Origin of the sequence: Roseibium aquae, from assembly GCF_008711285.1 — a bacterium.
GTDB classification, from domain to species: Bacteria; Pseudomonadota; Alphaproteobacteria; order Rhizobiales; family Stappiaceae; genus Roseibium; species Roseibium aquae.
The window spans coordinates 1-57,671 of the sequence record NZ_VXDC01000013.1 but is presented as its reverse complement, the minus strand read 5'-3'; the positions used below and the strand labels follow the sequence as shown (position 1 = coordinate 57,671).

Annotated in this window: 50 protein-coding genes and 1 rRNA gene (1 of these 51 running past the window's edge); 24 read left to right on the top strand and 27 right to left on the bottom strand. The window is 61.0% G+C overall.

Annotation, left to right across the window (positions count from 1 at the left end; genetic code table 11):
• The 4 genes in view from rfbD to rfbA are tightly spaced (at most 3 nt apart) and all read right to left on the bottom strand, a layout consistent with a single transcriptional unit that may run on beyond the window.
• Window positions 1-113, bottom strand: the 5' end (the start) of a protein-coding gene (gene rfbD, locus F0184_RS17940; RefSeq protein WP_150497589.1) for a dTDP-4-dehydrorhamnose reductase. Its footprint begins 706 nt before the window's first position; only the first 113 of its 819 coding nucleotides appear in the window; its start codon is at window positions 111-113; its stop codon lies beyond the left edge, outside the window.
• Window positions 110-1,183 carry a dTDP-glucose 4,6-dehydratase gene (gene rfbB, locus F0184_RS17935; protein ID WP_150497588.1) on the bottom strand — a complete coding sequence of 358 codons (1,074 nt, stop codon included), beginning with the start codon at window positions 1,181-1,183 and terminating at the stop codon, window positions 110-112. Before rfbB ends, rfbD begins: the two co-directional genes overlap by 4 nt.
• 3 nt (window positions 1,184-1,186) lie before the next feature.
• Window positions 1,187-1,750 carry a dTDP-4-dehydrorhamnose 3,5-epimerase gene (gene rfbC, locus F0184_RS17930; RefSeq protein ID WP_150497587.1) on the bottom strand — a complete coding sequence of 188 codons (564 nt, stop codon included), beginning with the start codon at window positions 1,748-1,750 and terminating at the stop codon, window positions 1,187-1,189.
• Entirely contained in the window at window positions 1,747-2,625 is an 879-nt protein-coding gene (gene rfbA, locus F0184_RS17925) for a glucose-1-phosphate thymidylyltransferase RfbA (protein ID WP_150497586.1), read from the bottom strand. Before rfbA ends, rfbC begins: the two co-directional genes overlap by 4 nt.
• Window positions 2,626-3,010: 385 nt before the next feature.
• On the opposite strand from rfbA, the gene F0184_RS17920 reads away from it, so the two are divergent.
• Window positions 3,011-5,098 carry a 3-hydroxyacyl-CoA dehydrogenase NAD-binding domain-containing protein gene (locus F0184_RS17920; RefSeq protein ID WP_150497585.1) on the top strand — a complete coding sequence of 696 codons (2,088 nt, stop codon included), beginning with the start codon at window positions 3,011-3,013 and terminating at the stop codon, window positions 5,096-5,098.
• Between the two features lie 7 nt (window positions 5,099-5,105).
• Here F0184_RS17920 and F0184_RS17915 read toward each other — a convergent pair whose 3' ends face one another.
• From F0184_RS17915 to F0184_RS17900, 4 genes are read right to left on the bottom strand one after another with little or no spacing between them, the layout of a single operon-like run.
• The gene (locus tag F0184_RS17915) at window positions 5,106-5,894 is read right to left on the bottom strand and encodes an SDR family NAD(P)-dependent oxidoreductase (RefSeq protein ID WP_150497584.1); all 789 of its coding nucleotides are present in this window, start codon (window positions 5,892-5,894) and stop codon (window positions 5,106-5,108) included.
• Window positions 5,887-6,936: a phosphotransferase family protein gene (locus F0184_RS17910; protein ID WP_150497583.1), complete on the bottom strand. Its 1,050-nt coding sequence runs from the start codon at window positions 6,934-6,936 to the stop codon at window positions 5,887-5,889. Before F0184_RS17910 ends, F0184_RS17915 begins: the two co-directional genes overlap by 8 nt.
• 22 nt (window positions 6,937-6,958) lie before the next feature.
• On the bottom strand, window positions 6,959-7,447 hold the full coding sequence (locus F0184_RS17905) for a MaoC family dehydratase (protein WP_150497582.1): 489 nt from the start codon (window positions 7,445-7,447) through the stop codon (window positions 6,959-6,961).
• Window positions 7,448-7,461: 14 nt separating this feature from the next.
• Complete coding sequence (locus tag F0184_RS17900) at window positions 7,462-9,096, bottom strand: long-chain fatty acid--CoA ligase (RefSeq protein ID WP_150497581.1); 1,635 nt, start codon at window positions 9,094-9,096, stop codon at window positions 7,462-7,464.
• 187 nt (window positions 9,097-9,283) lie between these two features.
• Here F0184_RS17900 and F0184_RS17895 point away from each other — a divergent pair, with 187 nt between their 5' ends.
• The 5 genes from F0184_RS17895 to F0184_RS17875 are packed head-to-tail and all read left to right on the top strand — an operon-like array spanning window position 9,284 to window position 13,575.
• Window positions 9,284-9,739, top strand: coding sequence for a methyltransferase family protein (locus F0184_RS17895; protein ID WP_206668371.1), 456 nt, complete (start codon window positions 9,284-9,286; stop codon window positions 9,737-9,739).
• A gap of 33 nt (window positions 9,740-9,772) precedes the next feature.
• On the top strand, window positions 9,773-10,855 hold the full coding sequence (locus F0184_RS17890) for a glycosyltransferase family 4 protein (protein ID WP_150497580.1): 1,083 nt from the start codon (window positions 9,773-9,775) through the stop codon (window positions 10,853-10,855).
• The gene (locus F0184_RS17885) at window positions 10,852-11,805 is read left to right on the top strand and encodes a glycosyltransferase family 2 protein (protein WP_150497579.1); all 954 of its coding nucleotides are present in this window, start codon (window positions 10,852-10,854) and stop codon (window positions 11,803-11,805) included. Before F0184_RS17890 ends, F0184_RS17885 begins: the two co-directional genes overlap by 4 nt.
• Complete coding sequence (locus F0184_RS17880; protein ID WP_150497578.1) at window positions 11,795-12,568, top strand: glycosyltransferase family 32 protein; 774 nt, start codon at window positions 11,795-11,797, stop codon at window positions 12,566-12,568. Before F0184_RS17885 ends, F0184_RS17880 begins: the two co-directional genes overlap by 11 nt.
• Before the next feature lie 44 nt (window positions 12,569-12,612).
• Window positions 12,613-13,575, top strand: a complete 963-nt coding sequence (locus F0184_RS17875) for a UDP-glucuronic acid decarboxylase family protein (protein ID WP_206668370.1) — start codon at window positions 12,613-12,615, stop codon at window positions 13,573-13,575.
• A gap of 11 nt (window positions 13,576-13,586) precedes the next feature.
• Here the strand turns inward: F0184_RS17875 and F0184_RS17870 are convergent, their stop codons facing one another.
• From F0184_RS17870 to F0184_RS17850, 5 genes are all read right to left on the bottom strand, one after another.
• Window positions 13,587-14,672, bottom strand: coding sequence for a glycosyltransferase family 61 protein (locus tag F0184_RS17870; RefSeq protein WP_150497576.1), 1,086 nt, complete (start codon window positions 14,670-14,672; stop codon window positions 13,587-13,589).
• A gap of 75 nt (window positions 14,673-14,747) precedes the next feature.
• Entirely contained in the window at window positions 14,748-15,905 is a 1,158-nt protein-coding gene (pseC, locus tag F0184_RS17865) for a UDP-4-amino-4,6-dideoxy-N-acetyl-beta-L-altrosamine transaminase (RefSeq protein ID WP_150497575.1), read from the bottom strand.
• Window positions 15,905-16,903, bottom strand: coding sequence for a UDP-N-acetylglucosamine 4,6-dehydratase (inverting) (pseB, locus tag F0184_RS17860; RefSeq protein WP_150497574.1), 999 nt, complete (start codon window positions 16,901-16,903; stop codon window positions 15,905-15,907). The genes pseC and pseB overlap by 1 nt, the downstream gene beginning before the upstream one ends.
• A 184-nt stretch (window positions 16,904-17,087) precedes the next feature.
• Entirely contained in the window at window positions 17,088-18,008 is a 921-nt protein-coding gene (gene yegS / locus F0184_RS17855) for a lipid kinase YegS (RefSeq protein ID WP_150497573.1), read from the bottom strand.
• Window positions 18,009-18,083: 75 nt separating this feature from the next.
• Entirely contained in the window at window positions 18,084-19,007 is a 924-nt protein-coding gene (locus F0184_RS17850; RefSeq protein ID WP_150497572.1) for a LysR substrate-binding domain-containing protein, read from the bottom strand.
• Between the two features lie 181 nt (window positions 19,008-19,188).
• Between F0184_RS17850 and F0184_RS17845 the strand changes: the two genes are divergently transcribed.
• Both F0184_RS17845 and F0184_RS17840 read left to right on the top strand, forming a co-directional pair.
• Window positions 19,189-20,406, top strand: a complete 1,218-nt coding sequence (locus F0184_RS17845; protein ID WP_172972160.1) for an acyl-CoA dehydrogenase — start codon at window positions 19,189-19,191, stop codon at window positions 20,404-20,406.
• 28 nt (window positions 20,407-20,434) lie between these two features.
• Window positions 20,435-21,616, top strand: a complete 1,182-nt coding sequence (locus F0184_RS17840; protein WP_150497571.1) for an NAD(P)/FAD-dependent oxidoreductase — start codon at window positions 20,435-20,437, stop codon at window positions 21,614-21,616.
• A gap of 36 nt (window positions 21,617-21,652) precedes the next feature.
• Here F0184_RS17840 and F0184_RS17835 read toward each other — a convergent pair whose 3' ends face one another.
• Complete coding sequence (locus tag F0184_RS17835; protein WP_150497570.1) at window positions 21,653-22,681, bottom strand: N-formylglutamate amidohydrolase; 1,029 nt, start codon at window positions 22,679-22,681, stop codon at window positions 21,653-21,655.
• A gap of 374 nt (window positions 22,682-23,055) precedes the next feature.
• Here F0184_RS17835 and F0184_RS17830 point away from each other — a divergent pair, with 374 nt between their 5' ends.
• On the top strand, window positions 23,056-24,240 hold the full coding sequence (locus F0184_RS17830) for a pyridoxal-phosphate-dependent aminotransferase family protein (RefSeq protein ID WP_150497569.1): 1,185 nt from the start codon (window positions 23,056-23,058) through the stop codon (window positions 24,238-24,240).
• Here the strand turns inward: F0184_RS17830 and pap are convergent.
• Entirely contained in the window at window positions 24,237-25,706 is a 1,470-nt protein-coding gene (gene pap / locus F0184_RS17825; protein WP_150497568.1) for a polyphosphate:AMP phosphotransferase, read from the bottom strand. The two genes, F0184_RS17830 and pap, sit on opposite strands and share 4 nt — an antisense overlap.
• A gap of 278 nt (window positions 25,707-25,984) precedes the next feature.
• Between pap and F0184_RS17820 the strand changes: the two genes are divergently transcribed.
• Window positions 25,985-28,045, top strand: a complete 2,061-nt coding sequence (locus tag F0184_RS17820) for a bifunctional DedA family/phosphatase PAP2 family protein (RefSeq protein WP_172972159.1) — start codon at window positions 25,985-25,987, stop codon at window positions 28,043-28,045.
• On the opposite strand, the gene F0184_RS17815 is transcribed toward F0184_RS17820, so the two are convergent.
• Window positions 28,002-29,117, bottom strand: coding sequence for a DUF1176 domain-containing protein (locus F0184_RS17815; protein ID WP_150497567.1), 1,116 nt, complete (start codon window positions 29,115-29,117; stop codon window positions 28,002-28,004). The genes F0184_RS17820 and F0184_RS17815 overlap by 44 nt on opposite strands.
• A gap of 285 nt (window positions 29,118-29,402) precedes the next feature.
• Here F0184_RS17815 and F0184_RS17810 point away from each other — a divergent pair, with 285 nt between their 5' ends.
• From F0184_RS17810 to F0184_RS17785, 6 genes are all read left to right on the top strand, one after another.
• Complete coding sequence (locus F0184_RS17810; protein WP_150497566.1) at window positions 29,403-29,831, top strand: YeeE/YedE family protein; 429 nt, start codon at window positions 29,403-29,405, stop codon at window positions 29,829-29,831.
• A gap of 3 nt (window positions 29,832-29,834) precedes the next feature.
• A complete protein-coding gene (locus F0184_RS17805; RefSeq protein ID WP_150497565.1) occupies window positions 29,835-30,287 on the top strand; it encodes a DUF6691 family protein in 453 nt (150 codons plus the stop codon).
• A 71-nt stretch (window positions 30,288-30,358) separates the two neighbouring features.
• Window positions 30,359-31,252: an MBL fold metallo-hydrolase gene (locus F0184_RS17800; RefSeq protein ID WP_150497564.1), complete on the top strand. Its 894-nt coding sequence runs from the start codon at window positions 30,359-30,361 to the stop codon at window positions 31,250-31,252.
• 28 nt (window positions 31,253-31,280) lie between these two features.
• Complete coding sequence (locus tag F0184_RS17795) at window positions 31,281-31,685, top strand: protein tyrosine phosphatase family protein (protein WP_150497563.1); 405 nt, start codon at window positions 31,281-31,283, stop codon at window positions 31,683-31,685.
• Window positions 31,686-31,801: 116 nt separating this feature from the next.
• Complete coding sequence (locus F0184_RS17790) at window positions 31,802-33,586, top strand: SulP family inorganic anion transporter (protein WP_150497562.1); 1,785 nt, start codon at window positions 31,802-31,804, stop codon at window positions 33,584-33,586.
• Between the two features lie 36 nt (window positions 33,587-33,622).
• Window positions 33,623-34,705, top strand: a complete 1,083-nt coding sequence (locus tag F0184_RS17785; RefSeq protein WP_150497561.1) for an alpha/beta hydrolase — start codon at window positions 33,623-33,625, stop codon at window positions 34,703-34,705.
• Here the strand turns inward: F0184_RS17785 and F0184_RS17780 are convergent.
• Window positions 34,686-35,171 (bottom strand): hypothetical protein, encoded by a 486-nt coding sequence (locus tag F0184_RS17780; RefSeq protein WP_150497560.1) that lies wholly within the window; start codon window positions 35,169-35,171, stop codon window positions 34,686-34,688. The genes F0184_RS17785 and F0184_RS17780 overlap by 20 nt on opposite strands.
• A gap of 256 nt (window positions 35,172-35,427) precedes the next feature.
• Between F0184_RS17780 and F0184_RS17775 the strand changes: the two genes are divergently transcribed.
• The 3 genes from F0184_RS17775 (at window position 35,428) to F0184_RS17765 (ending at window position 37,726) form a co-directional block, all read left to right on the top strand.
• Window positions 35,428-35,937: an MmcB family DNA repair protein gene (locus F0184_RS17775; protein WP_150497559.1), complete on the top strand. Its 510-nt coding sequence runs from the start codon at window positions 35,428-35,430 to the stop codon at window positions 35,935-35,937.
• A gap of 62 nt (window positions 35,938-35,999) precedes the next feature.
• Window positions 36,000-37,565: an FAD-binding domain-containing protein gene (locus tag F0184_RS17770; RefSeq protein ID WP_150497558.1), complete on the top strand. Its 1,566-nt coding sequence runs from the start codon at window positions 36,000-36,002 to the stop codon at window positions 37,563-37,565.
• A complete protein-coding gene (locus F0184_RS17765; protein WP_150497557.1) occupies window positions 37,562-37,726 on the top strand; it encodes a DUF2256 domain-containing protein in 165 nt (54 codons plus the stop codon). The genes F0184_RS17770 and F0184_RS17765 overlap by 4 nt, the downstream gene beginning before the upstream one ends.
• Here F0184_RS17765 and F0184_RS17760 read toward each other — a convergent pair.
• The 8 genes from F0184_RS17760 to xylF form a co-directional block, all read right to left on the bottom strand.
• Window positions 37,716-39,092 carry an alpha,alpha-trehalose-phosphate synthase (UDP-forming) gene (locus F0184_RS17760; RefSeq protein ID WP_150497556.1) on the bottom strand — a complete coding sequence of 459 codons (1,377 nt, stop codon included), beginning with the start codon at window positions 39,090-39,092 and terminating at the stop codon, window positions 37,716-37,718. The genes F0184_RS17765 and F0184_RS17760 overlap by 11 nt on opposite strands.
• Before the next feature lie 122 nt (window positions 39,093-39,214).
• Window positions 39,215-41,023: a glycoside hydrolase family 15 protein gene (locus tag F0184_RS17755; protein ID WP_150497555.1), complete on the bottom strand. Its 1,809-nt coding sequence runs from the start codon at window positions 41,021-41,023 to the stop codon at window positions 39,215-39,217.
• Between the two features lie 3 nt (window positions 41,024-41,026).
• Window positions 41,027-41,764 (bottom strand): trehalose-phosphatase, encoded by a 738-nt coding sequence (otsB, locus tag F0184_RS17750; protein WP_150497554.1) that lies wholly within the window; start codon window positions 41,762-41,764, stop codon window positions 41,027-41,029.
• A gap of 140 nt (window positions 41,765-41,904) precedes the next feature.
• Window positions 41,905-43,224, bottom strand: coding sequence for a xylose isomerase (gene xylA, locus F0184_RS17745; RefSeq protein WP_150497553.1), 1,320 nt, complete (start codon window positions 43,222-43,224; stop codon window positions 41,905-41,907).
• Between the two features lie 12 nt (window positions 43,225-43,236).
• A complete protein-coding gene (gene xylB / locus F0184_RS17740; RefSeq protein WP_150497552.1) occupies window positions 43,237-44,688 on the bottom strand; it encodes a xylulokinase in 1,452 nt (483 codons plus the stop codon).
• Between the two features lie 95 nt (window positions 44,689-44,783).
• Window positions 44,784-45,551, bottom strand: coding sequence for an ATP-binding cassette domain-containing protein (locus tag F0184_RS17735; protein WP_150497600.1), 768 nt, complete (start codon window positions 45,549-45,551; stop codon window positions 44,784-44,786).
• A 25-nt stretch (window positions 45,552-45,576) separates the two neighbouring features.
• The gene (locus F0184_RS17730) at window positions 45,577-46,872 is read right to left on the bottom strand and encodes a sugar ABC transporter permease (protein ID WP_150497551.1); all 1,296 of its coding nucleotides are present in this window, start codon (window positions 46,870-46,872) and stop codon (window positions 45,577-45,579) included.
• 129 nt (window positions 46,873-47,001) lie between these two features.
• Window positions 47,002-48,033, bottom strand: a complete 1,032-nt coding sequence (gene xylF / locus F0184_RS17725; RefSeq protein ID WP_150497550.1) for a D-xylose ABC transporter substrate-binding protein — start codon at window positions 48,031-48,033, stop codon at window positions 47,002-47,004.
• 259 nt (window positions 48,034-48,292) lie between these two features.
• Between xylF and F0184_RS17720 the strand changes: the two genes are divergently transcribed.
• From F0184_RS17720 to preA, 5 genes are all read left to right on the top strand, one after another.
• Entirely contained in the window at window positions 48,293-49,558 is a 1,266-nt protein-coding gene (locus F0184_RS17720) for an ROK family transcriptional regulator (protein ID WP_150497549.1), read from the top strand.
• Entirely contained in the window at window positions 49,555-50,964 is a 1,410-nt protein-coding gene (locus tag F0184_RS17715) for a di-heme oxidoredictase family protein (protein ID WP_150497548.1), read from the top strand. The genes F0184_RS17720 and F0184_RS17715 overlap by 4 nt, the downstream gene beginning before the upstream one ends.
• A complete protein-coding gene (locus tag F0184_RS17710) occupies window positions 50,961-52,634 on the top strand; it encodes a CRTAC1 family protein (RefSeq protein WP_150497547.1) in 1,674 nt (557 codons plus the stop codon). The genes F0184_RS17715 and F0184_RS17710 overlap by 4 nt, the downstream gene beginning before the upstream one ends.
• Window positions 52,635-53,029: 395 nt before the next feature.
• Window positions 53,030-54,385, top strand: coding sequence for an NAD(P)-dependent oxidoreductase (locus tag F0184_RS17705; protein WP_150497546.1), 1,356 nt, complete (start codon window positions 53,030-53,032; stop codon window positions 54,383-54,385).
• Window positions 54,386-54,412: 27 nt separating this feature from the next.
• Window positions 54,413-55,726, top strand: coding sequence for an NAD-dependent dihydropyrimidine dehydrogenase subunit PreA (gene preA / locus F0184_RS17700; protein WP_150497545.1), 1,314 nt, complete (start codon window positions 54,413-54,415; stop codon window positions 55,724-55,726).
• 438 nt (window positions 55,727-56,164) lie between these two features.
• Here the strand turns inward: preA and F0184_RS17695 are convergent, their stop codons facing one another.
• Window positions 56,165-57,160, bottom strand: coding sequence for an ABC transporter substrate-binding protein (locus F0184_RS17695; RefSeq protein WP_150497544.1), 996 nt, complete (start codon window positions 57,158-57,160; stop codon window positions 56,165-56,167).
• A gap of 420 nt (window positions 57,161-57,580) precedes the next feature.
• Window positions 57,581-57,671 (bottom strand): 5S ribosomal RNA (gene rrf, locus F0184_RS17690); the annotation flags it as partial.

The following is a 57,671-nucleotide window of genomic DNA, read 5'->3' as shown; positions in this document are numbered from 1 at the left end:
ATCTCCGTCCCCTGGCGGGCCGCGAAGACAAGCTCGAGGGCTGGATGGTATGGCGCCCGGTCGGCGAGGCACCGGGCCACCTGACCTTCCTTGCCGGTGACAAGGACCCTCATCCGTCTGCCCCCGCGGTTTTTAGCGTTCCGAGCCGTTCATACCCCTGCTTCTTGCGGATCGGACCCCACCACCAGTCATTGGCGAGATACCAGTCGACCGTCGCTTCCAGCCCGGTCTCGAAGGTCTGCGACGGGCTCCAGCCCAGGTCCCGGCGGATTTTCGAGGCATCGATTGCATAGCGCCGGTCATGGCCGGGCCGGTCGGTGACCATCTGGATGAGATCGGAATAGGACCCGCAGCCGGCGCGAGGCCGCTTGCGGTCGAGGATCGCGCAGATGCTGGTGACCACATCGATGTTGCGCCGTTCCGCGTTGCCGCCGATATTGTAGCTTTGGCCGGGAACGCCCTTGGTCGCAACGAGATGCAGCGCCGCTGCATGATCGACCACATACAGCCAGTCGCGCACGTTTTCGCCCTTGCCGTAAACCGGCAACTCGCGCTCGTCGAGCGCGTTCAGGATCACCAGCGGGATCAGCTTTTCCGGGAAGTGGAACGGGCCGTAGTTGTTGGAACAGTTCGACAGCACCACGGGAAGGCCATAGGTCTCGTGCCAGGCCCGCACCAGATGGTCGGATGAGGCTTTAGAGGCGGAATAGGGTGAGGACGGCGCGTAGGGCGTTTCCTCCGTGAAGATGCCGCTGTCAAAGGGCAGGTCGCCAAAGACTTCATCGGTGGAGATGTGATGGAAGCGGAACCGCTCGCGCTTGTCCCCGGTCAGGCTTTCGTAGTAGCCGCGGGCCGCGTTCAGCATCTGAAAGGTGCCGATGATGTTTGTCTCGATAAACGCGCCTGGACCATCGATCGACCGGTCCACATGACTTTCAGCGGCCAGATGCATGATGATGTCGATATCATGCTGGCGCAGCAGGCTCGCGATCACCGGACCGTCACAGATGTCGGCCTGGGCGAAGACGTAATTCGGCTGATTGTCGACCGATCGCAACGAAGCCAAGTTGCCGGCATAAGTCAGCTTGTCGACATTCAGCACGAAGTTTTTTGGATCAGCCGCTAGAAGCCGGCAAACGGCCGAGCCGATGAACCCCGCGCCGCCCGTGATCAGAAATCGCATTGCTCAAACCTCGCAGTGAAATCCGGTTTCCGTCTCCGCCAGAAGACCCGCCGCCCGGTCCTTGTCCGAGAGGATCACGGCACTGTCAATCGGCCACTCGACGCCGATTTGCGGGTCGTCGAAGCGGATGGACCGGTCGCAGTCCCTCGAATAGTAGTTCGACACCTTGTACAGGAACTCGGTGTCCGGCTCGAGGGTAACGAAACCGTGTGCGAACCCTTTCGGCACCAGAACCTGGTTCCATTTCTTGGCGGAGATCTCGACCCCGACCCACTTGGCGAATGTCGGCGATCCCTTACGGATGTCGACAACGACGTCGAAGACCGCGCCGCGGGTCACCCGCACGAGCTTGTCCTGGGCAAAGGGCGGCGTCTGGAAGTGCAGCCCCCGCAAAACGCCTTTTTGCGCCGAAAAGGAATGATTGTCCTGAACGAAATCAATTTCGATCCCGGCCTCTTTCAAGACCTTGGCATTAAAGGTCTCCGAAAAGAAACCGCGCTCGTCCCCGAACTTTTTCGGAATGATCTCAACGACACCCTCCAAACCGAGAGGGCGGATCTCAGTCATGGCCGGTACTCCTTGACGCATGCTCTCATATATTCACCGTAACCCGACTTGCCGAGAACGATCGCCCGCTCAAGCACTTCATCGGCCGTGAGCCAACCATTCAGGAACGCGATCTCCTCCAGGCAGGCAACCTTCGTTCCTTGCCGGTGTTCGATGGTGCGCACAAAGGCGGACGCCTCATGCATGCTGTCGACGGTGCCGGTGTCCAGCCACGCATAGCCGCGCCCGAGGGTTGCCACTCTTAGATCGCCGCGCTGGAGATAAGCGTTGTTGACGTCGGTGATTTCGAGTTCGCCACGCGCCGAAGGCCTGACATTTGCGGCAATATCGAGAACATCATTGTCGTAGAAATACAACCCGGTCACGGCCCAGTTCGACTTCGGTTGCACAGGCTTTTCCTCGATGTCCAGCGCCTTGCGTGTCGCCGGGTCGAAGTTGACGACGCCGTAACGTTGCGGATCAGAAACATGGTAGGCGAACACGGTCGACCCGGAGGGTTCTGCGATGGCGGCCTTGCACAGCTGCGATATGCCCGCGCCATAAAAGATATTGTCCCCGAGAATGAGCGAACACGGCGCTGTTCCCACGAAGGACCGGCCAATGATGAAGGCCTCCGCCAGTCCGTTGGGTTCAGGTTGCGCGGCGTAGGTCAAACTAATCCCGAACTGTGAACCATCGCCAAGAAGCGACTGGAACAACGGCAGATCGCGCGGCGTCGAGATAATCAGAATATCGGAAATCCCCGCCAGCATCAAAACGCTGAGCGGATAGTAGATCATGGGTTTATCGTAAACGGGAAGGATCTGCTTGGAAACCGCCATGGTCATGGGGTAGAGGCGGGTCCCACTTCCTCCGGCAAGGACGATACCTTTCAAAGAACCCTCCAATGTGTTGCCATTCGGATTGAAAATTCGGGTAGGTCATCGCGTTTTCAGACCAGCAATGCAAGGCATTCTTGGCGTTGATGTCTTCACACCCGGCTTTCACTTCCAGTCCACCGGCCCCCGGCCCGCAAAAGGCGGCTATCCGGCTCAAGGATCTGGATCGAGGACCGGAACGCATCGGCGTGAAAGCGCCGGACCTGTCTCGCGTTTGGAGACACCCCCTTGCCTTCCCAGATCCTTGTTTCAGACGATCTGCGGCTTGACGATCCGACCGCTGTCGCGCCACTGTTGCCCCATCCGCACCCGGCGCCAATCAACATGCCTCGCCGCAGGGCGTCCTGCATCCCTCATTTACCGATCTGGATTCCGCACACCGATGACCGATACCTCCGCCTCCTTGGTTTCAATTGAAACTTCCGGACCAATCGCCCTGATCAAATTGAACAATCCGCCCGTCAATGCCGCTTCCCATGCCCTGCGTGCGGGTCTGGTTGAAGCCATGGACACCCTGGCCAGCACGTCGGACGTCAAAGTGGTCGCGATCTACGGAGCCGGCACCACGTTCATCGCAGGGGCTGACATCAAGGAGTTCGGGATGCCGCCCAAGGATCCCTGGCTGCCAGAGGTGTGCAATCGCATCGAGGCCATGGAAAAACCGGTCATCGCAGTGCTTCACGGCAATGCGCTTGGCGGAGGCCTCGAAGTCGCGATGGCGGCCCATGCCCGGATCGCTCTGCCAGGGCTGACAATCGGCTTCCCGGAAGTGACCCTCGGCATTTTGCCAGGCGCAGGCGGAACGCAGCGGGCGCCCAGATTGGCCGGCATTTCCGCAGCCTTGGATCTAATTACCACGGGCAAACGGATCGGTGCGCAAGAGGCGCTCGCACTCGACCTTGTGGACCGGATTGAGACCGGAGATCCGCGGGACATCGCCATGGTGGCGGCGCAAGACGTTCTTGATGGCCAGCTCGCCACCCGCCGGACTGGCGAACGGGCAGTAGAGCCAGATCCGGCCGCGATTGAAGCCGCAAAGGCCCAGCTTCAAAAAACACAGCCCAACCTCTTCGCACCGCACAAATGCGTGGAAGCGGTCGCCGCGAGCACAAAGCCGCTTGCTGAAGGCCTGGCAACCGAGCGCGCGCTGTTTGAAGACTGCATGAACAGCCCGCAGCGCGCGGGGCTGATCCACGCCTTCTTCGCCGAGCGGGCGGTTACGAAAATTCCGGAAGCCAAAGAAACGCCGCGCAAGGTCGAAACGATCGGCGTGATTGGCGGCGGCACCATGGGATCGGGCATAGCGACCAGCTGTCTGCTGGCCGGGGTCACGGTCATCATGGCCGAGCGGGACGAAGAGGCTGCGGCGCGCGGGCGGTCGATTGTCGAAAAGAACCTGGAAGGCGCCGTGAAGCGCGGAAAACTTGCGGCGGACAAGCGCGACGCCATCCTGTCCAATGCCTATTCCACAACCACCGACTACAGAGCTTTCGCCGACGCCGATCTGGTGATTGAAGCCGTTTTCGAGGATATGGACGTCAAAAAAGACGTCTTCTCCAAGCTCGACGGCATCTGCAAGCCGGGTGCGATCCTAGCCACCAACACATCTTATCTCGATGTCAACGAAATTGCAGCCGTCACCAAGCGGCCTCAAGACGTGATCGGCCTGCATTTTTTCTCGCCCGCCCACATCATGCGGCTTTTGGAAGTCGTCGTGGCCGACAAGACGGCGCCGGACCTCGTGGCAACCGGGTTTGCCCTTGCCAAGCGCTTGAAGAAAATCGCCGTCCGTGCGGGTGTCTGCGATGGCTTTATCGGAAACCGCATCCTCAACACCTACAAGGCCGCCGCCGACTATCTGATGATGGATGGCGCGAGCCCGGAAGAGATCGACAACGCCCTCACGAACTATGGCTTCGCGATGGGGCCGTTCGCCGTGTCGGACCTTGCGGGCCTCGATATTGGCTGGGCCGCCCGCAAGCGCCTCGCGCCGACCCGCCCCGCGGAAGAGCGTTACGTCCCCATTCCGGACCGGATCTGCGAACAGGGCTGGTTCGGACGGAAAACCGGACGCGGGTTCTTCGTCTATGGCGAAGATGGCGTCACGCCGAACCCGGACGTTCTGAAGATCATTGACGAGGAGCGGGAGAAAGCCGGGATTGCGCCGCGCAGCTTCTCGGAAAAGGAGATCACCGACCGGATCATGACGGCGATCATCATGGAAGCAACAACGATCCTGGAAGACGGGATTGCGCTCAGGCCGATCGACATCGATGCGGTTTACCTCTTTGGATATGGCTTTCCCCGGTTCCGCGGCGGCCCGATGCACACGGCGGATGCGATTGGCGCGGGCGAATTGGTGCGCCGGATCGAGGCCTATTCACAAGAAGACGCTTACTTCTGGAAGGTACCCGCGCTCTTGAGCGAGCTCGCGGAAACCGGCGGTACGTTCGCGGACCGCAACGGCTGAGGCCGGGTCAGATCGCGGTCAGGCCTCCGTCCACGGCAAGCGCCTGACCGGTCATGGCGGTATTGCGTGGCGAGGCCAGCCAAAGAATAGCCTCGACCACCTCTTCCGGCGTCACGATCCGGCGCATGGGCACCCGCTGGGTGAACCGGTCCCGGGTGGCCTGGGTGTCCAGGCCGCGCCTCTGCGCCAAATCCTGCGCCATGCCATCGAACATGGGCGTTTCGGCAAAGGACGGGCAGACCGCGTTGACCCGGACGCCTTTCGACGCCACCTCATCGGCCGCCGAACGGGTCAGACCGATGATCGCGTGTTTGGACGCTGCGTAAGCCGACAGACCGCCGGCGCCGACCAGCCCCGCCACGGACGCAACATTGACAATCGCGCCGCGCCCGGCCGCCAGCATCGGCGGCAACTGATGCTTCAGGCCCAAAAACACGCCACGGGCATTCACACTCATCATTCTCTCGAAAACGTCGAGGTCCAGATCGCTCAACTGCGTCACGGCATGGACCAGTCCCGCATTGTTGATCGCCACGTCCAGCCGGCCGTACCGGTCCAGTATACCCGCGATATGAGCGGACACCTCTTTCTCCGAGGACACGTTAAGGCAAGTGCCGAAAACATCGGCGCCGGTCGCGGACAGACTTGCGACCAGCGGAGAGAGCCTGTCGCCATTCAGGTCAGAGAGCGCCAATGTTGCGCCTTCTTGCGCAAATCGTTCTGCCGCACGCGCGCCGATCCCGCGAGCAGCACCGGTAATGAGCACCACCTGTCCGGCAAAAAGGCCCTCAGCCATGCCCGGCTGCTTTCAGACCATCGGCGGCAAATCCCGGAACATAGGCGCCAAGCTGCAAGCCGCGTTCGGGATCCGACGCATTCCCGTCGAGCGCCCGCTTTTTGACTCCCTGAAGTATCGCGCCCATACGAAACGCGCAAAAGGCGACGTAGAACCCGAAATTCTCAATGCCGCTCAAGCCCGTTTTCTCGCAATAGGCCGCGATCACCGCGTCATCGGCCGGAATGCCCAGCGCGGCCCGGTCCACCCCTTGCAAGCCGCGATGCTCCGGTCCGGTGGGTCTGCCCCACTGCATGATCAAGGCCGCCAGATCGGCAAAGGGATGCCCGATGGTCGACAGTTCCCAGTCCAGGACCGCCACACAGTCCGGCCCGGAACGCGCGAACAGCAGATTGTCGATCCGGAAATCGCCGTGAACCAGGCTGCGGCGGCCATCATCTTCCGGCGCATGGGCATCCAGCCATTCGATCAGCCGTTCCATATCGGCAATCGGCTCGGTTTCGCTGGCCCGGTACTGCTTGGTCCACCGGTCGATCTGACGACGGTAGTAGTTGTGGCCCGGCCCGTAATCGGTGAGCCCGCGCGCTTCCAGATCAATGGAGTGGATTGCAGCCAGAACACGAATCATTTCCAGATAGATGGAACGCCGTTCCGAAGGCGCTACGCCCTCCAGACACGGATCATCGAATGTCCGGCCGGTAACATGCTCCATGACATAAAACGCCGAGCCGATGACCCCGTCGTCCTCACACAGGGCCAGCATTTTGGGAACCGGGACATCCGAGCCAGAAAGGGCCTTTTGAACCCTATACTCCCGCTCGACGGCATGCGCGGATTTCAGCAGCGTTCCAGGTGGCTTGCGCCGCAGAACAAAGGTCTTGTCAGGCGTGAAAAGGCGAAAAGTCGGGTTGGATTGGCCTCCGGCGATTTTCTCGGCCCGCAGAGGACCGCTAACCCCCTCGACTTCCCGTTTCAGCCAATCTTCGACGGCCCGGACATCCAGCCCGCCAAGCGCTTCATTGCCTAATGATGTGTCCACCATTCGCCTTTCCCTGACATGGAGATCAATTCTCAGCGCTGCCCAGAATGAACCGGTTCAGCCAAACGGCCGCCAGTGCCGGCCGGTCCCGGCCGTCGATTTCCACGGTCACGCCCCAGCCGATATCGACCTGTCCGGATGCCTTTTCCGCAAGCGTCTCAAGCGTGAACCGGCCGCGCACGCGGTCCCCTGCCATGACCGGGGCAAGAAAGCGAACCCGGTCGAAACCGTAGTTGACCGCCATGACCTGATCGGCGATCCGGGGCTGAGCGTCCACGCCCATCGCCGACAGCATCGACAGGGTCAGGAAGCCGTGGGCAATTGTCCCGCCAAACGCGGTTTGCGCCGCCCGCTCCGGATCCACATGGATGAATTGATGATCTTCCGTCACCCTGGCGAATGCATCGATCCGGCTTTGATCGAGCTCGAACCAGCGCGAGACCCCCACCTCCTTGCCGACAAGCTGCTCCAGCTCGCTTCGGGTCACCGGTCCTGGTCGGAGATCGACAGTCATTGCAGTTTCCTTCCTCACCCGGTTTCCGGAAGCGCATGTTCCGCAAACTGCTTGCGCAAAGTGAGCTTGGACACCTTGCCAGTTGCGGTCAGCGGCAATCCGTCGACATAGACCACGTCGTCGGGCAACTGCCACTTGGCGAAATGCTGCGCCAGCATCTCCAAGAGTTCTTCCTTCGGCGCTTGCTCCCCATCCCGCGGCTGCACGACCAGCAAGGGCCGTTCGTCCCATTTGGGGTGCGGCACGGCGATCACCGCACAACTGGCAACATTTGGATGCGCCATGACGACATTTTCCAGATCGAGCGAGCTGATCCATTCCCCTCCGGACTTGATCAGGTCCTTGGCGCGGTCGGTGATCATCAGAAAACCGTTTTCATCGATGGTGGCGATATCCCCGGTCCGGAACCAGCCTTCGGCGTCGAAAGCGTGGGTGTTTGCCGCCTCGTCTTCGAAATACCCGGATGTGACCGCATGCCCGCGCACAAAAAGATTGCCCGGAGACTTGCCGTCATGCGGCAAACGGTTACCGAGATCGTCGGTAATTTTCAGATCGACGCCAAAAACACGGCGCCCCTGCTTTGCCTTCAGGTCGATTTTCTCTTGCTCGGGCAAACCGGTCAGATGAGCCGGCAGCGACCCTTGGGTGCCCACCGGGCTCATCTCCGTCATGCCCCAGGCGTGGCAGACCTCCACACCAAGCGTCTCAAACGCCTCGATCATGGATCTCGGAGCCGCGGATCCCCCGACCACGACATGGCCGAAGCTGTCCGGCAGGCGGCCCTCGGCGGCGATCTGGTTTTGCAGGCCAAGCCAGACGGTCGGCACGCCCCAGGCCGAATAGACCTTCTCGTTCTCCATCAGATCGAACAGGCTTTTGCCATCGAGCTTCGGCCCCGGGAAGATCAGGGAGGCGCCGGTCAGCGGGGCGGCGTAAGGCAGGCCCCAGGCATTGACATGGAACAGGGGCACGACCGGCAGAATCCGCCGACCTTCCTGCAGGGCGGCGGGTATCGAGAGCGAGACCATCATGGCGTGCAGCACCGTGGATCGATGCGTGTACAACGTTCCCTTTGGATTTCCCGTCGTACCGGACGTATAACACAGACCCGCCGCGGTCTCTTCGGGAAAGTCCGGCCAGTCGATCTCGGCAGGTTGCCCGTCCAGCAGCTCTTCGTAGCATAAAAGACCCGGCAACCTGCTGTCAGGCATGTGGGCGCGGTCCGTCATCACGACAATCTTCAGGTCGGACGGTAGCTCCGCAGCCAGCCCTTCCAGGATCGGGACGAACGTGAGATCGGTGAACAAAAGCCGGTCTTGAGCGTGGCGAATGATATAGAGCATCTGCTCGGCGGAGAGACGCGGATTGATCGTGTGGCAAACAGATCCGATCCCGGACACGGCATAGTACAGTTCGAAATGACGATACCCGTTCCACGCAAGGGTCGCTATCCGGTCCCCCATCCGAACCCCCAGACCCTTCAAGGCAAAGGCGAGTTGGGCCACGCGTTTTGCCGTTTTCCGGTAGGTCGTGCGGTGAAGGCCACCCTCGGCCGTGACCGAAACGATCTCCGCCTCCGGATGCACGCTTGCTGCAAAATCCAGGATGTCCGAGATCTTCAGCGGACGGTTCATCATCAAGCCGTTCACGGCGTTTCCTCCCTTGCTCGGTTTCTTATCGCTTTTTATTTCAGCGTTTTGGGCCACTATAGACCGGAAACGGCGAATGGAAACTGGTGACCTTCGGAAAGCCTTCCGGGGCGAACGCGGGGCGCCTTGTGTTGACACCGCAGGCCATGTTTGAGTTTGGGAACATGCCGCAACCTTGGAGCCTTTCGTGAAACTTGTTGTTCCCCCACCCGTGGTCGGCCTCACCGGGGCTGCCGGCATTTGGGGCATGGTCACACTCGCTCCCGGACTCGCCATCGATTTCCCGGGAAAGACCGCACTTGGCCTTGGGTTTGCCGTGGCAGGCCTCCTGCTGGAAGGCTGGGGCGTCGGCCGTTTCATCCGCCGTAAAACAACGGTCAATCCGCTCAGGCCCCAGAAGGCCTCCAGTCTGGTGATCGAAGGCCCGTACCGGTTCACGCGTAACCCGATGTATCTTGGCCTTGCGCTGCTTTTAACCGCCTGGAGCCTGCACCTGGGGGCGGTTTTGCCGGGCGCTCTGGTGATTGCCGCCGTCCTCTGGTATCTGACGGAATTCCAGATCAAACCGGAAGAGGCGGCGCTGGAAATCCTGTTCGGTGCGCAGTACCACGCTTACAAATCCCGTGTCCGGCGCTGGATTTAATCCACGCATCATCCCCCAGCCTTTGGAGCCGATGTGAAAGTCGCTGTCATCCTGCCGCGCGGCATGGTTTTCTCACCCAAAGGCGCGACCTCGATCGATCTGGTGGCCCATGATCTCTATCAGGCAAGCCGCTACAAAGAGAGCACCTATGTGATCGGAGCCGGCGTTCGGGAACCGTTCGACGGGGTCGATTTCCGCCCGGTTGAAGCGGAGTCGCAGGCTGAGTTCATCCGGAAGGCGGCCGGGATACTCAAATCCGATTTGCCCGATCTTGTCGTTGTCCACCAGCATCCTGAAAGCGCGGCGGCAATCTCCCGGTTCTGCGCGCCTGTACCTGTTGTCCTGCACCGGCACGGATTGATGCGTCACAAACGGGGCTGGCTGTCGCGATGGCGCAAAGGCCGGTCCCTGAAGCCCATTCATGGCTTCATCTTCGTCAGCGACTTCATCCGGCAAGGCTTCCTCCGTGCCTATCCGCACCTAGAACCAAAAACCTCCGTGGTGTTCAACGGTGTCGACTGCCGGGAATGGCGCCCGCTCGAGCGCAAGAACCAGACGGTCATCTATGTCGGCAGGGCGCGCGAAGACAAAGGGGTGGACATTCTTCTGGATGCGTTCAAGGACATACGGCAGCCAGGCTGGCATCTGGACCTGGTCCTCGGGGTTCAGACCGATGCGGAACGCGCCTATTTCCAGCGGATTGGCGCGAAAGTCGCACCGGACGAGCCTATCTCGATTTTTCGGAATCTGACCTCATCCGAGGTGAAAGGCAGGCTGGGGCAGGCTGCGATCGCCGCTTTGCCCTCGATCGTGGAAGAGGGGTTTCCCCGGGCGGTGGTCGAAGCCATGGCGTGCGGCTGCGCAACGATCGCCACGGCCAGCGGCGGGACGCCGGAGGCAGCTGGAACCTGTGCAATCCTCCTTCCCCGATCAGAAGCCGAAACAACCGGCGAAAACCTCGCCGCAGCCCTGCGCGGCTTGATCAACGACGAACAAAAACGGATGGCGCTTTCGGAAGCCGCGCGGCGGCATGTATTGTCCACACTTGATCTCGCAGCGGTTGCTGCCGCATATGACGCTTGCCTGGACCGTCAGCTTGAACCGGACCCCTTATGACTGTGCCAAACATCTCGATCGGGATCATGGTCTGCACGTGCGAACGGCCCGTGATGCTGGAGGCATGCCTGACCAGCCTGGTTGGCCAGATGACCAGCGACACCTGGTCGCTCGAGATCTGCGTTGTTGAAAACGATTCCGAACCCAGATCAAAGGCGGTTGTCGACCAGATCGCGGCGAGCGCCCCGTTTCCGGTTCACTACCGGCTGGAACCCCGGCGCGGGATTCCCTTCGCCCGCAACCGGACGGTGCGGGAGGCCCTCGAGCGGGGCTATGACTGGATTGCTCTTATCGACGACGACGAGATCGCCGAACCCGGCTGGCTTCAAGCCCATATGGCGGCGCTTCACCGCTATGCGGCACAGGTGAGCTACGGCTTTGTGGACGAACATTTCGAGGTCCTGCCACCCGCATGGTCCAAGCTGTCGCCGATGACACCGGAGCCGGAGGGCAAGTCCCTGACCCGCGCGTCGACCTGTAATGTTGTCTTCTCTCGCGCCCTCATCGATCCCGCGAACAGCGGTTTGACGTTCAATCCGGTGTTTATGGGCGGCTACGAGGATCTGGACTTCTTCGAGCGGGCTCACGAGGCCGGCCATCTGATCATTTCAGCGCCACAAGCTGTTGTCCGCACGACATTTCCCGCGAGCCGAACCACACCGGACCGGATCCTCCAGTCCGCCTATGCGGGCGCAGCGGCGCGCGCCCAAGCCTCCTATCTGCGGCATGGATCCGCCAGGACGCTGCTGAGATTTGGTTTCTCCGCGGTTCGCCGCCTTGTCTCCGGCAGCGCAAGTGCCGGGGCCGGGCTCATCCTGAAGCCCTTCCTGACGCAGCAGGGCACCAACCTCTACTATAAAGGCCGGATGCGGCTGGCACGTGGTCTCGGAAGCCTGTCGGGCCTGATGCACCGGCCATCAACCTATTATGACACAGTCGATGGAACATAACGCGGTGACCCACGAGGAGACCGGGGCCTTGCCCGCCCGCCTGTTTTGTTTCTGGACCGGCGACAATCCCATGTCGGACGACCGGAAACGATGCCTGGATTCGCTTCGGAACACAGGCTTTGAGGTCAATCTCGTCACGCCGGCCAATTTGGACGGCTGGCTCGTCGCGGGGCACCCGTTGCATCGGGCCTATCCCCATCTGAGCGCCGTGCACCGCTCGGATTATCTGCGCGCCTATTTCATGCATCATCATGGCGGCGGTTATGCCGACATCAAGATGACCCGTGAATCATGGCTGCCGAGCCTTGACCGCCTGTCAGAAAACCCCGGGGCGCTCGGCATTGGATACACCGAAAAGAGCGCCAAGGGTGTGGCCCACGTTCATCGCCATAGGCTCCAGGGAAAACCGTATCTCAGTGACCAGCCGGTTAGCCGGCTCAAAGCCTGGATCACCTATCGGCGTTTGCGTCTGAACTGGCGGTCCCTGATCGGAAGCTGTGCGTATATCCTGCGCCCGAACACACCGTTGACGTCAGCCTGGATATCGACGATCAACGCCCGGCTCGACATCGCCGAACCGGATTTGCGCGAATCCCCGGCAGACGATCCCCGAGCGAAAAGAGAAGCCGGCCGGAACCAAGCCGATGGGTATCCCTTGCCCTGGAGCTTTATCTGCGCGGATGTTTTCCATCCGCTTGTCTACGAATACCGGAACCAGATCCTGCACGGGCTTCCCACGCCGAGTTTCAAGAACTACCTGTGACCCGCCAAATAGCCCCGCGAACGGCCAAACCCGGATAGATGAAGATGAATGAAAAACGCATATTGGTGACCGGCGGTGCCGGCTTCCTCGGTTCTCACCTGTGCGAAGTGCTTCTGGCCCGCGGCGATGAAGTGATATGCCTCGATAATTTTTACACGGGCAACAAGCGGAACATCTACCACCTCATTCAGAACCCGCGGTTTGAACTGCTACGCCACGATGTGACCTTCCCGCTCTACATCGAAGTCGACGAAATCTACAATCTGGCCTGCCCGGCCTCGCCGATCCATTACCAGCGCGATCCGGTTCAAACGACCAAGACGAGCGTCCACGGCGCGATCAATATGCTTGGACTTGCCAAGCGCACCGGAGCCAAGATCTTTCAAGCCTCGACCAGCGAGGTCTACGGCGATCCCGAAGTCCATCCGCAACCTGAGGACTATTGGGGGCGGGTCAATCCGATCGGACCCCGGTCATGCTATGATGAAGGCAAACGCTGCGCGGAAACCCTGTTTTTCGACTATCACCGCCAGCACAGGATGGATATCCGCGTCGCCCGGATCTTCAACACATACGGCCCGCGCATGGACGTCAATGACGGCCGCGTCGTGTCAAATTTCATCTGCCAGGCCCTGCGCGGCGACCCCATCACGATATATGGCGACGGCAAACAGACCCGGTCCTTCTGCTATGTGGACGATCTGATCGACGGGCTGGTCCGCTTCATGGACCTCGACCCATCGAACCCGGGGCCGGTCAACATCGGAAATCCCGGTGAGTTCGAAATGCTGGAACTCGCCGAGGCCGTGTTGGAGATTACCGGCTCCAGGTCCCAGCTGGTCTTCAAGGACCTGCCGGTGGATGATCCGAAGCAAAGGCGGCCGGACCTGACACGGGCAAACACACTTTTTGGGTGGCAACCGACGACCGAGCTGAAACACGGCCTGACCAAGACCATCGCCTATTTCGATGCGCTGCTGTCGGGAAGCTTGAACGCCACGCCCTGATCCAGAACAGGTCAAAGCGCGCCCAGAACCCGTTCAAGGTCGGCGCAGTCCACTTCCGTCGTGGCGCGGAAGTCGCGGCCTTCCGGATTGCGCGTCAGGAGACTGTCATAGCCGAACCCCTTTGCGCGCGCGATCATGAAGTAATGCGCGCCGCCCATTTGAGGCGAAAAAAGCTCGACCAGATGTCCCGGCGCGTGGCGCCGGAAGACAAGATTTGTAAGTCCTGCGCCATGCGCGCCAACCACCACGCTTGCCTCGCTGAAAAGCCTGGCCTGGTCTTTCAAAGGCAGCGTTCCCGGATCCACCGCCTCAAAGCCAAACCGGGCGGCCGTCGCCTCGACCTCGGCCTGATTGCGCCAGCTTCGTCCGTTGGCAGCATCCTTCGCCCGGACCACGAGGAGGCGCCGGTTCTGCGGCGCAGCCATCGGGACCGAAAACCGGTCACACAGCCAATCCATGGCTTGCGGATCGCAAAACCGCTCGCGGATCAAAAAAGCCCGGTCCACCGCCAGAACCTGTTTGCGGCCCTGAACCACCACTTCCCGCTTGCCGAAGACACCGAGGTCCCGGGCCTGCCGGAAGAAGACAGTGCCCGCCGTTTTCTCGGGAAGCACGAACGGGACGTCTGCCGGCAGCCCCGCCTTTTCCGCCAAATGTACCTTGGTCAGGACGTAGAAGATGAAATGGAAGTAATTGTCGGAATGAAAGTGGTGCAGAAGAATGCCTGCCGGGAGCGTCAAAGAGGGTCTGGACAAATGCCGGTGAAAGGAAGGGCCCCTTTCCCGGTCGGGGATATCGCTCGATCCCCAGACGACCTTGGATCCGGCAAACAAGATGCCCATTTTCGGATCGATCGTGCACGGAACCGTGGTGCGGTAGACCCTCTCCGCATTCTTCTCCAGCCCCGCGCGGGCCACGAAGCTTCTGGCCTGTTCTGGAAAGGCAGACGGCAAGGGCTCGAAGGAGCGGGCTTCCGGATCGCGTTCGAAGACCGTTTCCGTCACATCTGAGAACAAGACAGACGGCCAAAGGCCCTCCACACGTCCGGCAAGGGCCTTTCGCGCGGTATGGTAGCGGGCGCGCAAGTTCTGTCGCATGGGGTCAATCCGTATCGATTCGGCCGAAAACGTGCCGCCTCACTCAGCCGATATTTGCGGCCTCGTCAACAAGGATCAGCGCTCAAGCACCATCCGAAGCGCTTCAATCACGCTGTCCTGGTCCTGCTCGGACAATCCGGCAAACAGAGGCAAGCTGATGGCTTCGCGATAGTAGGCCTCGGCTTCGGGGAAATCGCCCGGACCGAACCCGAACTGCCGGTAGTAAGGCTGGAGATGGACCGGAATGTAGTGAAGGTTCACCCCGATCCCTCTGTCTCTGAGGCTTTCAAACACATCGCGATGCCGGCCGGCCGATGCGCCGGTCAGGCGAATGACGTAAAGGTGAAATGACGAGCGTCCGTCCGCATGCTGCACCGGACACTGAACGGGCACATCGGCGAGCTTTTCGTCATAGCGGGCCGCCAGCGCGCGGCGACGGGCGACAAATTCGTCCAATCGGTTCAGTTGACTGTATCCCAGAGCCGCCTGGAGATCGGTCATCCGGTAGTTCCATCCGAGCTCAAGCTGCTGATAATACCAAGGTCCATCGGACGGATGGGTCATGAGGGACGCTTCGCGGGTAATCCCGTGGCTGCGAAAACGCTCCATCCAACCCGCCAGATCCGCCTGATTGGTCACCGCAACGCCGCCTTCTCCCGTGGTGATGATCTTGACCGGGTGAAAGCTGAACACAGTCACATCGGAATGGGCGCAATTGCCGACCGGCGCTTTCAGATACTGCGCACCAATGGCATGACTGGCATCTTCAACAACCCGCACCCCAAAGCGGCGGCACAGTGCGCCGATCTCCGCCATCGCCGGCGATTGGCCGGTCATGTGAACCGGCACGACAACCTTCGGCAAGGTGCCGGATCGGTTCGCCGCTTCGAGCTTTTCCGCCAAGGCCTGCGGACACATGTTGAAGGTGTCCGGATCGATATCGACAAAATCGACATGCGCGCCGCAATACCTTGCGCAATTCGCGGAAGCGACAAAAGTGATCGGCGATGTCCATAGGGTATCACCCGGCCCGAGACCCAGCGCGGCAACAGCCATGTGCAGGGCGGACGTCGCCGAGTTGGCGGCCACGGCATGGCGCGCCTGCACACGATCCGCGAGCGCCCGTTCGAACCGGGGCACGGCCGGCCCCTGTGTCAGAAAATCCGAATTCAAAACCGCAACGACTGCCGCGATGTCGGCGTCATTGATGTCCTGGCGGCCATACGGGATCATCAGATCTTTCCGATTTCGTCCCAGTTGGCCTCGATCCAAGCGGCCAACTCGCTTTCCGACATCCACACCGGATTGGTATCGCTGGAATACACAAAATCCTCAGATACCTTTGCGCCGTTTTTGATCCGCTCAACCGACGTTGCCCAACTGTGAATGGCCGGCAGGATCTTGTAGTAGCCTTCATATTCATAGGTGTAGTGGGCGTCTTCAAGGCCAACCATCTGTTCGTGCAGTTTTTCACCGGGCCGGATGCCGACAATTTCCTGCTTGGCATCCGGCGCGATGATCCGGGCGATGTCCGTCACCCGCATGGAGGGGATTTTCTTGACGTAGATTTCGCCGCCCACCATGTCCTCAAACGCATGCCAGACAAGCTCCACGCCCTGATCGAGGCTGATCATGAACCGGGTCATGCGCGGATCGGTGATGGGCAGGATGCCAGTGTCGCGGATGCTCAAGAAAAACGGGATGACCGAGCCGCGGGAACCCATGACATTGCCATAGCGAACGACAGAAAACCTCGTTTCCCGGCCGCCGGAATAGGAATTTCCGGCCACGAACAACTTGTCGGAGGCCAGTTTCGACGCCCCGTAGATATTGATCGGGCTGGACGCCTTGTCCGTTGAAAGCGCAACCACACCTTTGACGCCCCGGTCGATGGCGGCATCGATGACGTTCATACCGCCGATCACATTTGTCTTGATGCATTCGAAAGGATTGTACTCAGCGGTCGGGACGATCTTGGTGGCGGCGGCGTGAACGACATAATCGACGCCGTCAAAAGCCCGGTAAAGCCGGTCGCGGTCGCGGACATCGCCAATGAAGAACCGCACACGCTCGTCGCCGGAAAACAGCTTCGCCATCTCCCACTGCTTCATCTCATCCCGGGAGAAAATGATGATCTTTGCCGGGTTGTAGCGTTTCAGGGTCATCGGCACGAATGCATGGCCGAAAGATCCCGTTCCGCCGGTCACCAAAATCGTTGAATTCGATAGCATTTCGGCCCCAGAAACGTGATGCGGCTCAGGTTCATGAACATTATACAAAAATGGCGCGGCAAGGCGCCGCCAAATCGATGGAAGGCCACCGCGATGGGCTTTCCTTCCGCCTTTCCACAAAAAGCATGGTCATTCAAACGACAGGCTAGGCCGATTTGCCAATATGGATGCCTCTGTCGAGGTTCTAATTCCCCTTCGGGTGGGCAATCATCAGACAAGAGGGTTCAATCTCGATGTCCATGCTGCGGCCGCGAATCGGCTCTCCATCCAGATTCATCTGGATCCGGGCGGTTGTCTCGATCCGCAAACGCTTAACTTGAGCCGTCACAACTTCGTCTTCCAGTGCCCGCACCCCTGATTCAAAAAGGCGGGAAAAAAAGGGGCCAATCTCCTCGCGCGCGGGAAAGGGAATGATGGTGAGATCCAGCAGACCATCATCTATCCGCGCATCGGGGCAAAGAACCGCCCCACCGCCGGCCTGGCGACCATTGCCAATGGCGAGCGCCAGGAAACGTCCCGACCAGGAAAAGCCTTCTCCCTCCATCCGCCCTTCGCACCCGGCGAGTTCCGAAAACCGCCGCAAGCCGGTGAAAAGATAGGCTGCTCCGCCAATCCGCCGCTTCAACACAGGGTCCGTCTCGGTGGTCACGGTCGCGCCAAAGCCTCCGGTCGCCATGTTGACGAAAGGGCGGCCGTTCACACGGCCAATGTCAAGCGGGCTGAACCGGCCCTCGGCCGCGATGCGCAGACACGCTGCCGGCTCCGCAGGATCGAGACCGAGCCCCGCGGCGAAGTCGTTGGCCGTCCCCAGCGGGAGCACCGCAAGTGCCAGCGGCGTTACTCCAGCCGTTTGGGCGGCATCGAGCATCCCGCCAACGACTTCATTGACAGTCCCGTCACCGCCGCCTGCAACCACGACGTCGAATGGATCTTCGGATTGATGGTTTACGGCTTCCGCAGCGAACCGGCCGGCATCGCCGCCTTCCCACGTGACCCGGACCGAGACGTGATGACCGTGATCCCGCAAGGCCGCGACGGCTTCCCTGACATCCGGTCGGTCGGCGGATTTTCCGTTCAGAATCAATCTGAGGTGTCGTGATGTCATGCTTGTCTCGAAAACGATGGTTCGGGTTCTTCCGGAAAGGGTTTGCGCCGGTGCAGAACAACGGCTGCCAATGGCCTAGCCTGGCAGGAGCGGATCTTCCCCGGTGCGCTCAGCCCGGGCTTCTTCGATGAGCCAAGTCCGGAACGCCGAGACAACCGGCCGGAGCGTGCGGGTCTCGGGATAAACGAAATGATAGGCCGAGCTTTGGGTCAACGGAAGGTCGAAAAGCTGGACCAAGCGGCCGGAGGCAAGCTCGTCCTCGACAAAAAAGCGCGGCACGAGCGCGGCTCCCAAGTGATGAATTGCCGCTTCCGAGATCATGACGAATTGCTCGAACCGAACTCCCTGGAACGCCGTGGCGGCCGATATCTCCAGGGCATCGAACCACTGCTTCCAGGCATTTGGCCGCGTGGCGAGTTGAAGCCGCGGGACCCGGGCAAGGTCGGCAGGCGCTTCGATGCCATGCCGGTCCCTGAAAACAGGCGAGGAAACCGGAATGACATCCTCTGGAAACAACGGATCGGCAATCGCTCCCGCCCAGACCGGATCGCCATGATGGATCGCGCCGTCGAAGGGCTCGGTCTCGAAATCGAAGGGCTGCAGGCGCACGCTGATATTGAGGCCGGCATGCGGATAGATCCGCATAAAGCGGGACAGACGCGGCGCGAGCCAACGTGTACCGAACGTCGGCAGGACGGCAAGATTCAAAACGTCCTGACTGCCGGCATAGGACATGACTTGCCGGGTCGCCGCGGTCAAATCCTCCAGAGCGCCCCGGATATCGTGCAAATAGAGCCGTCCGGCGTCCGTCAGAATGATGCGCTGGCGAACGCGGCGAAAGAGTTCAACGCCCAAACGGTCCTCCAGATGCCGCACCTGCTTGGAAACCGCGCCTTGGGTCAGATGGAGTTCTTTCGCGGCACGGGTGAAGCTTTCGTGCCGCGCCGCGCACTCGAACGCGATGAGTGTGTCGGCGGGCGGAACAAAGGCGCGTTTCATCGATAAAAGGACCTTGGAAAAAATCGGTTTATTCCATATTGGCATGAACCATGGAGCATTGATCGCTTTATTGCAATCGGGAGACTTGCGATACTGTGCAATATTGGAATAGCTACTGCGCAACATGAGCGCCGCGAAAAAGCGGCATGCCCCAGCGGCGGCGCAGCCAAGGAGATCTGACATGAACGCACCAGCAAACGTGAAATCGTCCCCGACCGGCGGCGGCATCTTCGATTGGCAGGACCCCTTCATGCTGCGCGATCAGTTGCATGAAGACGAAGTTCTGATCATGGAGAGCGCGAGGGCCTATGCGCAGGAACGGCTTCTGCCGCGCGTGATCGAGGCTTACCGCGAGGAGAAGACCGACCGGTCGATCTTCAATGAAATGGGCGAGCTCGGCCTGCTCGGTGTCACGATGCCGGAAGACTACGGCTGTGCCGGCGCGTCTTATGTTGCCTACGGCTTGGTCGCCCGCGAGGTCGAGCGCGTGGATTCCGGCTACCGGTCCATGATGAGTGTCCAGTCGTCCCTGGTGATGTACCCGATCTATGCCTATGGGTCCGAAGAGCAGCGCAAGAAGTATCTCCCGAAGCTCGCCTCTGGCGAATATGTCGGCTGTTTCGGCCTGACAGAACCCGATGCCGGTTCGGATCCGGCCGGGATGCGGACCCGGGCCGTCAAGACCGACGGCGGTTATCGCCTGACCGGATCCAAGATGTGGATCTCGAACTCGCCGATTGCCGATGTGTTCGTTGTTTGGGCCAAGTCGGATGCCCATGACGGTGCCATTCGCGGTTTCGTGCTCGACAAGGGCATGAAAGGGCTATCCGCGCCGAAGGTAGGCGGCAAATTGTCCCTGCGGGCTTCGATCACCGGCGAGATCGTCATGGACAATGTCGAAGTTGGCGAAGATGCCCTGCTTCCCAATGTCTCTGGCCTGAAAGGACCGTTCGGCTGCCTGAACCGTGCCCGCTATGGAATCTCGTGGGGCGCTATGGGGGCCGCCGAAGACTGCTGGCATCGGGCCCGGCAATATGGTCTGGAGCGCGAACAATTCGGCCGTCCGCTGGCCCAAACCCAGCTTTTCCAAAAGAAACTCGCCGACATGCAGACCGAGATCTCGCTCGGATTGCAGGGCTCGCTGCGTGTCGGCCGTCTGTTCGATGCCGGAAAAGCGGCACCCGAGATGATTTCCATCGTCAAGCGCAACAATTGCGGCAAGGCTCTGGACATTGCCCGGATGGCGCGCGACATGCACGGCGGCAACGGAATCCAGGAGGAGTATCACGTGATGCGTCATGCTCAGAACCTGGAAACCGTCAACACCTACGAGGGCACGCACGATGTTCACGCGCTGATCCTCGGCCGGGCACAGACCGGATTGCAGGCGTTCTTCTGAGACTTCAACAGTCTGAACGGACCAACCCATGGCGCACCACACTGCAGACGTTGTGATTGTCGGCGGGGCCGTCATGGGATCGTCCGTGGCCTGTCAACTGGCCCAGCGGCCGGATTTTTCCGGCCGTATCGTCGTGGTCGAGGCCGATCCTTCCTACCAGACTTGCGCCTCCGCCCGATCCGCCGCGTCCATCCGCCAACAATTCTCCAGCGCGATCAACATCGAGATTTCCCTGTTCGGCATAGATTTCCTGCGCCGGATCGGGGAAGCGCTCGCGGTGGAGGGCGAAAAACCGGCAATCGATCTGCATGAAGGTGGCTACCTGTTCCTGGCAACTCCGGACAAGGAGCCGATCCTTCGCGAAAATCACGCACTCCAGACCAAGCTCGGCGCGGATATCGGCTTTTACGATCCAGCCGGCCTTGCGGACAAATTTCCCTGGCTGGAAACGCGGGATCTATCGGCCGGCTGCCACGGGTTGACCGGCGAAGGGTGGTTCGATGGCTATGGCCTGCTACAGGCGTTCCGCAAAAAGGCCCGTGCCCTCGGGGTGGACTATGTTGCGGCCAGAGCGGACCGCCTGACACGGTCGGGCAATGGCTGGCAAGTCGCCCTTTCCAACGGCGCAGCGATCACAAGTCCGGTCGTGGTGAACACCGCAGGAGCGTCCGGTGGCGCAAACCTGTGCCGGCAAGCCGGCTTGGACCTTCCCGTCCACAGCCGAAAGCGGTGTGTGTTCACCTTCGAATGCCGGGAAAAGCTGGACGGGTTTCCCCTCCTCATCGATCCGACGGGAACCTATGTCCGGCCGGAGGGGACAGGGTTCATCTGCGGATCGGCACCCCCGCCGGATCAAGATCCCGATTGCGACGATTTCGATGTCGACCATACGCTGTTCGAAGAGCATATCTGGCCCACGCTGGCCGCGCGGGTTCCCGCCTTCGAAGCCATCAAACCAGGCGCGGCATGGGCCGGCAGCTACGACATGAATCTGTTCGACCACAACGCTTTTGTCGGCTCTGTTCCCGGGATCGAGGGGTTTTATCTCGCGCTCGGTTTCTCGGGCCACGGCCTGCAGCAAGCCCCCGCAATCGGGCGCGGGCTGTCCGAACTCATCGCAACGGGTGCGTACCAGACGCTGGATCTGTCCCCGCTCGGCATTGAACGGCTTGCCAGAAACAGGCCGCTCGTCGAGCGGAACGTGGTCTAACACCGCCTGTCCGGTTCCGGCAGAAATATCCGCACACTACTCGGCAACCAAAACGTGAGACGGTAACAGGCCCGTATCTGTGATGGAGCCGGGCTTGCTCAAACCCGGCCGCGGATGGGTAACCAGATCCTCGACCCGAACGGGCCGGGCTACCGGGTTCGGCAAGGACTCGGAGAGCGATTTATGGACCGGCGGCCGGAAGCGGGCGGCCGCTGACAGCCCCGTTACGTCCTGCCCACCCGTGACCGCAGCCAGCGCGTTTTGGCGGCTGTCGGTATATCCAGGAGCCGCCCAATCGCCCAGTCTCAGGAGCGCATCGCGAAGTGCCGTTTTCAACCGGCCCAGCCGAAGCTTGTCCGGTTCGAACGGCGGCGTTTCGTGCCGCAGGTAGGCGCGTTGCGCCACGACCATTGTCAGGGCGTGCAAACCGGCTTCCGGGCGCCCGTAACTGCGGGTGATGAAACCACCTTTGAAAACATCGTCCACACCGACGGAATACCCCCCCGTCTCGGCCAGAACCCCGGCCAAAAGCGACTTGATTTCCGGGTCGCAGGAGTTCCCACCACCGGTTCCCAGGCTGATGATGGGCAGGCCGCGGTCGCAAAATCCCTTGATCCGGGACCGGGCCGACTGGCAATCCAACAGGATCAGCTTGCCGTGGCGGGCGGAAAGCCGCTCGATTTCCCGGCACAGCGCGTCGTGAAAGGGGCTGTGAAACAAGATCAAACGCTGCTCGATTTCCGTCGGGCCGGGCTGTTCGTCCGGTTTGTAGATCGGCTTATTGTCGAGCGTGACTACAGGGCAAAGGGCGGTGTCCGTGGCGCGCGTTGCCCGGAAGGGCGAAGGATCCTGGTCCGGGTCCACGACATAATGGGACACGGTCGAGCGGACGACCGTGGCATCCAGTTCCCTGGCAAGGTCCAGCACTGTTTCCAATCGCCAGGACACATCGGTCTGAAGGCGGCCCGTTGCGCTCAAACGTGGCAGGATCGAAGGATGTATCTCGGTCCCGGCTCGCGGCAAACACAGGATCAGCGGACCATCGCCCTTTTCAACGCGGATCATTTCAAAGCCTCACACACAATCCGTCGGGTCTCCAGTTTGATTTCTTTACTCTACGGAAACAAGACAATTCGGAAACAGACGCGTGAAATCCCTGGATCGACGGCTTCGATGGCTCCGTTCCCCTGGCCAGCCGGTTTTTGCGCTCCCTTCGGCTCTTAGGGCAATCCGCCTGTTTCTCAAATGGCGCTTACAGGTTAACCACAAGTCAGGCACCAGAGGACGCCACGGGGTGAAGCGGCACGCTCCAATCTGATCGGGGAAAATTGCTCGCAATTTTAGAGTGTTAGAGCATCGATTCCTGACATAACGGATCGCAAAGTGATTCAATCTTGTCAGGAGATGCTCTAGAAGCTGCCTGAAGGAGGACAACACCGATGGGAACCACTCTTCGCCAAGGCAAGGAATTCTTGATGATCCCGGGACCGACAAACGTTCCGGATGCGGTCTTGCGGGCGATGCACCGGCCAGCGATCGATATTTACGAGGGCCCTTTGGTCGAGACGACCGATGCCTGTCTTGCCGGTCTGAAGAGGCTCTTCAAGACCGGGTACCCGCCGTATATCTACGCCGCGAACGGCCATGGCGCCTGGGATGCCGCACTCTCGAACACATTGAGCCGCGGCGACCGGATTCTCGTGCTGGAATCGGGTCTCTTCGCCTCCGGTTGGGGTCGGGCGGCGGGCATGATGGGCTTGAACCTCGACACGCTTCCCGGCAGCTGGCGGGAGCCGGTCGATCCGTCGGCTCTGGAAGACAAGTTACGGGCCGACAAGGGCCACAAGATCAAGGCCATCCTGGTCGTCCAGGTCGATACGGCATCCGGCGTGTGGAATGACATTGCGGCGCTGCGCAAGGCGATCGACGCGGCCAGCCATCCGGCCCTTTTCATGGTTGACACGATCGCCTCGCTGGGCTGCGTGCCCTTCCACATGGACGACTGGGGCGTGGATGTTGCACTGACCGGGTCGCAAAAAGGTCTGATGTGCCCGCCGGGCCTGTCCTTCGTCGCCGGCGGCGAACGGGCGCGAAAGGCGCACCTGACCGCAGACCTGCGCACGCACTATATGGACTGGTCCTTCCGGGATGGGCCCATTCACTATCAAAAATACTGCGGGACGCCGCCGGAACACCTGCTTTTTGGTTTCAAGGCCGCCCTTGATCTCATCTTTGACGAAGGTCTCGAACGGGTCTGGCACCGGCATGCCCTTCTGGCCGAAGCAAGCCGGCGGGCCGTGGCCGTCTGGGAGAAAGCCGGCGCGGTCGAGTTCAACATCGTCGACCCACGCGCCCGGGCGAACAGCGTCACGGTCGTGCGCACCACCGGCTGGGAAGTGGAAGGTCTGCGCAATTTCACCCATGATGTGTGCGGCGTGACCATCGGCGGCACGATCGGTGAAATGGTCGGGCAGGGTTTCCGGATCGGCCATATGGGGCATGTGAATGCCGTGATGCTGCTGGGCACACTGTCCGCCATTGAACTTGGTTTGGCCAAGCTGGGAAAAACCGGAACAAGTGGCGGCATTGTTGCCGCTCAGGACTATCTCGCGGCGGCTCTTTAGAGCTCCAGGTCAAGCCGCGCGCAGATCGTCTTGAGAACCTCGATGCGCGCGTGACGCTTGTCCTCGGATGAAATGAGCGTCCATGGCGCGTAGTGGGTGGAGGTGCGGTCGACCATGTCCCCGGCCGCGATGGCGTATTGGTCCCATTTCAGACGGTTGCGCCAGTCTTCGTCGGTGATCTTGTACTGCTTGTAGGCGGTTTCTTCGCGCGCCTTGAACCGGGTCAGTTGCTCGCCTTCGCTGATCGCCAGCCAGAATTTGCAAATGATGTATCCAAACCCGGCCAGTTCTTCCTCGAATTCGTTGATTTCATTGTAGGCCCGCAACCAGTCTTCATGCCCGGCATAACCTTCGACGCGTTCGACAAGGACGCGTTCGTACCAGGACCGGTCAAAAATCGCGATATGTCCGCGCCGGGGAATCCGGCGCCAAAACCGCCAGAGATAGGGCCGGGCCTTTTCTTCGTCGGATGGCGCGGAAATCGGGTGCACCTTGTAGATGCGCGGATCGAGCGGGCGAATGACCCGGCGTATCGCGCCGCCCTTTCCGGCGGCGTCGTTTCCCTGGAAAACGAGGATCATTCCGCGTTTGGAAAACGCCTTGCTGTCGGAAAGATCCGACAATTTTTCCTGCAGACTGTCCAGTTGCGCCTTGTAGTCGGCCTTTTCAATCCGCGCGGACAGATCGATCGCATCCACGGCAGACCTGTGCTCCACTCCGCCGACGATCGGCGGTGCGGCCACATTCCTCGGCTCCCCATCCGCCAACTTCAATTGGATCGCGCGGGACACCGTTTGGCCCAGCGCCGCATCCCGATAGTCGGCATCCTGGGAGGGAATGACAAACCAGGGGGCTTGTCCGGTGCTGGTTTCGAGAATGATCTTCTCACCCACCTGGGATGCAATCTCATGGTTTTTCAATGTGGCCCAGTCCGACAGCACATGGCGGGCCTTGCTCTTTTTTTGCTCGATCTTCTTCAGCCGGCGCTCCTGATCCTCTTTCGGCAACACGTACCAGAACTTCAAGACCAGGATCTTTTCATCTGTCAGCATTTCCTCGAACCGGCGGATCCGTTTCAGTTCCAGAGAGAACTCGGCGTCATCAATCTCTTCGTAGATCCTGCGCTTGAGCAGGGTCTGGTACCAACTGCCGAAAACAATCGCCGTTTCCCCGCGCTCGGGAAGATCCCGCCAATACCGCCATAACGGAGGACGGAGTTTCGCCTCATCCATCATCTCGCCATAGGCATTGCAAACAAGATGCCGGGCGTCCATCCAGGCATAGAGCCGCGCGATGGATTCGCCCTTGCCCGCCCCGTCCAGTCCATCAACCAGGATGAGCGTGGCAAAGCTTTTCTTTTCGATCATTGCCAATTGCGCCGACAGAAGCTCTTCGCGGATCTGCGTCTCAAGGGCCTTGAACGTTTTCCTGTCCAGTTTCTGGGGCAATTCGGCCGATGCAAACATGAGAGATCCCTTTCCAGCCGGTCGATCATGGGTCATGGACCGTAAATCAACCATTGACGCGCGTGGCGCGCGCGAACGTCGGGAAAGCTTAGCTCCATTGTGGGACAAGAAGCAAAACCGGCCGCTTGCCAGTACACTGCAACAGGACGCGTGCGAGCGGCTGGCCGCTTTTTGTCCTTGGACAGCCTGCCGGCCGCCTATATGAAGCGGGGATAACGGACTCTACCAGGCAAGACGGTTGAGACGGCAACCCATTCCATTGTCAGTGTGATGATGCTGTGACCGACTTTCTGAATCAAATCGTTACATTCATTGGCGACAACCCGGGTATTGCCGGGTTTATCTGCTTTGCCGCCGCCATGGGCGAAGCCTTGTTTATCGTTGGCCTGTTTGTCCCAAGCACCGTTGTTCTGGTTGGCGCCGGGACGCTCATCGGTCTGGGGAAACTGGATGGCTGGACGATCTTTGTCTGGACCACCCTTGGGGCAATTGCCGGCGACGCGATTTCCTACTGGGTGGGGTATGTTTACAAGGACCGTCTCAGAAACATCTGGCCGCTGTCGCGCTATACGATCATCATGGACCGCGGCGAAGCCTTCTTCGAGCGTCATGGCGGCAAGAGCGTCTTCATCGGCCGCTTTGTCCCAGGCGTGAAATCGGTGGTTCCGGGGATCGCCGGCATGGTCGGCATGAATGCCTGGCGCTTCACCTTCGTGAATGTCACATCGGCCATTGCCTGGACCGCGTCTCACATTGCGCCGGGAATTCTGGCCGGAACGGCCCTTTCGGCGCTTGGCGAAGTGAGCGGCCGTCTCGCCCTGGTCGCCGGGGCGCTGCTGCTGGTCCTCTTCCTCGCCATCATGCTTGGGCGCTGGCTGATCCTGATCATCATTCCGCTGTTTCCCGGCGCCCATGCGGCATTCGCAAACTGGTTCGCGCGACGGCCCGGCCGGCTGTCGCAATGGGTCGGGCGGACGTTCGATCCCGCGCATCCCCGATCGACGGGCATGCTCGCCTCCGCGCTTCTCCTGCTGGTCACAATTCCAGCCTTTTTGTGGCTGATGGGCGAGATCTCGCCCGGCGAGCCGATGGTGCGGGCGGATGTGGCGATCTTGAACATGTTCGAAAGCCTGCGCACACCAACCGGCGACCATATCATGATAACCATCACCATGCTGGGCGATGGCATCGTTGTGACCGTTTTGACCCTTGTGGTGGCTTGCTATCTGTTTGCCCGGAAGGCCTGGCGCCGCGGCACCGGCTTCTTGATCGCGATGGCCTCGACCGCGCTGTTCGTGCCGGTCATCAAACTGCTGTTGCACCGGTCCCGTCCCATGGACCTGTACACCGGCGCCGACGCCTTCAGCTTCCCCAGCGGTCATACCACACTGATCACTGTTCTATTTGGAATCTGCGCGGTTCTTGTTGCCCATGACCGCAGCCGCTGGTCGAAGGCCGGGATCTTCACCATCGCCGCAATCTTCATCATTTCGATCGGATTTTCCCGGGTCTATCTTGGTGCCCACTGGATGTCTGATGTTCTGGCGGGTTTCTTGTTCGGGACCGCCATGGTGGCCGCTTTCGGTTTTGTTTTTGGCCCGATCCACAACGAAAAGGTGGGGCGGTGGACCTTGGCCGGCCTGGTCACCGGCACGCTTGCAACCTTCGGAGCCTGGCACGTCTCATCGGACTTCAACACGGCCGCCGCCGCCTATGCGCCGCGCATCGAGCGCGAGGTCATCACACGCAAAGCATGGGAAGGGCAAGCATGGCTGGAACTGCCGCGGAACCGGATCGAGCTGAATGGCGAAATCGAAGAACCCTTGATCATTCAATACGCCGGCCCACCGGACAGCCTCGTCCACGCGCTGGCCGCCAGCGGCTGGACCCCAGCCCCCAAGTGGTCTCTCTCATCGGCGGCGGGGTTCGTGGTCGGCGAAACACCGGCCGAAGCCCTCCCCGTGCTTCCCAGAACGCATAATGGCTTGCCTCCGGATCTGGTTCTCATGAAAGAAGACCGCGAGCCGACGCCAAACCAAGGTCGCTGGGTTCTGCGGCTTTGGCCAACCCGATTTGATTTGATGGACGGAGGCCGACGCCTTGAGATCCACGCGGGAAGCGTCGTTCACGAGTCGATAGTCCGGCCCATGGGCGAATTTTCTGGGCCGCGCACGGACCGTGACATGCCCGATGCCATCAATAACCCGGCATTGACACTGCCGGGGGCCCTCACGCGGATACGCCCCGACGGGCGAACCGTTGTCCTTGCCGTCTCGCCGGCACAAGCTCAGGGGATCAATAGGTCCGCTGAACCAGCGGCCAGTGTTCCGGTGCAATGACCTGCCCGTCACATTCCGGTTTTGCCCGGTACTCCAGGAGATCCCATTCGAGCACCTCACCAGGCCCGTCGACAAGCCGGTAGGCAGCATAGGTGCCGCAATCACCCAGCCCCCGGGCAAGGGCTGTGGTTTCGAGCCGGCCTGTCCGCGGATCGACTTTGGCGTTCATTGCGCCGTAAAGGCTGCCAGTGGGGGTCGCTGGATCCGGGAGAAGCAGAATGTCAGCCCAATCGCCGGGCGGATTCTGGGTCACACCGAAGACACTCGATGCCTGGTACGCGCCACTGAAACAGGGAAGCTGCCAGAGAACATAAAAGTCATTGACGCTGTAGCGCGTCCCCGGCCATGCGGCCGGCAGGTCGAAGTCGCATTCGGATCCAGCCCATTCCCGCGCGGCGCGTTGCAACGCCGCCGGGACGTCACCACGCTCGACAAGATCGACCGGCGGGCCGAACGCAAGACCCGCGGGCATTGAGCCGAGACCGGAGGGTGCGGGACGGGGCTCGATCCGCCGCTTCAAGGGTGCTTGATCTGCGGCCGCTACTTCAGGCGCCTGCCGTTTTCCGGCCGTGCCCGCAGCCTTTGGGCATCCGTGCACGCCTTTGCCTGACAGAACGAACGGAACCTTGCCCCGCTCGATCACCGTCATGGAAACATCATGGAGGGTGGTCAAGGCATTCGCATAGCCGGCGTCCAGAACTTCGATATGAACCCGTATCGAGCGGTCCCCATTGGCATAAAGATGCTGGGTCGCAAGGCCGCCCTTGATGGGGCCGCCGCTGACAAGTTCCGCGACCCGATGGACAGTCCCGGCGATTTCGATGCGTGCCGGATTGGGCGCGACATTCTCGCCGAAATCCGTATGAAAAGCATAGGCAAACCGGTCCTTTTCGGGATCCCGATTGTGCTGCCAGATCGCAAAGTAGCATCCGCCAAGACCGCCTTCGATGTCTTCCTGACCGAACAGTTCGAGGGCAACACGGGGAAGCGCTTCTTCCGCCGAGGCCATGGGTGCCACCGACACCAGAAAACCCGAAACCAGACAAGACACTGCGTTCAAGCACCGGCGCATGTCAGGACCCCTTTCTTGCAACTCTTCGCCATTGTGGCCCGGAAGGCCTTTTTTTCATAGATGCAAGGCCCGTGATACGTAAAGCGCCTGAGCGTGGCGCGCTGCCGGATCCTAGCGGATTTCAAACGACGCATCGGTCATCGGCGAAGGCCATCGCGACAAGCGCCTAAGGTACTTCACCAGCTTGCGCGCCGGAGCGGCTCGCGAAAATATTCCGGCAGGGCCTTGCATTAAGGCCCATCCGCTCTTTATATTCAATTTAATGAAACTATTGGATCGAGGATCATGACCGAGTTCACTCCTTTCTCAGCGCTGCTGGGCGGTGCCCTGATCGGGGTCGCAACTGTTGCTCTCATGGCAATCCACGGGCGGATTGCAGGGATCAACGGGATCGTCAGCGGCCTTTTCGCCATGCCAACCTCCCCGGACTGGGGGTGGCGGGCCGCCTTCATCGCCGGGATGATTGCCAGCCCGATCGCCATGATGTGGGTGACCGGCTCGATGCCGGCGATCGAGGTGCCAGTCGAACCCTTGCTGCTCGCCATTGGCGGGTTTTTGGTGGGTATCGGCGCATCGCTCGGTTCCGGCTGCACCAGCGGCCACGGCGTTTGCGGTATATCCCGCCTATCCGCCCGTTCGATCGTCGCGACCGTGACCTTCATGGCAACGGGTCTCGTGACCGTGTTTGTCATGCGTCATGTCATTGGAGGCTGATCAATGTTCCGCATCTTGACCGCATTTGGCATTGGCCTCGTCTTTGGCACGGGGATCATGATTTCGGGCATGGCCAATCCCGCAAAAGTTCTCAATTTCTTCGACATCGCGGGGACTTGGGATCCCAGCCTGGCGTTCGTCATGGGCGGGGCGCTGTTGGTGACCGCGATCGGTTACCGGCTTGTGTTCCGTATGCCGCACCCCGTTCTCGCCAATGGATTTTCCCTGCCGACCCGCAAGGATATCGACCTTCGCCTGGTCGGCGGTTCGGCGGTCTTCGGGATCGGCTGGGGCTTTTCGGGTTTTTGCCCGGGCGGCCTTGTTCCGGCCCTCGGTCTGGGGCGTTTCGAGCCTTTCATCGCCGCGGCCGCGATCCTCGCCGGAATGGCCGCCTACAAGCTGGCAACCCAGCTGACCCAACCGAAACAGCCCATTGCAAATTCCTCCGCAACGTAAGGCGGAGCCGGGCTACCGAAACAAGCCTGTTTCGTGCCCCAAGCCCGTGACAGGACAAAAGGGAGATCGAAATGACCAACACCCCTTATCCGGTCGATATGTCGGTCAAGCCTGAAGTGACCGGCTTCTTCGACGAGGCCACCAACACCATCAGCTATGTGGTGAAGGATCCGAATTCGAACGCATGCGCGATTGTCGACAGTGTCATGGACATCGACTACGCCGCCGGCCGCATCACCTATGACAGCGCCGACGAGATCATCGCCTTCGTTCAAAAGAATGACCTGAAGGTCGAGTGGCTGATCGAAACCCACGTCCATGCCGATCACCTTTCCGGCGCGCCTTATATCCAAGGAAAACTGGGCGGCAAAATCGGCATCGGCGACAAGATCACCGTTGTGCAGGACACCTTCGGCAAAGTCTTCAACGAAGGCACCGAGTTTCAGAGGGACGGCAGCCAGTTCGACCGTCTGTTCGTGGATGGCGATACCTACCAGATCGGCACCATGACTGCTTTCGCGATCTACACGCCTGGCCATACGCCTGCCTGTATGGTCCATGTGGTCGGGAATGCGGCGTTTGTCGGAGATACTCTGTTCATGCCGGACGGCGGATCGGCGCGGGCAGATTTCCCGGGCGGCGACGCGGGCACGCTGTATGACTCCATCCAGAAGGTGCTCGCCCTGCCGGACGACATGCGGCTGTTCATGTGCCACGATTACGGGCCGAACGGCCGGGAAATCCGGTGGGAAACGACCGTGGGGGACGAAAAAGCCCACAACATCCATGTTGGCGGCGGCAAGACACGGGAAGACTTCATCAAGTTCCGGACCGAACGCGATGCGCAACTCGCCATGCCGAAACTGATTATTCCCTCCTTGCAGGTGAATATGCGCGCCGGGCAGTTGCCACCGGCCGATGACAGCGGCAAAACCTTCCTGAAGGTCCCGGTCAACGGGCTTTAATGACCACAGGAAATTTGCGAGGACATCCATGACCCCGAAACAGATCACCGACGAGATATCCGTCAGCCCTCAAATCGACCCTGAAGACCTGGCGGACATCAAGGCGCTTGGCTTCAAATCAGTGATCTGCAACCGCCCCGATGGCGAAAGCCCGGACCAGCCCTCCTATGAGGAGATCGCAGCGGCAGCCGCCGCAGCCGGTCTGGAAATCCGGAACTTGCCGATCGTCTCCGGCGGCATGACGCAGCACGACGTCGATGCGTTCGCGGCGGCCATGGAAGATCTTCCAAAACCGGTCTTCGCCTACTGCCGAAGCGGCACCCGCTGCGCAACAGCCTGGGCCTTTTCCCAGGCAAAGACCCGGCCTGCTAACGAGATTTTGGAGCAGACCGCCGCTGCCGGATACGATCTCAGATCTCTTTTTGGACAATAACCAAGCCCGCCGTGCGTACGGTCGGTTCATTGCCGACCGCACGCCCACCGTCCGCCCATGACAATCTGGAGTGATGGAGGCATTCAAACGGGCGTGAACGCAAAGACAAACCCTTCATGACCCTTTTTGTCCGCTACTTTCCCATCCTGACTTGGGGCCGGACCTATGACCGTGAAACCGCAACCAGCGATCTTGTTGCCGCGGTCATCGTCACCATCATGCTGATCCCGCAGTCCCTGGCCTATGCGCTGCTGGCCGGCCTGCCCCCGGAAGTGGGGCTCTACGCCTCGATTTTACCGCTCGTCGCCTACGCCATTTTCGGAACCAGCCGGGCGCTGGCCGTCGGCCCGGTCGCCGTCGTGTCCCTCATGACAGCCTCGGCGGTCGGCGAGCTCGCCCAGCAGGGCACCCCGGAGTATCTCGGGGCTGCGATCGCGCTGGCCTTCCTGTCCGGCCTGATGCTGATGGTGATGGGCTTCCTGAAACTCGGATTTCTCGCCAATCTGCTCAGCCACCCCGTGATTTCCGGCTTCATCACCGCGTCCGGCCTTCTAATTGCCTCCAGTCAGCTCAAGCATATCCTGGGAGTCCCGGCACAGGGTCATACGCTCTACGACATCCTCCTGTCGATCGGGAGCCATATCGCGGACGTCAACTGGATCACCCTTGCCATCGGCGCCACCGCGACCGCGTTTCTCTTTTGGGTGCGCAAGGGACTGAAGCCACTCTTGATCGGTCTGGGGCTGAAGCCCTTCTGGGCGGATATCGTGACCAAGGCCGGCCCGGTTGCCGCCGTTGCCGCAACCACTCTGCTCGCGGCCCTGCTCGAACTTGGCGAAGAAGGCGTGCGCCTTGTGGGAGATATTCCCTCGGGTCTGCCCATGCCGCAATTGCCCCCCTTAGACAGCCAGCTTTGGCTGGACCTTGCGGCCCCAGCGCTGTTGATCTCGGTGATCGGCTTCGTCGAATCCGTGTCCGTCGCCCAGACGCTCGCAGCCAAGAAGCGGCAGCGCATCGATCCGGATCAGGAATTGATCGGGCTGGGCGCGTCCAACGTCGCATCGGCCATTTCCGGCGGCTATCCGGTGACCGGCGGTTTCGCCCGCTCCGTGGTCAACTTCGACGCCGGAGCCGCGACCCCGGCGGCCGGCGCATTTACCGCCATTGGCATAGCCGTCGCCACGCTGTTTCTGACCCCGCTCCTCACCAACCTGCCGCAGGCAACCCTCGCCGCGACCATCATCGTCGCGGTCCTGTCGCTGGTTGATTTCGGCGCGATCAAACGCACCTATGCCTATTCGAAGAGCGACTTTTCCGCCATGGCGGCAACAATCGCCATCACGCTGTTCTTCGGGGTCGAGCAAGGTGTTGTGACCGGTGTCGCCCTGTCCATCGCGCTGTATCTCTACCGGTCCAGCCGTCCGCATATGGCCATCGTCGGCGTTGTGCCCGGATCGGAGCATTTCCGAAATATCGACCGGCACACCGTTGTCACCGGCAGCAAGGTCCTCACCTTGCGGGTCGATGAGAGCCTGTTCTTCGCCAACAGCCGCTATCTGGAGGACCGGATTTATGCGCTGGTCGCCGACCGTCCGGCAATCGAGCATGTTGTGCTCATGTGCCCGGCGGTCAACGAGATTGACGCCAGCGCCCTGGAAAGCCTGGAAGAAATCAATCACCGCCTGTCCGACAGCGGGGTCACCTTTCACCTGTCGGAGGTGAAAGGACCGGTGATGGACCGTCTGCAACGGACCGATTTTCTCGATCACCTCACCGGTCAAGTCTTCCTCAGCCAGTATGAGGCCTTCCGCACCCTCGATCCGCTAACGGCCCATGTCGCCGAATCCCATACCCCGAAGAAAAACGCCCAGTCCGATGTTTGGAGCGGCCCAGTCATCTGACTTGATTTTGAAGAACGCCCCTGTCATCCACGGGCCATGAGCGTTCAACATCCCCATTCCGGCCGGCTGCAGGACCGTTTCCGCCCCGGTTCCAGCGGACAGCTTGCGGTCGTGTTCTCGCAGGTTCGGGTCCCGGCCGGAAGGTTCGGGCTGGAACGCTTGTTCGCCGCCACGCGCCACGGATGCCTGTTCTTGAACGACACGGAAAACGGCTGGTATCTCGGGCTGGAGCGGGACATCGACGCTGCGATCGATCGCGCGGTTTCCACGGCTGCGCCGGGGCGGATCATCTATTATGGATCATCGATGGGCGGAACAGCGGCCTTGGCCACCGGGCTCCGCCGCCGCGATGGCACCGTTCATGCCTTTGGCGCCGAATTGCGCCCAGGACGCCCGGGTTCGCAGAGCGCGCGGTATGGCGTTCCGCCCGATGACAGCCGCTTCCCGGACTTTTCGGGGTTTGACGCGCCAACAGCCGATGGCAATTTCCATCTTTACTACGGTTTGTTTGACGGAACGGATGCGGCCAATGCCGCCTATGCCGCGCAGCATATGCCGCAAGCAAGCCTCCATGGGCTGTCCTCAAGTCACGCTGCTCACGACCATCTCTACAGTCTCAATGTGATCCGCCGCCTCATCACGACCTTCAACAGGGATCCGGCGGTTGAACTTGCCGCCAAACATCTGGTCTATCCCGGCGGCATGACGGATGCGGCCATGTTCGGCGCGGCGCAGGAGGCGTTCAGCGCCGGGGACCACGTCCCGCCGGGCCGCCTCGCGGCCGCTCCCGGTTTCGCGCGCAATCCCGGTATCCGGCTGCTTCATGCCGAAGCCCTTGGGCGCGCGGGGGATCAGGCAGGCATGATTGTCGCGCTCGGCAATCTCGACCATGCGATCGAAACCCACGATATTTGGGGCAAGCTGCCGAAGCGCTGGAGAAAACAGATCCCGCTGCGGCGGGTCGAAGCGCTCGTGGCCCTTGGCCGGTGTTCCGAGGCGCGAGAGGCCCTTGCTCAAACCTGCAAACGTTTTCCAGTGGATGAAAACATGCGCAAGCTCTCCCAAGCGCTCGATCTGGCACTGGGAGATGTCCCGGGGCCTATTGACCCGCCGTGTTGATCACCGGCGGGATTTCGCGGCAGAACCGAAACACTTTCGGCTGCTTCTCACCGTCCTGCACGACCAGCAATTCATCCCCGCGTTTGCGAACCGTGACCATCCCCAGCGCGCTCGCGCCAGTGTCAAGCCGGCAGTTCATCGCGGCGCGCTGCGCACCTTGGGGCCTTTGTTCCGCGCCATAGACCTGGCAAATGCGTGTCGGGGTTTCCATCAAGCCCCGGTGAATGGCGACGACCTGGCCGGGAGGGCCGCGATCGATCCGCGTCAAGACCGCGCAATCGGCCTCAGCCCCGATCCAGATCCCTTGCGCGAAGCCCGCAAAGCGCAAATCCAGGACCTTGCCCTCCAACAAGGGCGGCGAGGGCCGGACGGACAGCTGCCGGTCGCCCTTTGCCGCGAGAACCGGACCCACAAGGATAAGACTCAGAAAAACTCCAAAGCATGGCCCCAACCTGCGCAAGGTCACGACGCCCCTCCATCTGCCCTCTTTGGCCCGGACGATAGCCAACCCCAAACCGAAACGAGCCGGAGTTTTGCCGGAAATGGGCTTTGACGCAACGAAAAGCGACCAGGCATGTCCGGACCGGACCAAGATCGGCGCCCCGGGCCGCCTCGGCACGCTTTCCCGAAACCTTACCGCGCGCGCCGAATTTACGGCAATTTCGTCAAGTTTTGCGCGGAATTGACTTGAATTTTTCGAACAAAAATAGAACATTAGTGGAATGAACCGAGACACCGCCGCCGCCAGCGGACCGATCCAGCTTGATGACCCCTTAACGGACGGGCGTCAGTCCGGGCAAGCCTCGCTGATTTGGCGCGGAACCTCACGGCTCTTGCGTCAATGGGACTTTGTTTGCCTGCCGGAACTGACACTCGCCTCGGGTCGGCGGGCGGATCTGATCGGGCTCGGGCCACGCCATGAAATCTGGATCGTCGAGGTGAAATCCTCCATTGCGGATTTTCGGGCCGACAACAAATGGCCGGATTACCGGCACCATTGTGACCGCCTTTTTTTCGCGACATCTCCGGACGTACCGCCTGATATCTTCCCGGACGAGGCCGGCCTGATCGTGTCAGATGGGTTCGGTGGACTGGTGCTGCGCGAAGCCCCCGAGCACAAACTGCCGGCAGCGACCCGCAAGGCCGTCAGCCACCGTTTTGCCCGGACTGCGGCCGCGCGTCTTCACGACCTGATGGATCCCGAGGCGCGCCGTATCTTGTCTGGCGGATAGCGAAATCCAGCGGCCTCGATCTGCGTAAATCCTCCGAAGACAAAAAGGTCAGCGGAATTGCAATGAGCGGAACAGCCCTCCAGGTGGTCTGGTTCAAACGGGACCTGCGGATTGAGGATCATGCCCCGCTCGCCCGCGCGGCGCGGCGCGGTCCCGTCCTACCGCTCTTTGTCGTCGAACCGGATTTGTGGGCGCAGCCGGACATGTCCGCCCGGCACTATGCATTCCTGACCGAATGTCTGCGTGCTCTGCGCGAGGATCTCGCCGCGATCGGTCAACCGCTTGTGGTCCGGACAGGAAGCGTCGTCGAAACGCTTTCCCACATTCATGCGAGCGATCCTGTCGGCGCACTCTGGTCGCACGAGGAAACCGGCAATGCATGGACGTATCAGCGCGATCTCAAGGTCGCCGCCTGGTGCCGGGAAAACGGTGTTCCGTGGCATGAGGACCGGCAAACGGGCGTGATCCGGCGTCTTGGCTCGCGCAACGGCTGGGCCGGCCGCTGGGACGATTTCATGGCAAAGCCCGTGATCGGCGCTCCGGTCCTTCGCCCTTTGCACGACCTTGAAGCGGGCCGAATACCCTCCGCCAACGACCTTGGGCTCGCCCCCGACCCCTGCGAGGAGCGGCAGCCCGGCGGACGCTGTGACGGGCTGGGGACGCTGGAGAGTTTTCTGTTCCACCGCGGCAAACCCTATCAAAAAGCCATGTCGACACCCGTGACCGCCTTTGACGCATGCTCACGGGTCTCGCCCTATCTGGCATGGGGATGCCTGTCCATGCGGGAGGTCGCACAGGCTGCATATGCGCGCCAACGGGAGTTGAAACAATCCTCAGAACCCGGCGTCACCCAATGGCGGGCGGCCATGCGGTCTTTTTCCGGCCGCCTTCACTGGCATTGCCACTTCGTGCAGAAGCTGGAAGACGAACCCCGGCTGGAATTCGAAAACCTCCACCGGGCCTATGATGGCCTGCGCCCTTCCGAACCCGATCCCGCGCGATTGGCGGCCTGGCAGGCGGGCGAAACGGGGCTGCCCTTTGTCGATGCCTGCATGCGGGCGCTGACCGCGACAGGCTGGATGAATTTCCGCATGCGGGCCATGCTGGTCGCCGTTTCCAGCTATCACCTGTGGCTCGACTGGCGGCAACCGGGCCTGCATCTGGCACGCCTTTTCACCGACTATGAGCCAGGCATCCATTGGCCTCAGGTCCAGATGCAATCCGGAACCACCGGCATCAACACAGTGCGTATTTACAATCCGGTCAAGCAGGGCAGGGACCAGGACCCGGACGGCGCCTTCATCCGGCGATGGGTGCCGGAGCTTGGCGAGATCGACGCGCGGCATCTGCATGAACCCTGGACCGCTCCGAATGCCGGACGTGTGCTCGGCAAGCGCTATCCTTTCCCGCTCGTCGATCACTTGAGCGCGGCCAAGGACGCAAGGGAAAAGGTATGGGGCGTGCGCAAAGGCGCCGAATTCAGATCGAGCGCGCAATCGATCCAGGGAAAACACGGCAGCCGCAAGAGTGGCATTCCCATGCGCGGCCGCGAGAAAACGCCGCGCCGGAAAAAACCCGCACCAGATGCACAGCCCGACCTGTTCGATCGGATCGGCCCCGCCTCATGAAAATGCGCAAGAAATCCGACCTGCCGCAAAAAACCTGCCAGACCTGCGGCCTCCCCTTCGCCTGGCGGAAAAAATGGGCCAAGGACTGGGAAAACGTGCGCTATTGCTCCGACCGCTGCCGGCGCGAGCGCCAAAAACGGCCCGGCTCCACTACCGGCTGATCGCCTTCACATCCTCCATGATCGACCGGGACCACGCGATGGCGTCATGCTCGCAAAGCCGGTTGAACATGGCTTGCCACCGGTCCCGCCGCTCCTCCATCGGCATGGTGATGGCGGTCTGGATTCCGGCGGCGACCTCTTCGGCCGAATGCGGGTTCACGATAACCGCCTCCGGCATTTGCTCGGCCGCGCCGGCAAAGCGCGACAGGACAAGCACGCCAGGATCCTCGGCGCGTTGTGCGGCAATGTATTCCTTGGCGACAAGATTCATGCCGTCGCGCAACGGCGTCACCAGACCGACACGGCTGGCACGGTAGATCCCGGCGAGCGCCCGGCGGGGAAAGGACTTCGTGAGGAACCGCACGGGTGTCCAGTCAAGGTCGGCGAACCGGCCATTGACATGACCTGCCAACAATTCCAGCTCGCGGCGGATATCGATGTAGGCATCCAGCTCCGATCGCGATGGCGGCGCGATCTGCATGAGCGACAAACGTCCCCGGTTTTCCGGATAATCCTCCAGAAGACGTTCATAGGCGCGGAACCGTTCCGGCAGGCCTTTCGAATAGTCGATCCGGTCGACGCCGATGATCTGCTGACGGCCGCCCATCAGCTTTTCCAGGCGGGCGATATGCCGGCGGGCATCCGGCGACATGGCCAGCTTGGAAAACGCATCCGCGTCGATGCCGATTGGATAGGCCCGGGCGGTCACCACCCGGCCACCGATGCGCAGTTGATTATCGCCGATATCGGTCGCACCGGCTTCCTCAACCGCAAACCGCTTGAAGTTATGCGCATCCCGATGGGTCTGGAACCCGAGAAGGTCGTAGGCCAGCATCGCCCGGCAAATCGACTTGGCATTGGGAAGCGCGGCGAGAATTTCCGGAGCGGGGAACGGAATGTGCAGAAAAAAAGCCATCGGGTTCTGCACATTCATCCCGCGCAGATCTGCAGCGAAGGTCAAGAAGTGATAGTCGTGGACCCAGATCACGTCTTCCGGTTCGATCAAGGGCCCGAGACGGGCGGCAAACCGCTCGTTCACATAGCGATAGGTTCTTTCAAATTTCCGGTTGAAGTCGGCCAGATCCAGCCGGTAGTGCAGCACGGGCCAGAGCGTGCGGTTCGCATAGCCGGCATAGAACCCATCATAATCTTCCCGGGTCATGTCGAGCTGCACCATCTGGACGGAGCGCGCGCGGGTTTTTTTCAGGGTCGAGAATGTTCCCTCGTCGCTGACATCACCGCTCCAACCGAACCAGATCCCGCCTGTCTGGCTAAGAGCATCGACAAGGGCGACCGCAAGCCCCCCGGCCCGGCCGGTATCCTTAAGCGGCCCGACCCGGTTCGATACGACGATGAGACGTCCCATTCCTTTTCCTCCCGCTTTGTGGACAGACCGTATCAGGAGGACACGGCGCGCGGCAAACCGGCGACCGCTGGCCGTTGCGCAAACAAGGCTGGTGGGAGAGACAGGAGACGTGGCAGCCGTCTCTAGATCACGCTCTCCCAGCCTTTGCTCAGCCGGACGGCACCGTTGATGATACCGACCATGGAATAGGTCTGCGGGAAATTGCCCCAAAGCTCCCCGGTCGACGGCGTCGTGTCTTCAGACAATAGCCCGACATGATTGCGGCAAGACAACATGGTTTCGTAAATCTCGCGCGCCTCATCCGTCCGCCCGATCCGCGCCAGGGCATCGATGTACCAGAAGGTGCAGATGTTGAAGGCGTTTTCCGGCGCGCCGAAATCATCCGCCGCATGATAGCGGAAGAGGTGATTTCCGCGCCGGAGCGTTTCACCAATCTTGTCGACGGTCGCGATGAAGCGTGGATCTTTTGCCGGCAGAAAGCCGACTTCCGCCATGAGAAGCAAGCTGGCATCGAGATCGCTGCCTTCGAAACTCTCGACGAAAGCGCCCACATCCGGGTTCCAGCCACGTTCGCAAATAACCCCGTGGATCTTTTGCGCCCGTTCGCGCCAATAGGTCGCGCGGTCAACCAATCCGAATTGGTCGGCGATTTTCGCGATCCGGTCACACGCCGCCCAGCACATCAAGGAAGAAGAGGTATGAACACGGGCACGGGTTCTCAATTCCCAAATTCCGGCGTCCGGTTGGTCGTGCATCGCAAAGGCGCGCTCGCCGACCTGTTCCAGCCGGCGGAAATCTTCCAATCCCGGTTGGTGCAAAAGCCGCTTGTCGAAATAAGCCTGGGCGGCCCCGAGGACGATGTTGCCATAAACATCATGCTGGAAGTGCTCGTAGGCCTGATTGCCGACCCGCACAGGTCCGTTGCCCCGATACCCCGGCAGATCCGTGATTTCCTCGATCAGTTTTTCTTCCAGCCCGATCCCGTAAAGCGGCTGGACGTGGCCGCCATTGGTGACGGCCGCGATATTGTTGAGATAGCGCAGATAATTCTCCATCGTCTCCATTTCGGAGAGGGAGTTCAGGGCGCGAATCACGAAGAACGCATCACGCAGCCAGCAATAGCGGTAGTCCCAATTGCGCTCGCTTCCGGCCGCTTCCGGAATGGAGGTCGTCGCCGCCGCGATGATCGCGCCCGTTTCCTCATAGGTGCACAATTTTAGGGTGATCGCCGCCCGGATGACGGCTTCCTGATACTCAAGCGGCAAGCTCAACCGGCGGGTCCAGTGGCGCCAATAGACTTCCGTGTTTTCCTCGAAATCTCGCAGGATCTTGTCGGGATGGTCGGTGAGCGATTCATCCGGCCCGAGATAAAAGGACAAAGGACCGTCGAGAAGAAACGGGGTTTCCTCGCGCACATAGGTCACGGAGGCATTTGTGGTCAGCCGCAAGGTCGTGCCGTTTCCCACCCAGCGCACATGGTTGGAGCCGAACGTGATGTCCGGCACCCGCTTGCCCCAGGCGAACCGGGGACGACAGCGAACACGGATGCGCGGATGACCGGCAAGCGGGCGGACACGGCGCACCACAGCATTCGGCCGGAACATGCGGCCCTTTGCGGTGAAGCGGGGCGCGAAATCCGTTATCTCGATGGCATTGCCCTGCCCGTCGAAAATTCGGGTCTTCACGATGGCCGTGTTCGGAACATATTCCTGCTCGGACCGCACGGCCCCGTTCAGCTCTATCGCAAAGGCCGCGTCGCCTTCCTCGCCAATGGTTCCCAGCAGCGAATGAAACACCGGATCGCCGTCAAAACGCGGCAGGCAACACCAGACAAGAGTGCCCATCTTGTCAATCAGCGCCGCAATCGAGCAGTTGCCGATCATGGCAAGATCGAGCGAGCTTTCAGATTTGACCGGAGAGGTCCAGGACATGACTCAATGCTCCAAAGCAAGAAAATTGCTGGTCAGCCAGGCGTGAACCGCCGGGACAGAAGACAGCCGATAGTGCGCACAGGTCTGCCCCATGCCAACCTTGACCCCCAGTCCACCAAGACGCTGGGCGGCAGCGAGGCCGTCTTCGTCCGTTACGTCGTCGCCGATGAAAACGGGTGTCCGGTCCTTGAAGGGCGCATGCGCCATGAATGCCTCAACCGCGCGCCCCTTGTCGGAGGTGGCCGGCTTGGCCTCGATCACCATCTTGCCTTCGACAAGGTGCAAGTTGTCGAGACCGGCAACGGCTTCCTGCATGACGCCCCGCACATCCTCCTCGCGGTCCGGGTTGGCGCGATAGTGCACGGCGAGCGCGACGCCCTTGTTCTCCAGGAAAACACCGTTCGTCAGCAAGTCGGAGGCTTCCAGATCGGCCTTGAGCTGCGCAATTGCACCGGTCGGCTTGTCGCGAATGATATCGGCACCAACGGCCTTGCGGTGTTCCAGACCGTGCAGGCCTGCGGCCGGCAGCTGCAACGGATCTAGAAAATGGTCGATCTCGGCAATTGGCCGGCCGGATATGACGGCGACCGCCCCATCGAGGCACACCTGAAGACGGGAGAGCGTGTCGACCACACCGGGCGAAACGGCAACTTGCTCTGGTCTTGGCGCCAAGTCGACCAATGTTCCATCGAAATCAAGGAACAAAGCCATGTCCGGCCGAACGTGCGGGGGTGTTTCCATGAAACCGTCCGGTGTCTGGAAAGGCCAACTGCGGGTATCAAGCCAACCTGCGGGCCCTGATGATCTCGGGACCTCTTTAACAAAATGCGCAGTAAAGAAAAGCGGCGGCTGCCCAATAGCAGCCACCGCATAAAATTTAATCACACAAAGAGGTTCACCAGGCTTTCCAGATACTCCTGGCGGCCCGATACCGGTTGTGGTTCGAGATGTTGGCCATGAACCCTTTCGGCCAGCGCCTCCAGCGATGTTTCACCTCTCAGGATCGCGGCGTTTTCCGGCTTCTGCCATCCGGCGTAGCGCTCATGAACGAAACTCTTCAACCGCCCATCCTCGATCATCTCAGCCGCCGCTTTCAGACCACGGGCGATCGCGTCGGCGGACCCGACATGGGCCTGAATAAGATCAACCGGATCAATCGACTGGCGGCGCAGCTTTGCGTCGAAATTGGTCCCGCCGGACGTGAACCCGCCCGCCATCAGGATCTCGTAATAGGCCAGCGCCAGTTCGGGCACATTCATGCCGAAATGGTCGGTGTCCCAGCCGCATTGATAGTCGTTCCGGTTCATGTCGACCGACCCGAAAATCCCCAGCGAGTGGGCCATGTGGAGTTCATGCTCGAAGGAATGCCCGGCCAGGATGGCATGGCCCTGCTCGATGTTCATCTTGACCTCGGTCTCAAGACCGTAGGCCTTCAGAAAGCCGTAGACCGTCGCGACATCGTAATCGTACTGGTGTTTTGAGGGCTCTTGCGGCTTGGGCTCAATCAGGATCGCGCCGCCGAACCCGATATTGTGCTTGTACTCCACCACCATGCTGAGGAATCGGCCAAGCTGATCCAGCTCCTGTTTGATATTGGTGTTGAGCAGCGTTTCATAGCCTTCGCGCCCGCCCCATAGCACATAATTCGCACCGCCGAGCCGGTGGGTGACGTCCATCGCGTTCTTCACCTGCGCGGCCGCATAGGCAAAGACGTCCGGATTGGGATTGGTCGCAGCTCCCGACATGTAGCGCCGGTTGGAGAACATATTGGCCGTGCCCCAAAGCAGCTTCACGCCGGTTTCTTCCATCTTCCTCTGGAAAATGTCGGCGATCGCGTTCACGTTGGCGTTGCTTTCGGCCAGCGTATTGCCTTCCGGCGCAATGTCCCGGTCGTGAAAGGTGAAGAACGGCATTCCGAGGATCTGGAACATCTCGAAGGCAACATCGGCCTTCAGTCTCGCCTGTTCCATCGGGTCGCCGCCCGCCGCCATCCAGGTCCGCTGGAAGGTGTCGCCGCCGAAAGGATCCGTTCCTGGCCAACAGAAATTGTGCCAGTAGCACACGGCAAAGCGCAGATGATCCTCCATGCGCTTGCCAAGGATCACTTCATCCTTGTTGTAGTGGCGGTAGGTCAGCGGGTCGCGGCTGTCCGGCCCGGCATAGGGGATCGGAGCGAGGTCGCCGAAAAATCCGGTGCTCATGGGAAAGTCTCCTTAAAAACCGGCGGTCTTGAAAGCCGAATAGAGAGGGCGCCAACGCTGATAAGCGCCGGCGTAGGATTGAGTGAGCGCTGCCTTTGGCTCGATTGTGCCGGACAGGGGCGGTTTGGCGAAAAGCCCGTCCGCCGTGCCCAGGGCTGCGGCCTGTCCAAGTCGGGCCGCGCCGAGCGCCGCACCAAAATCGCCATCGGCGGGCACATCCACCGGAACGCCAAGGACCGCGGCAATGATTTCCAGCCAGGTTTGAGACCGTGATCCGCCCCCGACGGCCATCAGCCGTTCGACCTTGGTGCCGGCCACCTCTAGGGCTACCAGGCAGTCTTTTAGGGCGAATGCGACGCCGTCCAGCACGGCATGGGTGAGATCTTCGGGCAAGGTTTCGTGCGAAATCCCGGCAAAACCCGCCCGAATGGCCACATCATTGTGCGGCGTGCGCTCCCCTGCGAGATACGGCAGAAAAACAACATCCGAAGGCCGGCCGACCGCGCCCAGCGCGCCGGTCAATTCAGACGGGCTCTTGTTCAAAGTCCGGGCCAACCAGTTCAGGCTGTCAGTTGCGGACAGGATCACCCCCATCTGGTGCCAGGTTGCGGGAACAGCATGGCAGAAGGCGTGAACCGCATTGTCCACGTTCGGCGAGAACCGGTCATTGGTGACGAACAGAACGCCGGACGTACCCAACGAGACGAAGGCCGAGCCGGGCTCGACGGCCCCGATCCCGCAGGCCGATGCCGCATTGTCCCCGCCACCGCCGGCAACGACGGGACGGCCCGTCATGCCCCACCGGGTGCAAAGCTCTGGACGCACTTGACCGGACGGCGCCAAGCCTTCGACAAGACGCGGCATATGTGTCCGCGACAGACCGGTCGCCGACAATAAATCGTCGCTCCAGTCCCGGGCCGCAACATCCATCCAGAGCGTGCCGGCACTGTCGGACATGTCGCCCACATGCTCGCCGGTGAGTTTTAGACGCACATAATCCTTGGGCAGGAGGACCTTCACGGTCTTTTCGAAAATGCCGGGCTCGTTCTCCCGCACCCATTGAAGTTTGGGCGCGGTGAAACCGGGCATGACCCTGTTTCCGCCAAGGCTGAGGAATTTCGGTTCTCTTTCCTCAAGATCGGCGCATTGCGCCGCGGACCGGCCGTCATTCCACAAGATGCAGGGGCGAAGCGGCATGTCATCGGCGCCAAGAAGGGTCGCTCCGTGCATATGACCGGACAAGCCAATCCCCCGGACGGCCGCCATCTTGTCGGGATGGCTTGCCGCGATCTGGTCCATGACGGTTTCAACAGCACGCCACCAGCTCTGCGGATCCTGTTCGGACCATCCCGGATGCGGGCGATTCACACTGAGGCCAGCGGTGGCAGACGCCAAAACGGCCTGATCATCATCAATCAGGATTGCCTTGACCGAACTGGTCCCGATATCGAGGCCCATAAACATGAGGTGCGCCCCTCAAACACTTGCCAAAAAGAGCCGGCCCATGGGCCGGCTGTTTGAAATTCATCCGCCGTCCGGTTCCTATTCAGGCCCGATGACTAACCGAGCGCCGTGTCATCGACCAAGGCGCCCGGCCCCGGCGTTGCGTGCGGCGGGCACTTGCCGAGAATGATCATGCCAAGCACGTCATCGTCACTGACCTCATGAGTCAAAGCCGTTCCGACCAGTTGGCCGTTTTTCATGACAGCAATCCGGTCACACAGTTGGAACACATCGTGGATGTCGTGGCTGATCAGGAAGATCCCGAGCCCTTGCTTCTTCAGTTCCTGGATCAGTTCGGCCACCATCTGCGTTTCGTGAACACCGAGCGCGGCGGTCGGCTCATCCATGATCAGGATGCGCGCGTTGAAATAGACCGCCCGGGCAATCGCGACCGACTGGCGCTGGCCGCCCGACAAGGCTTTCACCGGCGCGCTGAATTTTTTGAAGTTCGGGTTCAGCTTGCCCATGATTTTGCGGGTTTCGGCCTCCATCGCATCATCGTCGACGAAACCGAAAGGTGTGGTCAGTTCCCGTCCCAGGAAGAGATTGGAGGCCGCATCGAGATTGTCCGCCAGCGCGAGCGTTTGATAGATGGTTTCGATGTTGTGCGTCCGCGCATCCCGCGGGCTGTTGATGGTCACAGGCTTGCCGTCGATCCGGATCTCGCCGCTGTCGGCCTTGTAGGCCCCGGAGAGGATCTTGATCAACGTGGACTTGCCGGCGCCATTGTGACCGAGCAGGCCGACGACTTCGCCAGGATGCAGATCGACCGAAACGTGGTCGACCGCACGCACCCCGCCGAAGGAGATGCACATGTCTTTCATTTCAACGAGAGGGGCTGTCATCGCTTCACTCCCCCGTGCGCTTGCGATAGATGATGTCGATCAGGACGGCGATCACAAGGACAACGCCGACCACGATGTTTTGAAGGGGCGCGTCTACGCCGACCATGGCCATGCCCGACTGAAGCGACTGCATGATCAACGCGCCCAGGATCGCGCCATAGATCGTGCCAATGCCGCCCGACAAGGCGGTGCCGCCAATCACGGCGGCCGCGATCACACGCAGCTCGTCAAGCGTCCCGATGTCATTGGTGGAGAACCCCAATCGGGCGGAGGCGACAGCACCGGCGAGGGCGCAGAGCCCGCCCATGATGGCGAACACCTTGACTGTCAGAAAGCGGGTATTGATGCCGGACAGTTCGGCCGCGTCCGGGTTGCCGCCCGCAGCGAAAACATAGCGGCCAAGACGCGTCCGCTGGGCAACGAGGGTCATGATCACGGCAACGGCAATCAGCAACAGCACGGAGAAGGGAATGCCATAGCCCATGGTCATCCCATCCGGCAGCGTTTCGCCGCGGGCCTCGAACATGCGCTCCAACCGGCGTTCAGGGATTTCATAGGCGTTCAAGGTGGCGACGAAACCGAGAATGGATGCGCTGACCAAACCGCTGATCGTCAGTTCCGCCCAGAAGGGCTTGACCGGAAAGCCATGGGCCGCACGGCGCCTGCGGGCCACATATTGAAGGGAAAGGGCAGCCAGAACCGCGACGATGCCAAAGACCCAGGACCAGGTTTCTCCCATGGTCCCGCCAATGCCGCCGATTTTCGTGAAGTTGGCGTCAAGCGGACCAATGGTTTGACCGTTGGTGATGAACCAGGCGACGTTTCGCCAGACCAGCAACCCGCCAAGCGTGACGATGAACGCGGGGATAGCCAGGTAGCCGACAAGCCAGCCGTGGAACGCGCCGATCAGAACGCCAGCCACGACACCCACCAAAATGGTGATGGGAAGCGTCAGCGGGTGGTTCAAGCCCAGCCCCAGCCATTCCGGCGTCACGACCGTCTGGGTCATGGCCATTATCGCGGAACAGGTTGCCAAGAGCGAACCGACCGACAGGTCGATATGCCGGGTCACGATGATGAACACCATGCCGGTGGCCATGATGGCGACAGATACGGTCTGGATCGTCAGATTGAAAATGTTGCGCGGTGTCAGGAAAGCGCCGTCGGTCACCACGTTGAATGCCAGGCACAGCACAACAAACGCGCCAATCATTCCGAGCAGGCGCGTATCCAGTTGCAGCGCGGCAAACATGGTTCGTGCCGTCGGGGCCGGGGACCCGGACAGGGCGGAATCGGACATGGACAATGCTCCTTGCATGAGACCCGGCGCGCAGGCAGCCGGCTGTCTCCTTCCGGGTCGAGGCGGAGCCCGCACTCAAGCCGCTGGCGGACCTTCACATGCGTGAGGCCCGCCAATAGTCAGGGTTGATCAGTTACAGGGAGCCGGACCGTTTTCGACGCCCTGGCACAGCGCGGATTGTTCGATCCACCCGGCATCGACCACAACGGTCAGGTTGTCGGCCGTGACCGGCACCGGCTCGAGGAAGCGCGCAGTCAGCTCAGTGCCGGCGGGAGACGTCCAGCTCTGGGCCCCATCAATATCGGACATAGACGCGCCACCGGCCAAAGCCACCGCGATTTCACCGGCAGCCGTTCCAAGGTCGCGGGCATCCTTCCAGACCGATACGGTTTGCGTGCCTTTGGCCACTCGGTTCAGCGCGGCATGGTCGCCATCCTGACCGGAGACCGGAATGCCTTCCATCCCCTGAGCCGTCAGGGCGGCCACGACGCCACCGGCCGTTCCGTCATTGGAAGCGACAACGGCATCGACATCGTTGTTGGCGGCGGTCAGGATCTGCTCCATGTTCCGCTGGGCGTTCGCCGGCAACCAGCCATCGGTATAGGCTTCCCCGACGATCGTGATCTTGCCACTGTCAATCGCCTCCTGAAGCACTTCCTGCTGGCCGCCGCGCAGGAAATCCGCGTTCGGGTCGGTGGGCGAGCCCTTGATCATAACGTAGTTGCCTTCAGGCGCCGCTTTCAGCACTTCGCGCGCCTGCATGCGTCCGACTTCAACATTGTCGAAGGTCAGATAAAACGCCCGCGGATCCTCGATCAACCGGTCGTAGCCGACAACGGGGATGCCTTCATCGGCGGCGGCCTGGACCGCGGGACCGATCGCTTGGGCATCTTGAGCCAAGATGATCAGGGCATCGGCCCCCTGGGCAATCAAGGCTTCGATATCGGACAATTGCTTTGCGGATGAGCTTTGCGCATCCGCGGAAATGTAGGTGGCGCCCGCGGCTTCCAGGGCCGCCTTGATGGCCGCCTCGTCGGTTTTCCAGCGCTCTTCCTGGAAATTGGACCAGCTTACCCCAACGGTGATGTCTTGTGCTTGAACGGCTGTGATGGCGGATGTGGACAGAAGCGCCCCTGCCAGAAGTACGGCGATCTTGCGCATAACGGTGTTTCCTCCAAGTGGCCCGGTTCGATCAATGGGCCTTTTTGATTTCGTCGCCCGCAGATGATCCGCGAAAGGATCCTGCGCAGACGCCCGGCTTCTTATTTTTTTCGACGTCCGAAAAAAAGTTGCTCTAAAGCGCGGCTACTGTCAACATGGTTTTGAAAAACGTTGGGGCCACCGACCAAAAACGGCCCCAACCACCAAAGACCGGGACAACCCGGCATGGGTGAGGAAACAGCGAGGGCGATACGCGCGCATGTCACGCAAGGCGGACCGCGACCAGATCCGGCGGCAAAACCGGGCGATTATCCTACAGGCGCTGCGGCGCCAGGGCCCGATGGCCCGAATCGATCTTGGCCAGATCACGCAGTTGAGCCCGGCGACAGTGACGGCGATTACCTCCGATCTGCTCGATCAAGGCCTGATCGAAGGAATTGAGGCGGACGAGCCCAAAGGCCCTCAAGGGCGCGGCCGCCCGCGTTCGATGCTGCGGCTCAACCCGGATGCCGCGTGCGTCATTGCCATCCGATTGTCCGTGAACAGCATCGAGATGGCCCTCGCCAATTTCACCGGAGAAACGTTTTTCACCAAACGCGCGGCCTTCAACAGCGCGGCAGCCGATGCCAAAAGCTTTCCGCCCATCCTGATCGCCGCGATCCGATCCTTCCTGGAGGACGCCAAACTCTCACCGGACAAGGTTCTGGAGATTGGCATCGCAGCCCAGGGGGTGGTGGAGACCGAAACGGGCCTGGTCGCCTGGAGCCCGGCCTTTTCGGGACGCAAGATCCCGATCGTTCAGCCTCTTTCGGAGGCCTTTCACGCCGATTGCGCGCTCTCCAACGATACGAACATGATCACCGAAGCCCTGCACTGGTCGGATCCGGACCGCTACAGCGGGACATTCGCCGTCGTGATGCTCGACTATGGTGTGGGCATGGGTCTCTATCTCGACGACCATTTGTTCTCCGGCGCAAATGGGACCGCGGCGGAGTTCGGACACGCGAATCACATCCCCGGGGGCGCCTTGTGCCGCTGCGGCAAGCGTGGATGCCTCGAAGCGTATCTTTCCGACTACGCGCTGGTTCGGGCCGCGGATGGCCTTCCGGAAACGACGTCACCCGATGGCATCGCGGCCGGTCAATCGGGGCTTGCCACCCTGATTGACCGCGCAAAGGCCGGCGAGAGCGGCGCCTTGCAAGCCTTCCACCAAGCGGGAACCGTTCTGGGCTATGGTCTCGCCCGCATCGTGGCCTTGATCGATCCGAAACGGATCGTCCTGACCGGAGCGGCTGTCCGGGCGTTCTCGTTCATGGAAGAGGGCATGAAATCGGGGCTCGAGGAGGCGCTCGTGGCCGATCTTCGGCAGAATTTCGAGATCGATGTGCTGCCCTGGAAAGAAGACTACATCCGGCGGGGACTGATCGCCCAGGCCATGGAGCGGCTCGACCGTGGCCACACCGGCGAAACGGCGCATGGCAGACCCGCGCGCGGCTCCTACCCCAAGGAAGGAGCGCCGGCATGAAACATGCCCTCTTTCTGACGGGAATTGTTCTGTTCGCCAGCGCCGCCATGGCAGATGATGCGCCACCCTGGTCGGAAAACATTCTCGACCGCCCGCTCAACTTCGAGAAGCTGGCCAGCCAGGATACGGCCGCCATGGAATTGCTGATCAGCCACGGCGAACGGCTGTTTATCGGCAAGTTCACGACGGCGGACGGCGCGGGACGGCCGGCAGCCACTCAGGCCATCGTGCCGACGAAAAGGCGCCGCCCCTCGCCGCTCACGTTTCAGCGCCTCGCCGGTCTCGACGCAAACTCCTGCGCCTCCTGCCATCATGATCCGGTCGCCGGTGCCGCCGGGGACTTCACCACCAACGTTTTCGTCTCCGAAGGATTTGAAAGTGCGGATTTCGAGACGATCGATCCGCAGTTTTCCAACGAACGGGGCACCACAGCGCTTCAAGGCGCCGGCCTGATCGAACTTCTGGCCCGTGAAATGACCAAGGAGCTGCGTGACCAGCGCAGGGACGTGGCGCACCTTGCCCGTTCGACCGGCACGGCCCAAACAATTGACCTTTCGGCGAAAGGCATCTCGTTCGGGCGCCTGACCGCTCATCCGGACGGCTCCCTCGATGTCCACGAGATCGAGGGCATCGACCCGGATCTCACACTGAGGCCGTTCAGCCAGAAAGGTGTTTTCACGTCGCTGCGCCAATTCACCGTCAACGCGCTCAACCATCATCACGGCATCCAGGCCAGCGAACGGTTCGGGGCCGTCTGGACGGGGACGGACGATTTCGACGAAGACGGCCTAGCGGCCGAGATCACCGAAGGCGATGTGTCTGCTCTGGTCGTCTGGCAAGCCACACTGGCCACCCCTGCGCGAAAGCAGATCATGCCAGAGATCTGGGCACGGGCCGCGGAGAAAGGCGAGCAGCAGTTCGGCGCGATCGGCTGCGCGCAGTGCCATGTCCCTGCCCTGCCTTTGGACAGCCTGATTTTCGAGGATCCCGGGCCCTATGAAACCGCTGGCACGCTGCGGCCCGGCGATGTGACTGACGGGATTCACATGGACCTGGCCACGCTCGATTGGGTGAAGGCCTTGGACCGGGATGAGCAAGGACGTGTTCTTGTGCCGCTCTTCGGAGACCTGAAACGTCACAAGATCGCCGATGCCGCCCAGGACCGGCTTGGAAACGAGTTGTTGAGCCAACGTTTCGTGCCGCGCGACGAGTTCCTCACCGCGGAACTGTGGGGCGTTGGCAGCACGGCCCCCTACGGTCATCGCGGCGATCTCACGACCCTCGATGAAGTCATCCGGGCCCATGGCGGGGCCGCCACGGCCGCCCGAAAAGCCTATGAAACTCTTCCGGAAATAGAGCGGGAATCGATCATCGCGTTTCTGCGTAGCCTTGAGATCCCTCAATGACACCGTGCCGTGTATCACCTGCCGCCGTATGGCTCCGGCGATCGGCGCTGGCCGCCGCGCTCCTCGCCGGCCCGGGCCTCGCCCAAGCCGACACGAGACCAACCTCACTTGCGCCGGTGCCCGCCTTCCTGGACGAAACCGGAACCGCAGGCATCGCGCATCGCTACGACGGGCCATGGGAGTATTTCGTCGGCGGCGGCACCGCCGTTTTCGATTGCGATGGCGACCGCCGGCCCGACATCTTTCTTGCCGGCGGCGAGAACCGGGCAAGTCTCTATCGAAACCGAAGCGAGTCGGGCGGGCCGCTGACCTTCGAACTCACGACGACCGGGGTGCCCGAACGCCAGATGACGCGGGTTCTGGGAGCCTATCCCCTGGATTTCAACAACGATGACATTCTTGACCTTGCGGTTCTACGGCTCGGTGAAAACCTTCTGCTCGCGGGCCAGGGGGACTGCCGGTTCGAGATCGCCAACCGGGCACTCGGTTTTGACGGCGGCCGGGAATGGACCACATCCTTTTCAGCCGTTTGGGAAACGGGAGAGACTTTCCCGACCCTCGCTTTCGGCAACTATGTGGACCGTTCGGCGCCGGGCGCACCGTGGGGCACCTGCCACGACAATTTCCTGTTCCGTCCCAATGGCGCTCTGGCCCCCCGTTACCCGGAGGCCTTTCGGCTGTCGCCCGGCTATTGCGCGTTGTCGATTCTGTTCACCGACTGGAACCGGTCCGGCGAACCGGCGCTGCGAATGTCCAACGACCGGCACTACTACCGCGATGGGCAAGAACAGCTCTGGGCCGTGCCAGCCGGCCGTCCGCCACGGCCCTACCGCGCGTCGGATGGCTGGCGGACGGTCAGGATCTGGGGCATGGGCATCGCCTCCATCGATCTGAACGTGGACGGGTTTCCGGAATATGCCTTGACGAGCATGGGCGACACGAAGCTTCAGATGCTTGACGACGAAGCCGACGAGACCCTGCCGATCTACCGGGATATCGCCTTCGATACCGGCGTGACCGCCCATCGGCCCTATACCGGGGACGATTTGCGGCCATCCACCGGCTGGCATGCCGATTTTCAGGATCTCAACAATGACAGCCTTTGGGACCTGTTCATCGCGAAGGGCAATGTCGAAGCGATGCCGGATTTCGCGGCCTTTGATCCGGACAATCTTTTGCTGGGACAATGGGACGGACGGTTTGTCGAGGTCGGAGATAGCTCAGGTCTTGCCAAGGATAGCCGGGGGCGGGGGGCCGGGCTTGCCGACTTCAATCTCGACGGCCTTCTCGACGTGATCGTGGTGAACCGGTCCGCGCCGGTCAGCCTGTTCCGGAATGTCGGCCGCGGCGATGCCAACCAGACCCGTCCGCTTGGGAACTGGCTGGCCATCGACCTTCGCCAGCCCGGCCAGCCGAACACCCGTGCCGTTGGCGCAAAAGTGAGCGTGAAAATTGGCAACCGGACCGTGACACGGGATGTCCTGATTGGCGGCGGCCACGCCTCGGGTCAGATGGGTTTTCTCCACTTCGGCCTTGGTGTATCGGAGCGAGCCGAGGTCCGGGTGCGCTGGCCGGATGGCGACTGGAGCCACACCTACCGTGTGTTCGCCAATCACCATGTGATCATCGAGCGCGACGCAGCCGAGGTCCGGTTGTGGATGGCCCCCTGAACCGATCGCGTGCTTCGTGGACCGCGCGGCAGGCTCCGGACGTTGGTTCTCCCTCGTTTGCGGAGGGCGAACCGCCTGCCTGCATTGCGCGCAAGTGCTCCGGGTGACGCTCTCCTGATCGATGAAACCCGGCGTTCGGGCCAGGCCCTTCGGCAATCCTTTGGTCTTTCCCGGCTTGATTTGGATGCTGCCGGTATTTTCAGCACATGCCTATATTTTTCATAAGGCATTGGAATAGCGATACATTATTTCATGAGTGTTTTACTCATAAATATTCACTCTCCAAAAATATTTGACTAATTGATCAAATTTTTTTCTCATGAAATCGACAGCTGCCTCGCAAAATGAAGGTTGCGTCAAGAAACACCAATCGCCATTCCTTCCGGAGGTCTTGAATGACCCAATCCAACCGCGCACCCGATGTGGCCGCGGGCCGCCTGTCCGATGAGGACTACGCCCGCAATTTCGCCGATCTGCACCCACTTCTCAGCCCGCATGAGGCCACGGTGGAAGCGGACCGGTGCTACTTCTGTTACGATGCTCCCTGCGTTCAGGCCTGTCCGACCAGCATCGACATTCCGCAATTCATCCGCCAGATCTCGACCGGCAACCCCACCGGGTCGGCGAAAACGATCTTCGACCAGAACATTCTGGGTGGCATGTGCGCCCGTGTCTGTCCCACAGAAACGCTGTGCGAACAGGTCTGCGTGCGGGAGGTCGCCGAAGGCAAGCCCGTCAAGATCGGCCAGCTTCAGCGCTATGCCACTGATCACTACATGTCGGAAAATGACATGACGCCCTTCACCCGCAAAGCCGAAACCGGCAAGAAGATCGCGGTGATCGGAGCCGGTCCCGCCGGTCTTGCCTGTGCGCATGCTCTGGCGGTCGAGGGGCACGACATCGATATCTACGAAGCCCGGGAAAAAGCCGGCGGCCTGAACGAGTACGGCATCGCGACCTACAAGACGGTCGATGACTATGCGGCGAAAGAAGTCGGCTTCATCCTGTCGATTGGCGGCATCACATTGAAAACCGGTAAGAAGCTGGGCGAGAATGTTCACCTTGCCGAGCTTCGGGCCAGCTATGACGCCGTGTTTCTCGGCATGGGCCTTGCCGGGGTGAATGCCCTCGGCCTGGCGGATGAGGACACGGATGGAGTTCTCGATGCCGTCGATTACATCGCCGATCTGAGACAAACGAAAAACTACGCGGATCTGCCCGTTGGCCGGCGCGTCGTGGTGATCGGCGGCGGGATGACCGCAGTTGATATCGCGGTCCAGACCAAACGCCTCGGAGCAGAGGATGTCACAATCGCCTACCGGCGTGGGCAGGACCGGATGAATGCCAGTGAGTACGAACAGCATCTGGCCCAGACCAACGGGGTCAAGATCCTGACATGGGCCCAGCCGAAAGAGCTTGTCGCGGAGAACGGGCACATCACCGCCATCGACCTCGAACGGACGCGGGATGACAACGGTGCTCTGGTGGGCACAGGCACCATCATCCGTCTGCCGGCCGACATGGTGTTCAAAGCGGTCGGGCAAACCCTTGTCCAGACCGACTTGAACGGCTCGGGACCCAACATTCAGATCGAAAAGGGCCGCATCGTGGTTGATGCCGACCGGAAGACCAGCCTTGAAGATGTCTGGGCGGGCGGCGACTGCATCCTTGGCGGGGAAGATCTGACCGTGGCCGCTGTCGAGGATGGCAAGATCGCCGCGGCCTCCATTCACCGCGCGCTCAGCGCCTGATTCTCATTGCTTGAAGGAGATCCCGTCATGGCTGATCTGCGCTCGGACTTTATCGGAATCAAATCCCCCAATCCGTTCTGGCTGGCCTCCGCTCCGCCCACGGACAAGGAATACAACGTTGTCCGCGCCTTCAAGGCCGGTTGGGGCGGCGTTGTCTGGAAGACGCTCGGCGAAGACCCGGCGGTGGTGAATGTCAACGGTCCGCGCTACGGCGCCATTCATAGCAAGGACCGGCAACTGATCGGGTTCAACAATATCGAACTGATCACGGACCGGCCGCTGGAAATCAATCTCCAGGAGATCAAGCGCGTCAAACGCGACTGGCCGGACCGGGCCATGGTCGTCTCGCTGATGGTTCCTTGTGAGGAACAGAACTGGATCGACATTCTGAAGAAAGTCGAGGATACGGAAGCGGATGGCATCGAGCTGAACTTCGGCTGTCCCCATGGCATGAGCGAGCGCGGCATGGGCTCGGCCGTTGGTCAAGTGCCCGAATACATCGAGATGGTGACCCGCTGGTGCAAAAAGCACACGCGCATGCCCGTGATCGTGAAACTGACCCCGAACATCACCGACATCCGCAAACCGGCCCAGGCCGCGAAGAATGGCGGAGCCGATGCGGTGTCCCTGATCAACACGATCAACTCGATCGTCGGTGTCGATCTGGACGCCATGGCGCCAACCCCCACCGTCGATGGCAAGGGCGCACATGGCGGGTATTGCGGCCCGGCCGTGAAACCGATCGCTCTCAACATGGTTGCCGAGATTGCCCGCGATCCCGCCACCCACGGCTTGCCGATCTCCGGAATTGGCGGCGTGACAACCTGGCGCGACGCGGCCGAGTTCATGGCGCTCGGCGCTGGCAACGTCCAGGTCTGCACCGCCGCGATGACCTACGGCTTCAAGGTGGTTCAAGAGATGATCGAGGGCCTGAAGGACTGGATGGACAGCGCCGGGTACACCTCGACCGACCAATTCATCGGCAAAGCGGTTCCCAACTGTTCGGACTGGCAGCACCTGAACCTGAACTACATCGCGAAAGCGAAAATCAATCAGGACCTGTGCATCAGCTGCGGACGCTGCCACATCGCCTGCGAGGACACCTCTCATCAGGCAATCACCAACATGGTCGACGGGGTGCGCAAGTTCGAGGTGATCGACGCGGAGTGTGTCGGCTGCAATCTGTGTGTGAATGTCTGCCCCGTTGAAGACTGCATCACCATGGAGCCGATGGCTGCCGGCGAGATCGATCCACGCACCGGCAAGCGCGTTGATCCGAACTACGCCAACTGGACCACCCATCCGAACAATCCGATGGCCGTTCGCGAAGCCGCAGAGTAGGACGGATCCCACAAGCTTTATGCGCCGCCCGGTCCATGACCGGGCGGCATATGCTCTGCCTGCCCTGATTTCTGACCCGCTGCCACCCTCGGTTCCCGCTGTTTGGTCCGTCGGGTATGTCATCTTTATGGCAACGGACACGGGCTTCGCCTCACGGGAAGCGACCCGCATTCGAACCGGACCGCCCCCAGCTCCGATCCGGCGCCCGGCGCAAAACGCCCGCCGGCAGCCCAATATCCTTGACCCGGTTCGGAACAATCCCTGACCCGATTGGATCGCTTCACGATCTATCGGAGCAGGGCAACTCTCTATAATTTTTTGGAATTGTGTTTGTTTTCCCGGTCAAACTGGAGCGTATCGCTTCAAGCTGACCGGGAAACGGTCTGACAGCCCCAAAAGGATCGCTGGCCAGACCTTTTCGCCGCGGAGCCGCCGCCTTTACATTTTATCCGTGACGACCGTTGTCGTTGCCCCTTCCGGCGCTGCGGTGATCACCGGATCGGAACCGCCAGCCAGGAGCGTGTCAACCGTGCGCTGATACGCATCCATGTCGAGGACGCCGGTCGAACCATCAACGAGCTTGTTGATCTCGCTAACCATGCGCACCTGGTGTTTTTCGGTCTGCGCGCCCGTCGCGTCGTTTTCCAGCACGATGTCCGCAGCCTCTTCCGGGTTCTCGGCCGCATAGGCCCAACCCTTCATGGACGCACGCACGAACCGCGCCAGCTTGTCGACCATTGCCGGGTCTTCAAGGCTCGACTCCAGAACATAAAGGCCGTCTTCCAAGGTCGCCACGCCCTGATCTTCATACTTGAAAACGACCAGCTCTTCGGCCGGGATGCCGGCGTCGATCACCTGCCAATATTCATTGTAAGTCATGGTCGAGATACAATCGGCCTGTTTTTGAAGCAAGGGATCGACGTTGAACCCCTGCTTGAGAACGGTTACCCCACCGTCGCTGCCATCGGTCGGTATGCCAAGCTGGCTCATCCAGGACAGGAACGGGTATTCATTGCCGAAGAACCAGACCCCGAGCGTGCGGCCGCGGAAATCTTCCGGCGAGGTGATGCCGGTTTCCTTTCGGCAGGTCAGCATCATGCCCGACTTTTGGAACGGCTGCGCGATGTTGACCAGCGGCACGCCTTTTTCACGCGAGGCCAGAGCGGACGGCATCCAGTCGACGATCACATCGGCGCCGCCGCCGGCGATCACCTGAGGCGGCGCGATGTCCGGGCCGCCCGGCTTGATCGTGACATCCAGGCCTTCTTCCTCATAAAACCCTTTGTCCGCGGCCACATAATAGCCGGCAAACTGTCCCTGTGTGACCCACTTCAGCTGCAAGGTGAGCTCATCCAGGGCATGGGCCGGTCCGGCGATCAAGCCGGCCGAGACAGCCGAGGCCGCCGCCCATGTTTTCCATTTCGCGAGTGCCATTCCCCTTCTCCTCATATTGGCCTGACGGACAGGCGTTCTGTTCTTCACCAGAAGGCGCCAGAAACCGGGCGCAAGAGACCGAGCGCAAGAAGCCGGCCGGACGCGGATCCTTCATCAAATCCGCGTGCCAGGCCAGCCGATGTCCTGCAGATCTTCGTTGACTGTGGGGTCCCACCGTCACGATCCCTGACCATCTGGTCAAGAAAAGGTAGGAAACTGCCGAGCAAATGGTCAAGGCGATAATTTGATCAAATGGCGAATTCAGACGCCTAATCTCGTAGCGCCAGCCTGTCAGGCAACGGTCAGGCGATCTTCCTGGCGTTAGAATGCAAAAAACCGCCCAAGAAGGATCTTGGGCGGGTGAATTGGTCTGTTGATCATTAGGTTTTAAGTTGAAGAGTTTTTTTCTGTCTTTAGCGGGCCTGGCGGCGACCTACTCTCCCGCGTCTTGAGACGAAGTACCATTGGCGCTGGAGCGTTTCACGGCCGAGTTCGGGATGGGATCGGGTGG

Bases quoted from the DNA above. Each gene is read 5' to 3' on its own strand.
- F0184_RS17790 (WP_150497562.1), top strand. From the start codon at position 31,802: ATGACCCTTTTTGTCCGCTACTTTCCCATCCTGACTTGGGGCCGGACC.
- F0184_RS17810 (WP_150497566.1), top strand. From the start codon at position 29,403: ATGACCGAGTTCACTCCTTTCTCAGCGCTGCTGGGCGGTGCCCTGATC.
- xylF (WP_150497550.1), bottom strand. From the start codon at position 48,033: ATGCGCAAGATCGCCGTACTTCTGGCAGGGGCGCTTCTGTCCACATCC.
- F0184_RS17770 (WP_150497558.1), top strand. From the start codon at position 36,000: ATGAGCGGAACAGCCCTCCAGGTGGTCTGGTTCAAACGGGACCTGCGG.
- F0184_RS17730 (WP_150497551.1), bottom strand. From the start codon at position 46,872: ATGTCCGATTCCGCCCTGTCCGGGTCCCCGGCCCCGACGGCACGAACC.
- F0184_RS17885 (WP_150497579.1), top strand. From the start codon at position 10,852: ATGACTGTGCCAAACATCTCGATCGGGATCATGGTCTGCACGTGCGAA.
- F0184_RS17840 (WP_150497571.1), top strand. From the start codon at position 20,435: ATGGCGCACCACACTGCAGACGTTGTGATTGTCGGCGGGGCCGTCATG.
- F0184_RS17845 (WP_172972160.1), top strand. From the start codon at position 19,189: ATGAACGCACCAGCAAACGTGAAATCGTCCCCGACCGGCGGCGGCATC.
- rfbB (WP_150497588.1), bottom strand. From the start codon at position 1,183: ATGCGATTTCTGATCACGGGCGGCGCGGGGTTCATCGGCTCGGCCGTT.
- yegS (WP_150497573.1), bottom strand. From the start codon at position 18,008: ATGACATCACGACACCTCAGATTGATTCTGAACGGAAAATCCGCCGAC.
- F0184_RS17920 (WP_150497585.1), top strand. From the start codon at position 3,011: ATGACCGATACCTCCGCCTCCTTGGTTTCAATTGAAACTTCCGGACCA.
- F0184_RS17800 (WP_150497564.1), top strand. From the start codon at position 30,359: ATGACCAACACCCCTTATCCGGTCGATATGTCGGTCAAGCCTGAAGTG.
- F0184_RS17705 (WP_150497546.1), top strand. From the start codon at position 53,030: ATGACCCAATCCAACCGCGCACCCGATGTGGCCGCGGGCCGCCTGTCC.
- F0184_RS17760 (WP_150497556.1), bottom strand. From the start codon at position 39,092: ATGGGACGTCTCATCGTCGTATCGAACCGGGTCGGGCCGCTTAAGGAT.
- F0184_RS17720 (WP_150497549.1), top strand. From the start codon at position 48,293: ATGTCACGCAAGGCGGACCGCGACCAGATCCGGCGGCAAAACCGGGCG.
- F0184_RS17765 (WP_150497557.1), top strand. From the start codon at position 37,562: ATGAAAATGCGCAAGAAATCCGACCTGCCGCAAAAAACCTGCCAGACC.
- F0184_RS17775 (WP_150497559.1), top strand. From the start codon at position 35,428: ATGAACCGAGACACCGCCGCCGCCAGCGGACCGATCCAGCTTGATGAC.
- preA (WP_150497545.1), top strand. From the start codon at position 54,413: ATGGCTGATCTGCGCTCGGACTTTATCGGAATCAAATCCCCCAATCCG.
- pap (WP_150497568.1), bottom strand. From the start codon at position 25,706: ATGTTTGCATCGGCCGAATTGCCCCAGAAACTGGACAGGAAAACGTTC.
- F0184_RS17755 (WP_150497555.1), bottom strand. From the start codon at position 41,023: ATGTCCTGGACCTCTCCGGTCAAATCTGAAAGCTCGCTCGATCTTGCC.
- pseC (WP_150497575.1), bottom strand. From the start codon at position 15,905: ATGATCCCGTATGGCCGCCAGGACATCAATGACGCCGACATCGCGGCA.
- xylA (WP_150497553.1), bottom strand. From the start codon at position 43,224: ATGAGCACCGGATTTTTCGGCGACCTCGCTCCGATCCCCTATGCCGGG.
- rfbC (WP_150497587.1), bottom strand. From the start codon at position 1,750: ATGACTGAGATCCGCCCTCTCGGTTTGGAGGGTGTCGTTGAGATCATT.
- otsB (WP_150497554.1), bottom strand. From the start codon at position 41,764: ATGGAAACACCCCCGCACGTTCGGCCGGACATGGCTTTGTTCCTTGAT.
- F0184_RS17710 (WP_150497547.1), top strand. From the start codon at position 50,961: ATGACACCGTGCCGTGTATCACCTGCCGCCGTATGGCTCCGGCGATCG.
- F0184_RS17910 (WP_150497583.1), bottom strand. From the start codon at position 6,936: ATGGTGGACACATCATTAGGCAATGAAGCGCTTGGCGGGCTGGATGTC.
- F0184_RS17805 (WP_150497565.1), top strand. From the start codon at position 29,835: ATGTTCCGCATCTTGACCGCATTTGGCATTGGCCTCGTCTTTGGCACG.
- F0184_RS17870 (WP_150497576.1), bottom strand. From the start codon at position 14,672: ATGCGACAGAACTTGCGCGCCCGCTACCATACCGCGCGAAAGGCCCTT.
- F0184_RS17875 (WP_206668370.1), top strand. From the start codon at position 12,613: ATGAATGAAAAACGCATATTGGTGACCGGCGGTGCCGGCTTCCTCGGT.
- F0184_RS17815 (WP_150497567.1), bottom strand. From the start codon at position 29,117: ATGCGCCGGTGCTTGAACGCAGTGTCTTGTCTGGTTTCGGGTTTTCTG.
- xylB (WP_150497552.1), bottom strand. From the start codon at position 44,688: ATGTTTATGGGCCTCGATATCGGGACCAGTTCGGTCAAGGCAATCCTG.
- F0184_RS17835 (WP_150497570.1), bottom strand. From the start codon at position 22,681: ATGATCCGCGTTGAAAAGGGCGATGGTCCGCTGATCCTGTGTTTGCCG.
- F0184_RS17715 (WP_150497548.1), top strand. From the start codon at position 49,555: ATGAAACATGCCCTCTTTCTGACGGGAATTGTTCTGTTCGCCAGCGCC.
- F0184_RS17785 (WP_150497561.1), top strand. From the start codon at position 33,623: ATGAGCGTTCAACATCCCCATTCCGGCCGGCTGCAGGACCGTTTCCGC.
- F0184_RS17735 (WP_150497600.1), bottom strand. From the start codon at position 45,551: ATGAAAGACATGTGCATCTCCTTCGGCGGGGTGCGTGCGGTCGACCAC.
- F0184_RS17915 (WP_150497584.1), bottom strand. From the start codon at position 5,894: ATGGCTGAGGGCCTTTTTGCCGGACAGGTGGTGCTCATTACCGGTGCT.
- pseB (WP_150497574.1), bottom strand. From the start codon at position 16,903: ATGCTATCGAATTCAACGATTTTGGTGACCGGCGGAACGGGATCTTTC.
- F0184_RS17905 (WP_150497582.1), bottom strand. From the start codon at position 7,447: ATGACTGTCGATCTCCGACCAGGACCGGTGACCCGAAGCGAGCTGGAG.
- F0184_RS17830 (WP_150497569.1), top strand. From the start codon at position 23,056: ATGGGAACCACTCTTCGCCAAGGCAAGGAATTCTTGATGATCCCGGGA.
- F0184_RS17850 (WP_150497572.1), bottom strand. From the start codon at position 19,007: ATGAAACGCGCCTTTGTTCCGCCCGCCGACACACTCATCGCGTTCGAG.
- F0184_RS17795 (WP_150497563.1), top strand. From the start codon at position 31,281: ATGACCCCGAAACAGATCACCGACGAGATATCCGTCAGCCCTCAAATC.
- F0184_RS17880 (WP_150497578.1), top strand. From the start codon at position 11,795: ATGGAACATAACGCGGTGACCCACGAGGAGACCGGGGCCTTGCCCGCC.
- F0184_RS17695 (WP_150497544.1), bottom strand. From the start codon at position 57,160: ATGGCACTCGCGAAATGGAAAACATGGGCGGCGGCCTCGGCTGTCTCG.